The sequence below is a fragment of the Vulcaniibacterium tengchongense genome (assembly GCF_003814555.1).
GTDB lineage: Bacteria > Pseudomonadota > Gammaproteobacteria > Xanthomonadales > Xanthomonadaceae > Vulcaniibacterium > Vulcaniibacterium tengchongense.
Genome location: NZ_RKQN01000003.1, coordinates 380,744 through 436,433, shown reverse-complemented (window position 1 = coordinate 436,433; position 55,690 = coordinate 380,744). Strand labels below are relative to the sequence as shown.

Annotated in this window: 50 protein-coding genes and 1 pseudogene (2 of these 51 cut by a window edge); 26 read left to right on the top strand and 25 right to left on the bottom strand. The window is 71.2% G+C overall.

From position 1 onward, the window contains the following. Window positions 1-1,388 carry the 5' portion of an AAA family ATPase gene (locus tag EDC50_RS12440; protein ID WP_123770797.1) on the bottom strand. Its footprint begins 202 nt before the window's first position, so only the first 1,388 of its 1,590 coding nucleotides appear in the window; the start codon lies at window positions 1,386-1,388; its stop codon lies off the left edge, out of view. Window positions 1,389-1,455: 67 nt separating this feature from the next. Beyond that, entirely contained in the window at window positions 1,456-2,400 is a 945-nt protein-coding gene (locus EDC50_RS12435) for a DMT family transporter (RefSeq protein ID WP_123770796.1), read from the bottom strand. A 108-nt stretch (window positions 2,401-2,508) separates the two neighbouring features. Here EDC50_RS12435 and EDC50_RS12430 point away from each other — a divergent pair, with 108 nt between their 5' ends. From EDC50_RS12430 to EDC50_RS12415, 4 genes are all read left to right on the top strand, one after another. Next, complete coding sequence (locus EDC50_RS12430) at window positions 2,509-3,198, top strand: Pr6Pr family membrane protein (RefSeq protein ID WP_242003006.1); 690 nt, start codon at window positions 2,509-2,511, stop codon at window positions 3,196-3,198. Between the two features lie 118 nt (window positions 3,199-3,316). Continuing rightward, complete coding sequence (locus EDC50_RS12425) at window positions 3,317-5,740, top strand: TonB-dependent receptor plug domain-containing protein (protein WP_123770795.1); 2,424 nt, start codon at window positions 3,317-3,319, stop codon at window positions 5,738-5,740. Window positions 5,741-5,845: 105 nt separating this feature from the next. After that, window positions 5,846-6,448, top strand: a complete 603-nt coding sequence (locus EDC50_RS12420) for a YceI family protein (protein WP_123770794.1) — start codon at window positions 5,846-5,848, stop codon at window positions 6,446-6,448. A gap of 44 nt (window positions 6,449-6,492) precedes the next feature. After that, complete coding sequence (locus tag EDC50_RS12415) at window positions 6,493-6,849, top strand: DUF1428 domain-containing protein (protein ID WP_123770793.1); 357 nt, start codon at window positions 6,493-6,495, stop codon at window positions 6,847-6,849. Between the two features lie 88 nt (window positions 6,850-6,937). Here the strand turns inward: EDC50_RS12415 and EDC50_RS12410 are convergent, their stop codons facing one another. The 4 genes and pseudogenes from EDC50_RS12410 to EDC50_RS12395 form a co-directional block, all read right to left on the bottom strand. Beyond that, a complete protein-coding gene (locus EDC50_RS12410) occupies window positions 6,938-8,200 on the bottom strand; it encodes an RNA polymerase sigma factor (RefSeq protein WP_123770792.1) in 1,263 nt (420 codons plus the stop codon). A 383-nt stretch (window positions 8,201-8,583) separates the two neighbouring features. After that, window positions 8,584-8,988 carry a VOC family protein gene (locus EDC50_RS12405; RefSeq protein WP_123770791.1) on the bottom strand — a complete coding sequence of 135 codons (405 nt, stop codon included), beginning with the start codon at window positions 8,986-8,988 and terminating at the stop codon, window positions 8,584-8,586. A 36-nt stretch (window positions 8,989-9,024) separates the two neighbouring features. Next, window positions 9,025-9,432 (bottom strand): YciI family protein, encoded by a 408-nt coding sequence (locus EDC50_RS12400; protein ID WP_123770790.1) that lies wholly within the window; start codon window positions 9,430-9,432, stop codon window positions 9,025-9,027. A 215-nt stretch (window positions 9,433-9,647) separates the two neighbouring features. Then, window positions 9,648-10,603 (bottom strand): annotated as a pseudogene (locus EDC50_RS12395) (LysR substrate-binding domain-containing protein); the annotation flags it as partial. 81 nt (window positions 10,604-10,684) lie between these two features. Here EDC50_RS12395 and EDC50_RS12390 point away from each other — a divergent pair. The 3 genes from EDC50_RS12390 (at window position 10,685) to arsN2 (ending at window position 12,777) form a co-directional block, all read left to right on the top strand. Continuing rightward, window positions 10,685-11,146: a dimethylsulfonioproprionate lyase family protein gene (locus EDC50_RS12390; protein ID WP_123770788.1), complete on the top strand. Its 462-nt coding sequence runs from the start codon at window positions 10,685-10,687 to the stop codon at window positions 11,144-11,146. 34 nt (window positions 11,147-11,180) lie between these two features. Continuing rightward, window positions 11,181-12,059, top strand: coding sequence for a DMT family transporter (locus tag EDC50_RS12385; RefSeq protein WP_425477930.1), 879 nt, complete (start codon window positions 11,181-11,183; stop codon window positions 12,057-12,059). Window positions 12,060-12,138: 79 nt separating this feature from the next. Further along, window positions 12,139-12,777, top strand: a complete 639-nt coding sequence (arsN2, locus tag EDC50_RS12380) for an arsenic resistance N-acetyltransferase ArsN2 (protein ID WP_206751295.1) — start codon at window positions 12,139-12,141, stop codon at window positions 12,775-12,777. Here the strand turns inward: arsN2 and EDC50_RS12375 are convergent. Continuing rightward, the gene (locus EDC50_RS12375; RefSeq protein ID WP_199742083.1) at window positions 12,755-13,705 is read right to left on the bottom strand and encodes a LysR family transcriptional regulator; all 951 of its coding nucleotides are present in this window, start codon (window positions 13,703-13,705) and stop codon (window positions 12,755-12,757) included. The two genes, arsN2 and EDC50_RS12375, sit on opposite strands and share 23 nt — an antisense overlap. Window positions 13,706-13,789: 84 nt before the next feature. Here EDC50_RS12375 and EDC50_RS12370 point away from each other — a divergent pair, with 84 nt between their 5' ends. After that, the gene (locus EDC50_RS12370) at window positions 13,790-14,431 is read left to right on the top strand and encodes an NAD(P)-dependent oxidoreductase (RefSeq protein WP_123770786.1); all 642 of its coding nucleotides are present in this window, start codon (window positions 13,790-13,792) and stop codon (window positions 14,429-14,431) included. A 138-nt stretch (window positions 14,432-14,569) separates the two neighbouring features. On the opposite strand, the gene EDC50_RS12365 is transcribed toward EDC50_RS12370, so the two are convergent. From EDC50_RS12365 to EDC50_RS12350, 4 genes are all read right to left on the bottom strand, one after another. Beyond that, window positions 14,570-15,409, bottom strand: a complete 840-nt coding sequence (locus EDC50_RS12365; protein WP_123770785.1) for a DUF72 domain-containing protein — start codon at window positions 15,407-15,409, stop codon at window positions 14,570-14,572. Further along, entirely contained in the window at window positions 15,406-15,834 is a 429-nt protein-coding gene (locus tag EDC50_RS12360) for a VOC family protein (protein WP_123770784.1), read from the bottom strand. Before EDC50_RS12360 ends, EDC50_RS12365 begins: the two co-directional genes overlap by 4 nt. A 241-nt stretch (window positions 15,835-16,075) precedes the next feature. Then, window positions 16,076-17,893 carry a DUF885 domain-containing protein gene (locus EDC50_RS12355; protein WP_123770942.1) on the bottom strand — a complete coding sequence of 606 codons (1,818 nt, stop codon included), beginning with the start codon at window positions 17,891-17,893 and terminating at the stop codon, window positions 16,076-16,078. A 159-nt stretch (window positions 17,894-18,052) separates the two neighbouring features. Continuing rightward, a complete protein-coding gene (locus EDC50_RS12350; protein WP_123770783.1) occupies window positions 18,053-18,289 on the bottom strand; it encodes a hypothetical protein in 237 nt (78 codons plus the stop codon). 156 nt (window positions 18,290-18,445) lie between these two features. Here EDC50_RS12350 and EDC50_RS12345 point away from each other — a divergent pair, with 156 nt between their 5' ends. Then, window positions 18,446-19,408 (top strand): DUF2785 domain-containing protein, encoded by a 963-nt coding sequence (locus tag EDC50_RS12345; RefSeq protein WP_123770782.1) that lies wholly within the window; start codon window positions 18,446-18,448, stop codon window positions 19,406-19,408. 3 nt (window positions 19,409-19,411) lie between these two features. Here EDC50_RS12345 and EDC50_RS12340 read toward each other — a convergent pair whose 3' ends face one another. Further along, the gene (locus EDC50_RS12340) at window positions 19,412-19,708 is read right to left on the bottom strand and encodes a hypothetical protein (RefSeq protein ID WP_123770781.1); all 297 of its coding nucleotides are present in this window, start codon (window positions 19,706-19,708) and stop codon (window positions 19,412-19,414) included. A 120-nt stretch (window positions 19,709-19,828) separates the two neighbouring features. Between EDC50_RS12340 and speG the strand changes: the two genes are divergently transcribed. Beyond that, a complete protein-coding gene (speG, locus tag EDC50_RS12335) occupies window positions 19,829-20,374 on the top strand; it encodes a spermidine N1-acetyltransferase (RefSeq protein ID WP_123770780.1) in 546 nt (181 codons plus the stop codon). Between the two features lie 48 nt (window positions 20,375-20,422). On the opposite strand, the gene EDC50_RS12330 is transcribed toward speG, so the two are convergent. Next, window positions 20,423-21,391 carry a peptidylprolyl isomerase gene (locus tag EDC50_RS12330; RefSeq protein ID WP_123770779.1) on the bottom strand — a complete coding sequence of 323 codons (969 nt, stop codon included), beginning with the start codon at window positions 21,389-21,391 and terminating at the stop codon, window positions 20,423-20,425. A 234-nt stretch (window positions 21,392-21,625) separates the two neighbouring features. Beyond that, complete coding sequence (locus EDC50_RS16430; RefSeq protein ID WP_170167630.1) at window positions 21,626-22,093, bottom strand: hypothetical protein; 468 nt, start codon at window positions 22,091-22,093, stop codon at window positions 21,626-21,628. A 152-nt stretch (window positions 22,094-22,245) separates the two neighbouring features. On the opposite strand from EDC50_RS16430, the gene EDC50_RS12320 reads away from it, so the two are divergent. Both EDC50_RS12320 and EDC50_RS12315 read left to right on the top strand, forming a co-directional pair. Then, on the top strand, window positions 22,246-22,611 hold the full coding sequence (locus tag EDC50_RS12320) for a PadR family transcriptional regulator (protein ID WP_123770777.1): 366 nt from the start codon (window positions 22,246-22,248) through the stop codon (window positions 22,609-22,611). After that, on the top strand, window positions 22,608-23,522 hold the full coding sequence (locus EDC50_RS12315) for a sensor domain-containing protein (RefSeq protein WP_123770776.1): 915 nt from the start codon (window positions 22,608-22,610) through the stop codon (window positions 23,520-23,522). The genes EDC50_RS12320 and EDC50_RS12315 overlap by 4 nt, the downstream gene beginning before the upstream one ends. 283 nt (window positions 23,523-23,805) lie before the next feature. Here EDC50_RS12315 and EDC50_RS12310 read toward each other — a convergent pair whose 3' ends face one another. The 3 genes from EDC50_RS12310 to EDC50_RS12300 form a co-directional block, all read right to left on the bottom strand. Further along, window positions 23,806-24,108, bottom strand: coding sequence for a TFIIB-type zinc ribbon-containing protein (locus tag EDC50_RS12310; RefSeq protein WP_123770775.1), 303 nt, complete (start codon window positions 24,106-24,108; stop codon window positions 23,806-23,808). 56 nt (window positions 24,109-24,164) lie between these two features. Further along, the gene (locus EDC50_RS12305) at window positions 24,165-25,424 is read right to left on the bottom strand and encodes a polyhydroxyalkanoate depolymerase (RefSeq protein WP_123770941.1); all 1,260 of its coding nucleotides are present in this window, start codon (window positions 25,422-25,424) and stop codon (window positions 24,165-24,167) included. A gap of 218 nt (window positions 25,425-25,642) precedes the next feature. After that, window positions 25,643-26,251: a class I SAM-dependent DNA methyltransferase gene (locus EDC50_RS12300; protein ID WP_123770774.1), complete on the bottom strand. Its 609-nt coding sequence runs from the start codon at window positions 26,249-26,251 to the stop codon at window positions 25,643-25,645. A 187-nt stretch (window positions 26,252-26,438) separates the two neighbouring features. Between EDC50_RS12300 and EDC50_RS12295 the strand changes: the two genes are divergently transcribed. After that, window positions 26,439-26,861: a CopD family protein gene (locus tag EDC50_RS12295; RefSeq protein ID WP_123770773.1), complete on the top strand. Its 423-nt coding sequence runs from the start codon at window positions 26,439-26,441 to the stop codon at window positions 26,859-26,861. 96 nt (window positions 26,862-26,957) lie between these two features. Here the strand turns inward: EDC50_RS12295 and EDC50_RS12290 are convergent, their stop codons facing one another. Next, the gene (locus EDC50_RS12290; protein ID WP_123770772.1) at window positions 26,958-28,649 is read right to left on the bottom strand and encodes an alkaline phosphatase; all 1,692 of its coding nucleotides are present in this window, start codon (window positions 28,647-28,649) and stop codon (window positions 26,958-26,960) included. Window positions 28,650-28,789: 140 nt separating this feature from the next. On the opposite strand from EDC50_RS12290, the gene EDC50_RS12285 reads away from it, so the two are divergent. The 3 genes from EDC50_RS12285 (at window position 28,790) to EDC50_RS12275 (ending at window position 30,997) form a co-directional block, all read left to right on the top strand. Beyond that, complete coding sequence (locus EDC50_RS12285) at window positions 28,790-30,088, top strand: dicarboxylate/amino acid:cation symporter (protein ID WP_123770771.1); 1,299 nt, start codon at window positions 28,790-28,792, stop codon at window positions 30,086-30,088. A gap of 63 nt (window positions 30,089-30,151) precedes the next feature. Further along, window positions 30,152-30,517: a DUF6152 family protein gene (locus EDC50_RS12280; protein WP_123770770.1), complete on the top strand. Its 366-nt coding sequence runs from the start codon at window positions 30,152-30,154 to the stop codon at window positions 30,515-30,517. Between the two features lie 3 nt (window positions 30,518-30,520). Next, window positions 30,521-30,997, top strand: coding sequence for a hypothetical protein (locus EDC50_RS12275; RefSeq protein WP_170167629.1), 477 nt, complete (start codon window positions 30,521-30,523; stop codon window positions 30,995-30,997). Window positions 30,998-31,019: 22 nt separating this feature from the next. On the opposite strand, the gene EDC50_RS12270 is transcribed toward EDC50_RS12275, so the two are convergent. The 3 genes from EDC50_RS12270 to EDC50_RS12260 form a co-directional block, all read right to left on the bottom strand. Beyond that, window positions 31,020-31,508, bottom strand: a complete 489-nt coding sequence (locus EDC50_RS12270) for an NUDIX hydrolase (protein ID WP_123770769.1) — start codon at window positions 31,506-31,508, stop codon at window positions 31,020-31,022. Next, the gene (gene bla, locus EDC50_RS12265; protein ID WP_123770768.1) at window positions 31,508-32,383 is read right to left on the bottom strand and encodes a subclass B3 metallo-beta-lactamase; all 876 of its coding nucleotides are present in this window, start codon (window positions 32,381-32,383) and stop codon (window positions 31,508-31,510) included. The genes EDC50_RS12270 and bla overlap by 1 nt, the downstream gene beginning before the upstream one ends. A 299-nt stretch (window positions 32,384-32,682) precedes the next feature. Further along, a complete protein-coding gene (locus EDC50_RS12260; protein ID WP_123770767.1) occupies window positions 32,683-33,105 on the bottom strand; it encodes a hypothetical protein in 423 nt (140 codons plus the stop codon). A 195-nt stretch (window positions 33,106-33,300) separates the two neighbouring features. On the opposite strand from EDC50_RS12260, the gene EDC50_RS12255 reads away from it, so the two are divergent. Continuing rightward, complete coding sequence (locus tag EDC50_RS12255) at window positions 33,301-33,792, top strand: acyl-CoA thioesterase (protein ID WP_123770766.1); 492 nt, start codon at window positions 33,301-33,303, stop codon at window positions 33,790-33,792. A 63-nt stretch (window positions 33,793-33,855) separates the two neighbouring features. Here the strand turns inward: EDC50_RS12255 and EDC50_RS12250 are convergent, their stop codons facing one another. Both EDC50_RS12250 and EDC50_RS12245 read right to left on the bottom strand, forming a co-directional pair. Next, on the bottom strand, window positions 33,856-34,533 hold the full coding sequence (locus EDC50_RS12250; RefSeq protein ID WP_170167628.1) for a C40 family peptidase: 678 nt from the start codon (window positions 34,531-34,533) through the stop codon (window positions 33,856-33,858). A 116-nt stretch (window positions 34,534-34,649) separates the two neighbouring features. Next, the gene (locus EDC50_RS12245) at window positions 34,650-35,264 is read right to left on the bottom strand and encodes a C40 family peptidase (protein WP_242003007.1); all 615 of its coding nucleotides are present in this window, start codon (window positions 35,262-35,264) and stop codon (window positions 34,650-34,652) included. 61 nt (window positions 35,265-35,325) lie between these two features. On the opposite strand from EDC50_RS12245, the gene EDC50_RS12240 reads away from it, so the two are divergent. The 8 genes from EDC50_RS12240 (at window position 35,326) to EDC50_RS12205 (ending at window position 53,909) form a co-directional block, all read left to right on the top strand. Next, entirely contained in the window at window positions 35,326-35,805 is a 480-nt protein-coding gene (locus EDC50_RS12240; protein WP_123770764.1) for an FKBP-type peptidyl-prolyl cis-trans isomerase, read from the top strand. A gap of 309 nt (window positions 35,806-36,114) precedes the next feature. Continuing rightward, a complete protein-coding gene (locus tag EDC50_RS12235; protein WP_123770763.1) occupies window positions 36,115-36,510 on the top strand; it encodes a VOC family protein in 396 nt (131 codons plus the stop codon). A gap of 86 nt (window positions 36,511-36,596) precedes the next feature. After that, entirely contained in the window at window positions 36,597-37,844 is a 1,248-nt protein-coding gene (locus tag EDC50_RS12230) for a DUF418 domain-containing protein (RefSeq protein ID WP_123770762.1), read from the top strand. A 16-nt stretch (window positions 37,845-37,860) separates the two neighbouring features. Next, window positions 37,861-39,117, top strand: a complete 1,257-nt coding sequence (locus EDC50_RS12225) for an NAD(P)/FAD-dependent oxidoreductase (protein ID WP_123770761.1) — start codon at window positions 37,861-37,863, stop codon at window positions 39,115-39,117. 258 nt (window positions 39,118-39,375) lie between these two features. Then, window positions 39,376-41,046, top strand: a complete 1,671-nt coding sequence (locus tag EDC50_RS12220; RefSeq protein WP_425477925.1) for a ShlB/FhaC/HecB family hemolysin secretion/activation protein — start codon at window positions 39,376-39,378, stop codon at window positions 41,044-41,046. Window positions 41,047-41,130: 84 nt separating this feature from the next. Continuing rightward, on the top strand, window positions 41,131-52,077 hold the full coding sequence (locus EDC50_RS12215) for a hemagglutinin repeat-containing protein (RefSeq protein WP_123770759.1): 10,947 nt from the start codon (window positions 41,131-41,133) through the stop codon (window positions 52,075-52,077). Further along, the gene (locus EDC50_RS12210) at window positions 52,077-52,970 is read left to right on the top strand and encodes a PoNe immunity protein domain-containing protein (RefSeq protein ID WP_123770758.1); all 894 of its coding nucleotides are present in this window, start codon (window positions 52,077-52,079) and stop codon (window positions 52,968-52,970) included. Before EDC50_RS12215 ends, EDC50_RS12210 begins: the two co-directional genes overlap by 1 nt. Window positions 52,971-52,985: 15 nt before the next feature. Then, window positions 52,986-53,909, top strand: a complete 924-nt coding sequence (locus EDC50_RS12205; RefSeq protein WP_123770757.1) for a PoNi-like cognate immunity protein — start codon at window positions 52,986-52,988, stop codon at window positions 53,907-53,909. A 250-nt stretch (window positions 53,910-54,159) separates the two neighbouring features. Here the strand turns inward: EDC50_RS12205 and EDC50_RS12200 are convergent, their stop codons facing one another. Together EDC50_RS12200 and EDC50_RS16545 are read right to left on the bottom strand one after the other, a co-directional pair. Continuing rightward, window positions 54,160-54,507 carry an integrase core domain-containing protein gene (locus EDC50_RS12200; RefSeq protein ID WP_158635690.1) on the bottom strand — a complete coding sequence of 116 codons (348 nt, stop codon included), beginning with the start codon at window positions 54,505-54,507 and terminating at the stop codon, window positions 54,160-54,162. Window positions 54,508-54,645: 138 nt separating this feature from the next. Beyond that, on the bottom strand, window positions 54,646-55,296 hold the full coding sequence (locus EDC50_RS16545) for a hypothetical protein (RefSeq protein WP_158635691.1): 651 nt from the start codon (window positions 55,294-55,296) through the stop codon (window positions 54,646-54,648). Between the two features lie 42 nt (window positions 55,297-55,338). Between EDC50_RS16545 and EDC50_RS12195 the strand changes: the two genes are divergently transcribed. Continuing rightward, on the top strand, window positions 55,339-55,690 hold the 5' portion of the coding sequence (locus tag EDC50_RS12195; RefSeq protein ID WP_158635692.1) for a PoNe immunity protein domain-containing protein. It continues 95 nt past the right edge of the window; the window shows 352 of its 447 coding nt (coding positions 1-352); its start codon is at window positions 55,339-55,341; its stop codon lies beyond the right edge, outside the window.

Here is a 55,690-nt window from a genome sequence, read left to right as displayed (position 1 = left end):
GCGACCGCCGGCGCGGCCGAGAGCGGCGCGCGCCACAGCGCGACGTAGGCGCCGCTCCAGACCTGCTCCAGCGCCAGCCGTTCGACCCAGACGTCGCGGCCCTCGTCCAGCCGCAGCAGCACGCGCGCGGCATCGGCGCCCTCCAGCACCGCCCAGCGTTCGTGGCCGTCCGCGTGCAGCCGCAGCAGCGCGGGGCGGCCGAGTGCGACCAGCGCGTCGAGCCGCGCCTGCCCGCGCAGGCAGTGCAGGTCGCCGCCGAAGTCGGCCGGGCATCCGGCCGCCTGCGCGGCGGCCGCGGCGGGCACCTCCCAGAGCGCCAGCAAGCGGCGCCAGGCGGGCAGCGGCGAACCGTCGCCGGCGGCGATGCGCTCGCGCAGCGCGGCGGCATCGAGCGTCGGCGCGGGCGCCGCGTCCCGCGCAGCCGCGACCGGGCGCGGCCCCGCGGCGAGCCGCGGCTGCGCTTCCGCGGACGCCGGCCCGGGCGGCGGCGCCCGCCACCACCAGGCCGCGACCGCGGCTGCGGCCAGCGCTGCGGCGAGCGCCGCCGCGCCCGGCCAGCGCCGCGCGGCGGGCGGCCGCGGCAGCGCCTCGCGCGCGGCGCGATCGACCCAGCGCGCGTCCAGTTGCGCGAGATCGTGCGCGTAGCCGGCGAGCAGGCTGCGCTCGGCGACGATGTTGATCAGCCGCGGCACGCCGCCGGAATGCGCGTGGATGCGGCGCGCCGCCGCGGCGGTGAACGGGAAATAATGGCCGCCGGCGACGCGGAAGCGGTGGCGCAGGTAGCGCTCGGTCTCGTCCGCGTCCAGCGGCGTGAGGTGGTAGCGCGCGGTGATGCGCTGGGCGAGCTGGCGCATGTCCTCGCGCGCCAGCAGGGCGCGCAGCTCGGGCTGGCCGAGCAGCAGGATCTGCAGCAGCTTCTGCGTCGGCGTCTCGAGATTGGTGAGCAGGCGGATCTGTTCCAGCGCGTCCGGCGACAGGGCCTGCGCCTCGTCGACGATCAGCACCACGCGCAGGCCCTGGGCATAGGCGTCGAGCAGGTAGGCGTTGAGCGCGTCGACCAGCGCCTTGGGGCTGCCGCGGCGGCCGGCCAGGTCCAGGCGCAGCTCCTCGCAGATCGTCTCCAGCAGTTCCACCGGCGTCAGCCGCGGATTCAGCACCAACGCGGCGCGGGTGTCCGCCGGCAGCTGTTCCAGCAGCAGCCGGCACAGCGTGGTCTTGCCGGTGCCGACCTCGCCGGTGAGCTGGACGAAGCCGCCGCCGCCGCCCTGGCCGATGCCGAACAGCAGGTGCGCGAGCGCATCGCGGTGGCGCTCGCTGAGGAACACGAAGCGCGGGTCCGGCGTGATCGAGAACGGCGGCTCGGCCAGCCCGTAGTGCTCGAGATACATGCGCAAGGCCGTGGGCGTGGACGGCCTAGCCTGCCATGTTCCGGAGCACGCCGGTAGCGCCGCGCCGCTACTCCGCGGCGCCCTTCGCCTCCGAGGCGCCCAGCACCTCCGGCTGCAGCCGCTTCGGCCGCCCGAACAGCGGGTGCAGGAACACCGCGGCGAGGATGATCGCCACGCCGAGATAGAAGCCGGGGCTCAGCTCGCGCTGCTCGCCCAGCAGCAGGATCGCCAGCACGATCGCGTACACCGGCTCCAGGTTGACCGCCAGCTGCTGCGCGAACGCGCTCATGTGCCGCAGCGCAACCAGCGCCAGCGCGAACGGCAGCAGCGTGCAGGCGACCGCCAGGACCAGCAGCAGCCCGGCGTCGCGCGCGCCCGGCAGCGGCGGCAGCAGGCCGCCGGCGGAGAACGCCGGCGCCAGCAGCGCCAGCAGCGGCGCGAGCAGGAGCAGCGCCAGCCCGCCCGCACCGAGCTCGATCGCGGTGACCGTGAGCGGGTCGCCGTGCTCGACCAGGCGCTTGTTGAGCGCGCCGAACAGCGCCACCAGCAGCGCCGAGAGCGCGCCGACGGCGATGCCGGCGCGCATGCCGTGCGGCACGCCGCCGACCACCAGCACCACGCCGGGCAGGGCGAGCAGGCCCAGGGCGAGGTCGCGACGCGACAGACGGGTGCGCGCGAGCCACGGCTCGAGCAGGGCGACGAAGACCGAGCCCAGCGCCATGCAGGTGGCGCCGACCGAGGCGTTGGACAGCTTGATCGCGCCGTAGAAGGTCAGCCAGTGCAGCGCGACCAGCACGCCGATGCCGGCGTAGGCCAGCACCAGCCGCGGCGGCAGCGCGCGCAGCCCGCGCCAGACCCGCGGCAGCAGCGCCAGCGCCGCCGCCACCAGCAGCATGCGCCATTGCACCAGCGGCAGCGCCGGCAGCGAGATCAGCTTGCCGAGGATCGCGGTGAATCCCCACAGCAGCACGCAGAAGTGGATTTGCAGTTGCGCCTTGCCGGTCGGGCTCATGCGTCGGGATGCGAAGCGGAACGGAGCCGCCTATGGTGCCGGAGCCGGCGGCGTCGCGCTGCGGGCGGCGCCGTGCGATGCTGGCGCGGGCCGCCGGGAGGGACTGCCGTGCACGGGATCGTTTCCGCTTCGCCGCCCGCGCCGCAGGCGCGCGGCGGCCGCCTCGGCGCGGCCGGGGTGGCGCTGGTCGCGCTCGCCGCGCTGGTCCTGCAATACGCGCTGCTGCTGCGCGCGACGTGGGACGGCGCCGGGCCATTCGCGGCCACGGTGCGTTTCCTCAGCTACTTCACCGTGCTCAGCAACCTGCTGGTGGTGTTGGTTGCCGCGCGCGCGGCCGGGCTGGAGCGCCTGCCGGCGTTCTGGGCGAAGCCGCGCACGCGCGCGGCGGCAGCGTTGTACATCGCGGTGACCGGGCTGGTGTACCTGGCCGTGCTGCGTCACCTGTGGCAGCCGAGCGGCTGGCAATGGTGGGCCGACGCCGGCCTGCACTACGCGACGCCCGCGCTGTACCTGGCGTGGTGGCTGCTGGCCGCCCCGCACGGGCGGCTCGGCCCGCGCGACCTCGGCGCCTGGCTGCTGTTCCCGCTCGGCTTCGCGCTGTGGGCGTTCCTGCGCGGCGCCTGGGTGCACGAGTACCCGTACCCGTTCCTCGACGTGGACACGCTCGGCTGGGCGCGGGTGCTGGGCAACGTCGGCCGCGTGCTCGGGCTGTTCCTGCTGCTGGGCGGCGCGCTGCTGGGGCTGGACCGCATGCTGGGGCGCGCCGGCCGCGCGCGGCCCGGCGTCGGCAGCGGGTAGGGCGGCAACGGGTCACGCCTGCCGGTGCGACCTGTCGCCAGGTTCGGCAAGGGGAACGTTTCAAAGAGGTTAAGTCGAGGTTACGCTCAGGGCCGGACCACCATCGGGAGAGAGGGCCATGAGGCATTGCCGTACCCGTCTGTTCCACGCCGTCTGCGCCGCGCTGTGCGCGGGCCTGTCGGTCGCGCCGGCCGCCGCCCAAGAGCCCGCGCGGCCCGCGGCGCCACCGGCCGATGCCGCCCAGGACACCGGCGCAACCACCCTGGAGACCGTCTCGGTGCTGGGCTCGCGCCGCGTGCAGCGTTCCTCCGACACCGCCTCGATGTCGCCGGTGGACGTGCTGCCGATGACCGACGCGGCCGAGGAGGGCGCGCAGTTCGACCTGGCCCAGACCCTGCAGTACACCGTGCCCTCGTTCACCTCGACCCGCCAGACCGGCGCCGACGGCGCCGACCTGGTCGACGGCGCGGCATTGCGCGGGCTCGGCTCCGACCAGACCCTGGTGCTGGTCAACGGCAAGCGCCACCACACCGTGGCGCTGGTCAACATCTACGGCGCACGCAACCGCGGCAACACCGGCACCGACCTCAACGCCTTCCCGCTGCTGGCGATCGACCGGGTCGAGGTGCTGCGCGACGGCGCCGCGGCGCAGTACGGCTCGGACGCCATCGCCGGGGTGATGAACATCGTGCTGAAGCGGCGCAAGGGCTGCGAGGCGATCGCCGGCTACGGCGAGTACGGCGAGGGCGACGGCGAGAACTGGATCGCCTCGGCCTACTGCGGCGCGCAGCTGGCCACCGGCGGCATGCTCGCGATCACCGGCGAGTGGCTGGACCGCGGCCGCTCCGACCGCTCCGAGCCGCCCGGCAGCCCGCGCATCATCGGCGACTCGAAGGTGGAGAACCGCACCGTCTACCTCAACGGCGACTCGCCGCTGGGCGAGGCCGCCGAGCTGTACTTCACCGCCGGCCTGCAGGACCGCGACGCGTCCTCGGCCGCGTTCGCGCGCGAGGGCCTCGGCTCCGAGGACATTCCCTCGCGCAACTCGGCGGCGATGTACCCGGACGGCTTCGTGCCGTTCATCGACGGCGACGTGCAGGACCGCTACGGCATCGTCGGCCTGCGCGGCGACGCCGGGCCGTGGCGCTGGGACGTGTCGCACACCTACGGCTACAACGAGCTGCGCTACACCATCAACCGCACCCTCAACGCCTCGCTGGCGAACCTGGACCTGCTCAACGGCGGCGCCGGCGTCAGCCAGGCGAGCTTCGACGCCGGCGGCTTCTCGTTCGAGCAGAACACCAGCAACCTCGACGTGTCGCGCTACTTCGACGGCGTGCTGCACGGCTTCAACCTGGCCTTCGGCCTGGAGCGGCGCGAGGAGCGCTACCGCATCCGCGCCGGCGAGCCCGGCTCGTACCTGGACTACGACGGCCCCGACGGCGGCAACCCCGGCAGCCAGGGCTTCCCGGGCTTCCAGCCCAGCGACGCCACCGACCGCAAGCGCGACAGCTGGGCCGGCTACGTCGACGTCGAAGTCGACTTCAACGACCGCTTCATGATGGGCATGGCGGCGCGCTACGAGGACTACAGCGACTTCGGCCAGACCCTCGACGGCAAGCTCAGCTTCGGCTTCCGCGCCACCGACGCGGTGATGCTGCGCGGCTCGCTCAGCACCGGCTTCCGCGCGCCGTCGCTGCAGCAGAAGTACTTCTCCTCGACCATCACCGACTTCATCAGCGGCGAGCCGGTGGACGTGGTGATCGCCTCCAACGACAGCGCGCTGGCGCGGGCGGTCGGCCTGCCCAACCTGACCGAGGAGACCTCGCAGAGCGCGACCCTGGGCCTGACCTGGACGCCGAGCGACGCCTTCTCGCTGACCCTCGACGCCTACCGCATCGACATCGACGACCGCATCGTGCTCAGCGGCGAGTTCGACACCAGCGACCCGACGATCGGGCCGATCCTGGAGCAGATGGGCGTGGGCCTGGCGCGGTTCTTCTTCAATTCGGTCGACACGAAGACCCAGGGCGCGGACCTGACCGCGACCTACGGGTTCGAGTGGGCCGGCGCGCAGTGGAACGCCTTCCTCGGCGCCAACTACAGCAAGACCGAGGTCACCCGCGTGCACACGCCGCCGGCGCTGGCCGGGCGCGAGGACGTGCTGCTGTCCGAGCGCGACCGCCTGTTCGTCGAGAACGGCGCGCCGCGCAGCAAGGCGGTGCTCGGCCTGGATTACGTCCGCGGCCCCTGGCAGGCCAACGTCAAGGGCGTGTATTTCGGCGAGCAGACCCTGGGCACGTTCTCCGGCACCGCCGCGGGCGTGCCGAACCAGCACTACGCGTCCAAGGCCTCGGCCGACGTGAGCCTGACCTACGCCTTCAGCGAGGACACCAAGTTCACCGTCGGCGGCGCCAACGTGTTCGACCAGTACCCGACCCGGCAGAACCCGGACGAGACCGACAACGGGCACGTGTTCGAGAGCGTGCAGTTCGGCCTCAACGGCGCGGCCTGGTACGTGCGGCTGTGGCACCGGTTCTGAGGCGGGCAGGGCGTGGGCGGATGTCGATTTCGGCGCCGCTCCTTCGTCGCCCGGATGAGAGCCGCGCCGACGGGCGGCGCGGCCGGTGACCCGAGGAGTTCCGCGATGTCCCGCTTCCGCCTTCCGCCCCCGCGCCGCGCGCGCGCCGCGCTCGCCGCCGCGCTGCTGTCCGCCGCCGGCGGCGCGGCCGCCGCGCCGGCGGTCTACGAGATCGACCCGGCCCATACCTATCCGAGCTTCGAGGCCGACCACATGGGCCTCTCGGTCTGGCGCGGCAAGTTCGAGCGCAGCGCCGGCACGGTGACGCTCGACCGCGAGGCCGGCACCGGCTCGGTCGAGATCCGCATCGACGTGGCCAGCGTCGACTTCGGCCTTGCGGCGATGAACGAGGAAGCGCGCAGCGAACGGCTGTTCGACGCCGCGCGCTACCCGCAGGCGACCTACAGGGGCCGCCTGGCCGGCTTCCGCGACGGCGCGCCGACGCGGGTGATCGGCGAGTTGACCCTGCACGGCGCGACCCGCCCGGTGGAGCTGCGGATCGAACGCTTCAAGTGCATCCCGCACCCGCTGCACAAGCGCGAGCTGTGCGGCGCCGACGCGTACGCGCGCCTGCGCCGCGACGAGTTCGGCATCGACGCCGGCAAGGACTTCGGCTTCGACATGAACGTCGACCTGCGCATCCAGGTCGAGGCCGTGCGGGCGCCATGACCCCCGCTGCGACGGGCGTCCGCCATCGAAGAGGAGAGCGCACGATGAGTTATGTCGACGGATTCGTGTTGCCGGTACCGAAGCGGAACCTGGCCGCGTATCGCCGCCTGGCGCGCAAGGCCGGCAAGATCTGGAAGGAATACGGCGCGCTGGAATACGTCGAATGCGTCGCCGACGACGTCCCGCCCGGAAAATCGACCTCGTTCCCGCGCAGCGTGAAGCTCAAGCCGGACGAGGTCGTGGTGTTCTCGTGGATCGTCTACAGGTCGCGCAAGCACCGCGACCGGGTCAACGCCCGGGTGATGGCCGATCCGCGCCTGTCCGGCATGGACCCGAAGGCCCTGCCGTTCGACGGCGAGCGCATGATCTGGGGCGGGTTCAAGCCGATGATGCGGCTCTGAGCCCGCGCCTGCGGAGGCGGGAAGTCGGCATCCGAAGCGGGTCCGGCTTCGCGCTGGTCGCGGCGCTGGTTCGGGCGTGCCTTGCGGTTCAGGCGCCGCACGCCTGCGCGCGTTTGAGCAGCAGCTCGCGCTCGCGCGCGTTGCGGGCCATGTCCGCGGCGCGTTCGAACTCGGTGCGCGCCTCGTCGAGGCGGCCGAGCTTGTGCAGCAGGTCGCCGCGCACGCTCGGCAACAGGTGGTAGCCCTTCAGCGCCGGGTCGCCGGTCAGCGCGTCGACCAGGGTCAGCCCGGCCTCGGGGCCGAACAGCATCGCCAGCGCGACCGCGCGGTTGAGTTCGATCACCGGCGACGGCGAGATCTGCGCCAGCGCGCCGTACAGGCCGGCGATCCGCGCCCAGTCGGTGTCCTCGGCGCTGGCCGCGCGCGCGTGGCAGGCGGCGATCGCGGCCTGCAGGGTGTAGGGCCCGCGTTGCGCGCTCAGGCGCTCGGCGCGTTCCAGCGCCGCCAGGCCGCGGCGGATCAGCAATGGGTCCCACAGCCCGCGGTTCTGTTCCAGCAGCAGGATCGGCTCGCCGTCCGGCCCGACCCGGGCGGCCGCGCGCGAAGCCTGGATCTCCATCAGCGCCACCAGGCCGTGCACTTCCGGCTCCTGCGGCATCAGCTCGGCGAGGATGCGGCCCAGGCGCAGCGCGTCCTCGCACAGGCCGGGGCGCATCCAGTCGTCGCCGGCGGTGGCCGAGTAGCCCTCGTTGAAGATCAGGTAGATCACCGACAGCACCGAGGCGAGGCGTTCGCGCAACTCTTCCCCGCGCGGCACCTCGAACGGCACCTGCTTGGCGGCGAGCGTGCGCTTGGCGCGGACGATGCGCTGGGCGATGGTCGGCTCGGGCACCAGGAAGGCGCGCGCGATCTCCTCGGTGGTCAGGCCGCCGAGCAGGCGCAGGGTCAGCGCGACCTGGGCCTCGGTCGACAGCACCGGGTGGCAGGCGACGAACACCAGGCGCAGCAGGTCGTCGCCGATGGGATCGTCCAGCTGGTCCAGGTGCGCGTCGCCGGCCTGGGCCTGGTCGAACTCGAGCTCGTACGCGAGCTCCTCGTGCTTGCGCTGCTGCAGCTTGCTGCGGCGCAGGCGGTCGATGGCGCGGTGCTTGGCGGTGGCCATCAGCCAGGCGCCGGGGTTGTCGGGCACGCCGGTCTCGGGCCAGCGTTCCAGCGCGGCGACCAGCGCGTCCTGGGCCAGTTCCTCGGCCAGGCCGACGTCGCGGACCATGCGGGTCAGCCCGGCGATCAGCCGCGCCGATTCGATGCGCCAGACCGCGTCGATGGTGCGGTGGATGTCGGTCGCCGTCATGGCGACGGATCAAAGCATCTCCCCGGCCGCGGTACAAGCGCGGAGCGCGGCGTTTCGCGCGTGAGCGCGATGCGAAGGGCCGTTCATGCGCGGTGCGGCCCGGCCGCCTCGCCACGATGGGACATGGCCGGACAAGGTAGCCGAGGGCTGGCCTGCGGGGGCATCGTGCTGTCCCGGCCAGGGCCGCTTCGCGGCCGTGCGCAAAGCGCCGGGCGTTCGCTCGGGGCGCGGCAGTGCCTCGCAAGCGTCCGCGCTCGCCCTGACGCGGGCGCGCGCCATCCATGGCGCGCTGGCCGCGATGCCTCCGGCAGGCCAGCCCTCGGCGACTCACTCGCGGACGCAGGATCTTCGTCGAGCCGCGGAATCCGCTGCCGCTTCGCCGCTCAGGCGCAGTTGATCAGCCAAGGCACCCCGAAGCGGTCGGTGACCGCGGCGAAGCGGCGCGCCCAGAAGGTCTCCTCCAGCGGCATCTGCACCGAGCCGCCTTCGGACAGCTGCGCGTACAGGCGCTCGGCTTCCTCGATCGACCCGGCGTGCACCGCCATCGAAGCGCCCTTGACGCCCTCGTACGGGCATTGCGGTGCGGCGTCCGCGCCCATCAGCAGCTGCCCGTCCAGCTCCAGGCAGGCATGCATGATCTTGCCGTGCAGCGCGGCGGGCACGTGGTCGCGCGCCGGCGTGTCGCCGAAGCGCATCATGTCGGTGATCCGGCCGCCGAGGCAGCGCTGGTAGAAAGCGAAGGCCTCTTCGCAGCGGCCGTCGAAGTTGAGGTAGGCGTTGAGCTTCATTGCGGTGTTGCCTCGTCGTGCATGGGAAAGTCGGGCTCAGGCGCCGGAAACGCCGAGCCGGCGGAAGCGCCGCACGCCTTCGAGCGCGGCGAAGTCGTCCAGTTCGAACAGCGGCCGCACTTCGATCTCGCAGTCCTCGCCGTGCGGGTTGGGGAAGCGGCGGCTCCATTCCACGGCCTCGTCGCGGCTGTGGGTCTGGATCAGGGTGTAGCCGGCGATCAGCTCCTTGGTCTCGGCGAACGGGCCGTCGACCACGCTGCGCTGGCCGCCGCGGTAGCGGACCCGCCAGCCGCGGGAACTCGGGTGCAGGCCGTTGGCGTCGAGCAGCACGCCGGCCTTGGCCAGCTGCTCGTGGTAGTGCGCCATCGCATCGAAGATCTCCGGGTCGGGCATCGCGCCCGCCTCGGAGCCCTTGCTGGCCTTGACCAGGATCAGGTAGCGCATCGTCGTCTCTCCTGCAGGGAGCCGCGGCGCGGCTCGGATGGGCTCTTGCAGGGGCGACGAACGAGCGCGCGCGGAATCGACACGGTGGGGTCCTCACCGCCGGACTTCTCCCGCAGGCGGCAGAGGGGACCGTGCGCGCAGGAGTGCCCGTCGCGACGGTCGGGAGATCCGCGATGCGCGGAGCCGCGCCCACGACGGCGCGCGCCCCACGCCTCTCCTGCTTGCCGGCGCGGGGACCGAGCGCGCAGGAATCCCTCTCCCGCGGGAGAGGGCAGGGGTGGGGGCGTCCTCAGTCCTTCGGCAGCGCCAGCAGCCAGTCGACGAACACCCGCGCCGCCGGGCGCAGGCGACGGTGCGCGGGATGGACGATGTAGTAATGCCAGCGCGCCGGCAGCGCCGGCCCGGGCAAGCGGCGCAGGCGGCCGTCGGCCAGGTAGGGCGTGGCGATCCGCGCCCGCGCCAGGGCGATGCCGAGGCCGTGCGCGGCGGCGTTGAGCGCGTCGGTGCTGTCGCGGAACACGTAGCGCTCCTCGAGCTTGGCCCCGTGCACGCCGGCGGCGCGGAACCAGTCGTGCCAGCCCTGGTGCGAGTGGTCGGCGATCAGCGTCTGCGCGGCGATGTCGCGGGCGCCGGCGATCCGCGCCAGGTCCGGATAGCGCGGCGACGCCACCGGGAACAGGCTGTCGTCCATCAGGTAGTGGGCGCTGAGCCCGGGCCAATGGCCGGGGCCGTGGCGGATGCCGAGGTCGGGGCCGCCGTCGTCGAAGCGGGTCAAGGCGATCTCGGTGTCCACGCTCAGGGCGATGTCCGGGTGCGCGGCGGCGAACTGCGGCAGGCGCGGCATCAGCCAGGTGTAGGTCAGCGAGTGCAGGGTGGTGATGCGCACGCGCTGGCCGTCGCGGGCGCTGCGCAGGTGGCGCAGCACGCCCTCGACGTCGGCCAGGGCGATGCCCGCGGCATCGGCGAGCTGGCGGCCCTCGGCGGTCAGGGCGACGCCGCGCGCGTGGCGCTGGAACAGCGCCACGCCCAGCCGCGCTTCCAGCTTGCGCACGTGGTGGCTGACCGCGCTGGCGGTCAGGTGCAACTCCTCCGCCGCGTGGGCGAAGTTCTGGTGGCGCGCGGCGGATTCGAACGCCGTCAGCGCCGGCAGCCAGTCCGCGCGCAGGGCCATGCGAGCCTCAAATCTCGTTTGTGCCTGTCTTCGAAAGTATGCGCTTGTGGGCGCGCGGCGCCAGAGGACAATGGAGCCGGGATGAAACCGGATTGTCGGCAGGGCGACGTGGGCAAGGCAGAAGCGAACCCGTTCCACAGGCTTGCCGGCGGTCCGGCGGACGAGTCGCCGGTGCCGCTGCGGGCCCTGCGCCTGGACGATGCCGCGGGGTTCGCGATCGGCCCCGGTTGCGTCCGCCGCGACCTGCCGAGCAACCCCGGCGTGCGCGTGTGGGTGGTCGAGATGGCGCCGGGCGCGCAGTGGCCGGACCACGACCACCACGACACCGGCGAGTCCTACTACGTGATCGAAGGCGAGGTCATCGAGGGCGAGGCGCGCTACGGTGCCGGCACCTACGTGAACTTCGCGCCCGACAGCCGCCACCGGCCGCGCACCGAGACCGGCGTGCGCCTGCTCGGGCTGAACGTCGGCACCGCCGCGTTCCTCGCGTCCGGCGGCAGCCCCGATTCCATCGCGCACTGCTACCACCCCACCCAGGGCTGATCCGCCCTCCGCCCGCGAGATCCCGATGAACAGCATCGCCGCCCAACCTCTCGCCGAAACCGCCCGTGGCTGGCTGACCCCGCTCGAGCTGGGCGTGCTCGGCGCGATCTGGGGCGCCTCGTTCCTGTTCATGCGCGTCGCCGCCGGCGACTTCGGCGCGGTGCCGCTGGTGGAGGCGCGCCTGGCGCTGGGTTCGCTGGTGCTGCTGCCGTTCCTGTGGCGGGCGCGGGCGCAGTTCCCGCTGCGGCTGTGGCCGAAGCTGGCGCTGATCGGGGCGATCAACTCGGCGCTGCCGTTCGTGCTGTTCGCCTGGGCCGCGCAGCGCGCGCCGGCCGGGATCGGCGCGATCGCCAACGCGATGACCGTGCTGTTCACCGCGCTGGTCGGCTTCCTGTTCTTCGGCGAGAAGATCGGCGCGCGGCGCGCGTTCGCGCTGCTGGTCGGCTTCGCCGGCGTGGTGGTGCTGGCCAGCGGCAAGACGGCGGGCGCCAGCATCGGCTGGGCGGTCGCGGCCGGCGTCGGCGCGGCGTTCCTGTACGGCGTGGGCATCAATCTGGTGCGGCGGCACCTCGGCGGCCTGCCGCCGGCGGCGGTGGCCTCGGCCACGCTCGGCAGCGCGGCGCTGCTGACGCTGCCGTTCGCGCTCGCGCAGTGGCCGGCGCGGTCGATCCCGGCGGCGTCGTGGTTCTCCGCGGCGATGCTCGGCGTGCTCTGCACCGGCTTCGCGTTCGTCATGTACTACCGGCTGATCGCGCGCATCGGCGCCGCGCGCGCGTCCACGGTGACCTACCTGATCCCGGTGTTCGGCGTGGCCTGGGCCTGGCTGCTGCTCGACGAACCGCTGACGCTGACGATGGGCGTGGCCGGGGCGATGATCCTCGGCAGCGTCGCCCTCAGCCAGCGCGCGAAATAGCCGGCCGGACGCGGGGCGCTTCCGGCCTCCTTTCCCGCCGGGCGCATGGGCGATCGGCGCCCCCTCCAGTGCGAACGACATGACCCGGCACCGCGTGGTGTTCGACTTCGAGATCGCCTTCTCCAACGGCGGCGGGCTGAAGGGCCGGGACTTCCGCCTGGACCTGGACGGCGAGGACATCGACGATGCGGCGCTGGCCGAGTACATCGTCCGCGACCTGCGCCTGCTGATGGCCGGCGAGGTGCGCATCGCCAACAAGCGCGTGCCCGAGGAGCCGCACGAGCGGCCGCGGATCGAGGCGATCGACTACGACGATGCGGTGGCGGCGCTGCTGCGCGCGGCCGGCCTGCCCACCGCCGACCTGGACGCGGCGGCGGCACCGGTGCGGCTGTTCGGGCGGCGCCGCAACGGCGTGCCGATGGCGGCGGTCGGGGTCGAGCGCCACGGTGAGGCCGCGCTGCTGCGGTCGCTCGCGGTGGCCGAGGCGCTGCGCGGCCGCGGCCTGGCGCGCGAGCTGGTCGCACACGCCGAACGCCGGGCCGCGGACGCCGGCGTGCGCCGCCTGTTCCTGCTGACCACGCACGCGGCCGGTTACTTCGCCCGCCTGGGCTACGCCCCGACCCCGCGCGAGGCGGCGCCGGCGGCGATCGCCGCCACGGCGCAGTTCGCGCAGCTGTGCCCGGCGTCGTGGGCGTTCATGGCCAAGGCGCTGCGCTGACGCCCGGCCCCGGCGCGACGGCGTCCGCGGCGTCCAGGTAGTCCCGGATCGCCGCGATCGCCAGCCGCACCTTGGCCGGCTGCGAGTCGCGACGCGCGGTGAGCGCATAGACGCCGAGCGGCGCGAGCGACCATTCCGGCAGCACCGCGACGATCTCGCCGGAGGCCAGCAGGGGCGCCGCGTCCGGTCCCGGCATGCGCGCGATGCCCAGGCCCTGCAGCATCATCTGCTTGACCGCTTCGGCGTTGTTGCCGGCGACCGGCCCGGAGACGCGCACCCGCCGCGCCGGCTCCCCCGGGCGATGCAGTTCGATGAACTCCGGCCGGCTCATCACGCTCAGGATCAGCATCGCGTGCCGGGCCAGGTCTTCCGGGCAGCGCGGCAATCCGCGCGCCTGTGCGTAGGCCGGCGCGGCGACCAGCAGGTGCCGCCATTGGGCCAGGCGCCGCGCCACCAGCGCCGAGTCGCCGAGCGTGCCGATGCGGATCGCCAGATCGATGCGCTCGGCGATCAGGTCGATCCGGCGGTCCTCCGCGAACAGCCGCAGCGACAGTCGCGGATGCGCGCGCAGCAACGGCGCCAGCGCCGCGGCGAGGTGCCGGCTGAAGCCGACCGGGAAGGCGATGCGCAGCTCGCCGCGCGGCTCGTCGCGCAGATCGGCCAAGCGGCGCTCGGCCGATTGCGCGGCCAGCAGCATCGCCGCGCAGTCCTCGTAGTAGGCCTGGCCCGCCTCGGTGAGGGTCAGCTTGCGGGTCGAGCGGTGCAGCAGGGCGATCCCGGTCTCGGCCTCCAGCCGGCGCACCTGCTGGCTGACCGCCGAGGCGGTCATGTCCAGTTCGCGGGCCGCGGCGCTCATCGAGCCCAGATCGACCACGCGGGCGAACAGGGCCATGCGCTTGAGGCGGTCGATTGTGAAGTCCGGCTTCATGGTGATGGTGGATCGACCCCGCTTATCGGCCTCTTCGTTAGCAGGAACACTGTATCGCCTTCCCCCCTCGCACAGGAGTTTCCCATGCACGTCGCCCTCATCGGCGCCACCGGCTTCATCGGTTCGGCGGTGCTCGAAGAAGCCTTGGCGCGCGGCCATCGCGTGACCGCGATCGCCCGCAGCGCGGGCAGGCTGGCGGCCCGCCCCGGCCTGCGGACGAGCGCCGCCGACGCCACCGATCCGGCAGCCGTGGCCGAAGCGGTGCGCGGCGCCGACGCGGTGATCTCGGCCTTCACCGGCGACCGCCGGGGGCCGGACTTGGCGGGCGAGGTCGCCCGCGGCAATGCCGCGATCCTCGAAGGCGCAAAGCGCGCCGGCGTGTCCCGGTTGCTGGTGGTCGGCGGCGCCGGCAGCCTGGAGGTGGCGCCCGGCCGGCTGTTGGTCGAGGAGGACGTGTTCCCCGCCGAGTACAAGGTCGAGGCGCGCGCGATGGCCGGCGTGCTCCAGCGCCTGCGCGCGGAAACCGGGCTGGACTGGACCTTCCTCTCGCCGGCCGCGGAGATCTTCCCCGGCGAGCGCACCGGCCGCTTCCGCCTGGGCGGCGACCGGTTGTTGGCCGATGCCGAAGGCCGCAGCCGCATCTCGGTGCAGGACTATGCGGTCGCGATGATCGACGAGCTGGAGCGGCCGGCGCATTCGCGGCGGCGTTTCAGCGTGGCGTACTGAGGTTCCGGGCCGGGCCGCCCCCACCCCTTCCCCGCAAGCGGAGGGGCCTCGCGCGCGAAGCGCGGCCCGGCGAACTGCGCCGCAGGCCGTATCCACGCCGCGCCGCACCCGCACATGGCCCGGCGTGGCGGCTCGCGGTCAGCCGGCGCGTCGGTCGCGCAGTCTTTCGATCAGCGCCATCGCCGCGGCCGGGTTGCGTTCCTTGGCCGCGCTGATGAAGAACACGAACACGTCGCGGCGCTGGGCCGGCGGCGCCGGGTCGCGGGACAGGCGCGGCAGGTCGTCGGGTTCGCCGCCGCGCGCCCAGGCGAGGGCGCGCTGCGCCCAGCGCTCGAGTTCGGCCGCCGGGTAGCCGGTGGCGACCTCGCTGCGCGCGCGCATCAGCCGCGCGTAGACGAAGTCCGCGGCGACGTCGGCGAAGGACGGGTGGTCCGGCGAATCCGTGAACACCGTGGCGAAGCCGTGCCGGCGGACGAGGGCGACGTAGCCGGCGTCGACGAAGCCGGAGTCGCGCACGTCCAGCACGTGGCGCAGCGCGCGGCCTGCCGCGCGGGGCGGCAGCAGCCCGAGGAACGCGGCGAAGTCGTCGCGGTCGATCCGCCGGCCGGCGTCGAACTGCCAGACGATCGGTCCGAGCCGGTCGCCGAGCGCGGCGATGCCGCCGACGAAGTCCTCGATCTGCGGTCCGGTCCTGGCCAGCGTGCGCGACTGCATGATCCGCATCGGCGCCTTGGCCGAGAAGACGAAGCCCTCCGGCGTCTCCGCCGCCCACTTGGCGTAGGTGGCCGGCTTCTGCGCGCCGTAGTAGGTGCCGTTGATCTCGATCGCGGTCAGGCGGCGGCTGGCGTATTCGAGCTCGCGCCGTTGCACCAGGCCCTTCGGGTAGAAGTTGTCGCGCCAGGGCGCGTAGGTCCAGCCGCCGATGCCGACGCGGATGCCGTCGACCGGCTGCGGCGGCGCCGCGAACAGGTCGCTCATCGCGGCGCGGCCCACGGGTCGTAGCTGCCGAACCACCACAGGTGGCCTTCGAGGTCGCGGCAGGCGTAGCCGCGGCCGCCGTAGTCCTGGTCGGCGATGTCGATCACGATCTCGGCGCCGCCGGCTTTGGCGCGGGCGTAGTGCGCGTCGACGTCGGGAACCACGACGCAGACGCCCTGGGTGGCGCGGCCGCCGGTCTCGTCGGGGTGGATCATCCACCTGGCCCAGTCGCCGTCCTTGTTCGCCGAGCCGAGCATGACCATGCCGCTGCCGAAGGTCAGCTGGGCATGGTGGACCACGTCGGCGTCGGCGTAGACCGCCTGGCGCTCGAAGCCGAACGCGTTGCACAGCCAGTCGATGGCGACGTGGGCGTCGCGATAGACCAGGGTGGGGATGACGCGGCTGCCGGTCTGCGGGGAGTTCATGGCGGAGGGTTCCTGGGCGGTGGCGGGCTCCAGTCTGGCGCAAGCGGGCGTGGCGACCCCGTCGAGGCCGACCGCCCGCGGACGGGAATTCCATCGGCGCGCCAGCGGGACCCGCGCGGACGAACGCGGGTGCCGCGCGAGGAAACCACCGCGGGCATGCCTGCCGCGGCGCCGTCCCTCCGCGGGGGACCGCGCAGGCCCGTGCGAGCCCCGCGAAGGCCAGGCCTTCGCAGGCCGCGGCTCAGCGGATCGGCTCGTCCAGCATCATCTGCCGGACGAAGCGCACCGGCGGCGCGCCGTAGGACAGCACCTGGTCGTGGTAGGCCTTGAGGTCGAACTTCGGCCCGCGCTTGGCCTCCACCGCCTTGCGCATGTCGAAATGCTCCTGCGCGCCGACGAAGTAGGTCGGCAGCTGCGCGCTGGTCAGTTGCGCGCGCACCCACTTGCCGGCGGCCTCGCGCTCCTGCTGGAACGCCTGCTTGGTCATCAGCTCCATCGCCTGCTCGCGGCTCCAGCCGTCCACGTGCACGCCCTGGTCGAGGATCGCGTTGGCGATGGTGCGCAGATAGAACTTCAGCTGCACCAGGCGGAACAGCGGGTCGTTGTCCAGGTAGCCGGCGTCGGCCATCATGTCCTCGGTGTACACCGCCCAGCCTTCGGCGAACAGGCCCGAGCGCAGCACCGCGCGCAGGGTGGAATGCGCGTCGACCGAGTGCGCGCCCTCGAGGTAGTGGCCCGGCATTGCCTCGTGGATCGACAGCAGGTGGATCATCCGGCTGTTGTACTCGCGCAGGAACGAGTCGGTCTGTTCCTGGCTCCAGTCCTCCGGGATCGGCGAGATCGCGTAGTAGGTGTCCAGGCCCTTGTCGAGCGGCCCCGGCGAATCGCAGTACGCGACCGCGACGCCGCGCTGGAACTCCGGCATCAGGATCACCTTGACCGGGTCGTTCGGCACGGTGACCAGGTCGTGCTTGCGGGTGAACTCGGTGGCGTCGGCCAGGGTGCGCTTGGCGAAGTCGACCACCTGGTCGCGCGCGGGGCGCTCGGCGTAGGCCAGCTCCAGCGCCGCCTCGATCGCCTTCTGCTGCTGCGCGGCATCGGGTTGGTCCGGCAGCGCCGGCGCGTCCGGCTTGTCCTTCAGCACCTTCTGCGCGATCCGGTACATCTCGCCGCGCACGCGCTCCAGCTCGGCCTCGGCGCGCCGCTTGATCTCGGCGCGCGACAGCGAGGAGTTCAGCGAGTACTGCAGCTTCTCGTCGTACAGGGTCTGGCCGAGGCGGAAGTCGCCCTTGGCGTTCGGCACCAGGGTCTCGTCCAGCCAGGCCTGCTGCTCGGCCACCGCCTTGCGCAGGCCGGCGACCGCGGCGTCCAGGCGCGTGCGGTCGGCGCCGTGGAGCTGGCCGGCGTTCGGCGCGATGAAGGTGTCGATCAGGCTGAGCACGCCGGCGTTCTGCTTCGCCACCGTCTCGGCGTGGATCCTCGGCACCCGGTTCGGATCCAGGTTCTCGCGCATCCGGGCGAAGATCGCCGGGATCTTCTCCATCCGCGCGGTCGCCGACTTCAGCCGCTGCGGCAGCGGCGCGAACTCGCGCGCCATCAGGTTGTAGATCGCGCCGCCGGCCAGGCCGTTGTAGACCTGCGGGTCCCAGGCCCAGCTCTGCAGCGTCTCCAGCGTCCAGACGTCCGAGCGCAGCTGGTTGCGCAGGATCGCCGCGTCGATCTGGTTCTCGCGCGACAACCGGGTCACGTCGATCGCGTCGAGCTCGGCCAGCAGCCGCTTCGAGAAGTCGATCTGCTTCTGCCGGCCGGCGGCGCTGAGGTCGTCGACCTGGTCGTCGTAGGCGTGCTCGCCGATCTGCGTGGCCGCGACCGGGTTGAGGCGCAGCCAGCCCTCGAGCCAGCGCTTGGACAGATCGGCGAAGCGGGCTTCCACGGCGGGATCGACCTCGGCGCTGGCAGGGACGGCGGCGGGCGCGGCGGCGCCGGGCGCGGGCGCCGGGGCTTCGGAGCGGCAGGCGCCCAGGCCGAGCAGGGCCAGGGCGAGCAGGGAGGGACGCAGTAGGCGCATGCGGAGACTCGCGGAAAGGGAGCGCGCCGCGGAGGATATCGCCTGCGTCGCGCGCATCGAATAGGCCGTTGGTCCCCGTCGCCGGCGCCGCCAGGCCGCGCAAACGTTTCGCCCGCGCGTTGCCTGCCGCGGCGCGGCGGGGCTACGCCGCTAGGCGACGCCGCACAGCCGCCGGCCCTTGCGCGTCAGCCACAGGCGCAGGCGCTGGCCGTCGCGCAGTTGCATCACCAGGTCCAGGCCCTCGTGCTGGGGATCGTCGCCGAGCGTGCCCAGCACGTACTGCAGCCGGGCCACGCCGATGCCGAGCTTGCGGGCCACGCGATGCAGCGGCTGCCCGTCCTCCTCGGCCAGCAATCGCAACAGGGCTAACGCGGTGTGATCGCTCATCGCCGTGACCCGTCCGTTTCTCTCCAGCGTCCGCTCCGGCCGCGCCGGCGCGCCGAAGGCCTGGCGGATGATAGTGCGCCCGCGGGGGGCTTCGTCCATGACCGATGGCACGGCCGGCGCTGGCCGCGCGCGGCGCGCCGATGGCATAGTCGCGCGATGCCGAAGAAGCGAACGAAGACAAAGCGCGCGGGCGGAACGGTCGCGCCCGACCAGCGCGCCGCCGCGCTGCGGCGACGCGCGCGGCCCTGGCTGCTGGCGCTGCTGGCCTGCGCCGCGCAGGCCCAGGCCGGGCCGTGCCCGCCGGCGGGATGGAGCGGCGACTCGCTGCAGGCGCTGCAGCAGGCCGGATTCCGGATGGAGAGCGCGGCGGCGCGCGACGCGCTCGCGCTCGGCCTGCTCGAATGCCTCGGCGAACCCGATCCCGCGCTGCGCGAGGACCTGGCCGCGGCGGCGTTGGCCGCGTGGATGCGCGAGGGGGTGCTGGCGCCGGACCTGCTGCGGACCCTGCGCGACCGCCTGTACCGGGCCCTGGAGCAGGAAGACCGCGACGGCCTGCGCTGGCCGGCCGCGGCGCGGATCCTGGGCGAGATCGCGGGCACCGACCGCGCCTCGCCGTGGATGAGCCCGGCCGAGCGCGCGGCGATGGTCCTGCGCGCCAGCGCCTACCTGCAGTCGGTGCGCGACTACCGCGGCTTCGACCCGGTGCAGGGCTGGCGCCACGGCATCGCCCACGGCGCGGACTGGCTGGCGCAACTGGCGCGGAACCCGGCGCTCGACCGGCACCAGCTCGGCCGCATCGTCGAGGCGATCGGCAGCCAGGCGGTGCCGGCCGGCGGCTACGCCTACGTCAGCGACGAGCCGCAGCGGCTGGCCGAGGCGCTGCTGCAGGCGGCGCGCCGCGGCGTCCGCGACGAAGCCGGCTGGTCGGCCTGGTTCGCGGCCTTGGCCGCGCGCCTGGGCGACGGCGATCTGGCCTGGCGCGATGCCGGCTGGCTGGCGCGCCGGCACGACCTGCAGGCCTTCCTGCAGGCGGTCTACGTCGGTGCGGACCAGGCCCGCGACCCGGCGACCCGGGCGGTGCTGCCGGGGGCGCGCGCGGCCCTGGAGGCGCTGCCGTAGCGCTCAGCCTTCCTCGTCGCTCTCGAACTCGACGAACACGTCCAGGCGCCGCGCCAGCTCCTCGACCACGTCGCGCACCCGCTGCGCGGTGTAGGCGTTGGGCGCGTCGATCTCCAGCTCGTGCGAGGGCTGGCCCTGGTCGTCCGGCAGCCCGGCGGAGCTGGAGTCGTCGTCGTCCATGTGCGGCATCAGGTCGTCGATCTCCTCGATGTGTTCGATGCCGTCGAGGCTGTTCAACAGGTTGCTGATGGCGCGGACGTCGTCGTCGCTGCCGGTCACTCGCAGGCGCAACAGGGGCATGGCGGAAACTCGCGTGCTGGTTCGGGACGGTCGCCGCAGACGCTAAAGAGCGCCGGGCCAAGGCCGCGTGATGGCGCGCCGCGCCATGCCGGCGTCACGCCGCTGGAGTAGGCTCGGGGCATGCGCCCCGCTGCCGAAATCCCCGTGGTCACGCTGCGCCCGCTCGAGCGCGGCGACCTGCATTTCGTCCACGCGCTGAACAACAACCGCAGCGCGATGGGCTACTGGTTCGAGGAGCCGTACGAATCCTTCGTCGAACTGGAGGAGCTGTACCGCAAGCACATCCACGACCAGTCCGAGCGCCGCTTCATCGTCGAGGACGCGGCGCACGAGCGGGTCGGCCTGGTCGAGCTGGTCGAGATCGACCAGCTGCACCGGCGCGCCGAGTTCCTGATCATGATCACGCCCGAGCAGCAGGGCCGCGGCTACGCCCGCGCCGCGACCCGCCTGGCGATCCACTACGCCTTCCGCGTGCTCAACCTGTACAAGCTGTACCTGCTGGTCGACGTGGACAACGCGCGCGCGATCCGCATCTACGAGGACGCCGGCTTCCAGCGCGAGGGCGTGCTGCGCGAGGAATTCTTCAGCGACGGCCGCTACCACGACGTGGTGCGGATGTGCCTGTTCCAGCACCAGGTGCTGGGCGCGGCGCGGAACGGGAAGTGAGCGAAGAGGAGCGAGGGGAGTGCCTTCTCCCGCTCCCCTCGCGCCCGCTCATCGCCGCCGCCGCGCCGGCTTCTTCTTCGCCGGCGCGGGCGGTTCCTCCGCCTCGCGCACCGGCAGCGGCACGTTGCACAGGTCGATGTGCCCGGCCATGTGCTTGTACCAGTCGTCGCGGCGGTTGCGCCGCGACTCGACCAGCTCGGCGAACAGCGGCGTGTCGGTGCGCAGCGCCTCGAGCGGGGTGCGCTCCTTCTTCGGCACGTCGGCGGCCAGGCGGATCGCCTGGATCGGGGTGCGCTGCGCCGGGTCGGTGTAGAAGCCGAGCGGCCCGCTGCCGCGCGGCAGCACCGAGAGCAGTTCCATGCCCTGCACGACGCGGCCCACCACCGTGATGTTGCGGTCGAGCTGGCGCGGCGACTGGCCGATCACCACGTACAGCTCGGTGCCGTCGCTGGAATCGGCGGCGACGTCGCGGCCGGCGCCGACCGCGCCATAGCAATGCGCCAGCCAGGCGGTCTTCGCCGCCGGGTCGCGCCCGGCCGGGAAGCCGGAAGAGAACCCGACCTCCGGCGCCCAGCCGTCGGCGTCGGGCAGGCGATCGAAGGGCAGGCGCTCGCTGCTGCGCGCGAACTCGGCCGGCAGCTTGGCCTTGGCCCCGCGGCCGAGCGGCTTGCGCTGCGCCTGGTCCTCGGCCGGGTCGCCCCATTGCACGACGAAGTTGTCCTGGGCGCGGTTGATGCTCAGGCCGTTCCAGTAGCCGCCCTTGGCCAGGGCGCGGATGTTGGCGACGTGCGCGGGCGCGAATGCCGGCGCCAGTTCGATCACCACCCGGCCGGCCTCGAGTTCCAGGTACAGCGTGTTCTTCGGGTCCAGCGGTCGCCAGTCGGCGGGCTGCGAGGCGTCGAGGATCTCCTGCATCGAGCGCGCCGGCGGTGCGGCGGCGGGCTCCTCGGCGTGGGCGGCGAGGGCGAACAGCAAGGCGGAAGACAGGACGAGCGAACGCAGGCGCGGCACGGACATGGCGCATCTCCCCGGAGTGACCGGCGGATTCTGGCGCAGGCGCGCGGCGCGGACCAGCGCGCCGGGCGCGTTCGTGGCCGCCGGTCACCCTGCCGATGCGAGCCGCGCCGCTGCCGCCGATTCGGCATCGATGCGGCGCGTGTCCCGGCTTCGCCGAGTCGCCATGCCGCGGCCACGGGCGGGCGGGCCGCGGCGGCCGGCGCCATCGGCGGCCGGGCACCGCCGCATCCGGCGTCACCCGCTGCGCTTGCGCGCGGCCGTCTTGCGCGCCGTCTTCTTGCCCGCCTTCTTCGCCGTGCGCTTGGCCGGGCGCTTGCGCGCCGTCTTCTTCGCGGCCTTTTTCGCCGTCTTCCTGGCGCCGGCGCCCGAGCTGCGCTTGCGCGCGGTCTTCTTGGCGGCTTTCTTCGCGGTCTTGCGCGGCGTCTTCCCGGCCGTTTTCTTGGTGGCTTTCTTCGCGGTCTTTTTCGGGCTCTTCCCGGCCGCTTTCTTCGCCGTCTTCCTGCCGGTCTTCTTCGCGCCCGTCCCGGCGCCCTTGCGTCCCGAGCCGCTGCGCTTGCCGCCGCCGTCCTGCTTGTTGACGGTGGCCCAGGCGATGCGCTCGGCGTCGTCTTCCGAGCGGCCGCGCTCGCGCTCGCTCTCCTCGATGTGCTCGGCCTGGCGCTGCTGTTTCTCGGTGTAGGCGGATTTGTCGCCGCGAGGCATGGCTTTCCTCCTCGCCGCCGGACGGGGCGGCGCGGTCCGGTCTTAACAGGCCGCCGGTGGAGGCGGCGGCAAGCCCGCCGTGACCAACGGCAGGTTCGCTATATAGAAGTTCGCAATATGCTGCGGACCAACCTAGAAGGGCCCGCCTCCGCATGACCGACCTCGACGGCCAGCTGCGCAAGTTCCAGAAGGAGCTCAGCGCCGGCACGGTGTCGCTGGCGCTGCTGGCGGTGCTCGGGCAGGCGGACGAGCCGATGTACGGCTACCAGATCGCCAAGCGCCTGGAGCGCGTCGGCCAGGGGGTGCTCAGCGGCAAGCAGAGCGCGCTGTACCCGGTGCTGCGCAACCTCGAGGGCGCGGGATTGCTCGCCAGCCACGTCGAGCCCTCCGTGGCCGGGCCGCCACGCCGCTACTACCGCATCACCGAAGCGGGCCGCGCCGCGCTGCGCGACTGGAGCGCCGCCTGGCGCGCGACCCGCGACTCCGTCGATTCCGTCCTCGCAGGACTGCCGCAATGAATGCCCACGCCGCCGCGCTGCCGACCACCATCCCCGCCTACCTCGAGCAGCTGCGCCGGTCGCTGGCCGGCGCCGATCCCGCGCTGGTCCAGGACGCGCTGTACGACGCCGAGGAATACCTGCGCTCCGAACTGGCGGAGAACCCGGGCCGGAGCGAGGCCGAGGTGATCGCCGCGGTCGCCGGCAGCTACGGCGCGCCGGACGAGGTCGCCGACATCTACCGCGACACCGAGGTCAAGGTGCAGACCGCGCTGCGCCCGCCGCCGGCGCCGCCGCGCCGCTCGGCGCTGGGGCGCTTCTTCGGCGTCGCCGCCGAGCCGCGCACCTACGCGGCGCTGCTCTACATGCTGCTGGCGCTGGCGACCGGGGTGTTCTACTTCACCTGGGTGGTGGTCGGGGTGTCGCTGTCGCTGGGCTTGGCGGTGCTGATCGTGGGCGTGCCGTTCGTGATCCTGTACTTCGGTTCGGTACGGGTGCTTTCGCTGGTCGAAGGGCGCATCGTCGAGACCATGCTCGGCGAGCGCATGCCGCGGCGGCCGCTGTACGCCTCGCGCGGCAAGCCGCTGCTGAAGCGCATCGGCGAGCTGTTCACCGACCCGCGCATCTGGGCCACGCAGCTGTACTTCCTGCTGATGCTGCCGCTGGGCGTGCTGTACTTCACCGTGTTCGCGACCCTGCTGGCGGTCGCGCTGGCGCTCATGCTGGCGCCGCTGGGGCTGTGGCTCTCCGGCGAGGGGCTGTGGCTCGACGGCGTGTACCTGGACAGCGGCCTGCAGCTCTGGGCCGCGCCGCTGCTGTTGGTCGCCGGCGTGCCGTTGCTGTTCGCGGCCTTGCATCTGGCGCGCGCCGTCGGCCGGCTGCACGGCCTGTTGGCCAAGCACATGCTGGTCAAGAGCGCGCAGTACGAATGAAAGTCGGCCGCGGCCGCGGTGGCGGCGTTCCTTCGCGGGCTGCCGCCGGCCGGCGCAGCATCGCATCGTCACTCCCGCGAAGGCGGCAATCCAGGGGCTCTTCTTTCTTCCAGCAGAAGGGGGCCGCGGCCGCCGGAGCCGCCCGGGCCCGAAATCCCCGATCGGGCGAGCGGCATCGGCCGCGGCTCGCTCCCGAAGCACGTCGCCGGGTCTCCGCTTTCGCGGGCATGGCGACGGATGCGTGGCGCGCCACCGGCGGCGCCGTCCGCCGCCGCGCGCGAGATCAGAAATCGAACAGGTCGTCGAGCAGGCTTTTCTTTTTCTTCTTGCCGTAGGCGTACTGCGGGTGTTGCGGATACGGCTGCGCGTGGCCGTGCCCCGGATAGGCGGCGGGCGGCGGCGGTGGCGCATGCCGCGCGGCCGCGGGCGCCTGCGTTTCCGCGGCGGGCGCGGCCGCGCGTTCGATCAGCTTGTCGAGCTCGCCGCGGTCCAGCCAGACGCCGCGGCATTGCGGGCAATAGTCGATCTCGATCCCCTGGCGATCGGTCATCGCCAGTTTCACGTCGCGGCAGACGGGACAATCCATTTGCGGCCTCCGAAGGCTTCGTGGTTCCGACAACATCGGGGCCCGCCTTGGCCGGTTCAAGCCTGCGCGGCCGGCGCAGCGTAACGGGCGATGAAGTCGCGCACCTGCGGGTACACCTGGGTGCGCCAGCGGCGGCCGCTGAAGATGCCGTAATGGCCGGCGCCGGCCACGGTCAGGTGGGCGCGGTCGGCCTCGGCGATGCCGGTGCACAGCTTGTGCGCGGCGCGGGTCTGGCCCTGGCCGGAGATGTCGTCGAGCTCGCCCTCGACGGTCAGCAGCGCGGTGCCGCGGATCTGCGACGGATCCACGCGCTCGCCGCCCACGTCCCACAGGCCGCGCGGCAGCAGGTGTTCCTGGAACACGATGCGCACGGTGTCGAGGTAGTACTCGGCGGGCATGTCCAGCACCGCGTTGTACTCGTCGTAGAAGCGGCGGTGCGCCTCCGCGTCGTCGAGATCGCCCTGGACCAGGTGTTGGTAGAAGTCCCAGTGCGACTGGAAGTGCCGCTCCGGGTTCATCGCCACGAAGCCCATGTGCTGGAGGAAGCCCGGGTAGACCCGGCGGCCCGCGCCGGGATAGTTCGGCGGCACCGGGTGCACCAGGTTGGCCTCGAACCACCACAGCGGCTTGTGCGCGGCCAGGTCGTTCACTTGGGTCGGGCTCTCGCGGGTGTCGATCGGCCCGCCCATCATCACCAGCGAGCGCGGCGTGGGCTCGCCGCGCGCGGCCATCAGCGACACCGCCGCCAGCACCGGCACGGTGGGCTGGCAGACGCTGATCACGTGCAGGTTCCCCGCGCCGATCTCGCGGATGAAGTCCTGCACGTAGCCGACGTAGTCGTCGAGGGTGAACGCGCCTTCGGCCGCCGGCACCATGCGCGCGTCGACCCAGTCGGTGATGTAGACCTTGTGGTCGCGCAGCAGGGTGCGCACGGTATCGCGCAGCAGGGTGGCGTGGTGGCCGGACAGCGGCGCCACCACCAGCACGCTGGGATCGTCCTTGAGCTCGCCCAGCTGCCCGGCATCGTCGGCGTAGCGCTTGAAACGCAGCAGGCGGCAGAACGGCTTGCGCGCGACCTCGCGCTCGACCACGGGATGGGCGACGCCGTCGATGTCGACCGAATGGATGCCGAACTCCGGCTTCTCGTAGTCCTTGCCGATCCGGTACAGCAACTCGTAGCCCGCGGCGACGCGCGCCGCGCCGGGCAGGCTCGACAGCCAACTGCCGTGGGCGCCGAACATCTTGGCGCCGGCCTCGGCCCAGTAGGTCATCGGGGCCAGCCACGCACGCCCCAGTTCGTGCATCTGGTAGAGCATCGTCGTCCCGTACGGTCCGGCGGACCGGTCGTTGGTGCGGCGCAGCATAGCGTATCCGGCCCGGTGGCCGGGTGAACCGGGCGGCGGCCCGCCTTCGCCTCTCGCGACGACCGCGCGCCCGGCCCACGGGTTTCGCCGGGTCGGGGTTTCCGCAACGCAACGGCGCCGATCCTCGCGGGGCGCGGCACCCTGGCGGCGGAGCGGTCCCGGCGTGCCTCTCAGCCCGGGCTTTCGAGTGCGCTCAGCCCGTCGCGCCGGGCCGGCGAAAGCCACAGCTGCGAGCCGATCGCGACGAAGCCCGCCGCGGCGAAGCGCTCGCGGTAGTAGCGCGCGGGGCGGCGTTTGAAGCCGTGGCGGTCGCCTTCGATCGCGTCCTCGCGGGTGTAGGTCTCGAGGAAGGCCACGCCGCCGCACAGTTCGGCCAGGCCGGGCAGGCCGCGTTCGAGCTCGCGCGAATCGAGGTAGTGCAGCACGTCGCTGCAGACCAGCAGGTCGACCGGCGGGCACGGGCGCAGGCAGGCGAAGTCGCCGAAGCGCGCCCGGTGCAGGTTGCGCCGGGCGCCGTAGCGGGCGACCGCGTATTCGCTGGCGTCGAAGCCGAGATAGCGCAGCTTCGGCCGCAGCCTGAGCAGCGGCGCGCGCCACGCGCCTTCGCCGCAACCGACGTCGAGAACGCTGCGGATCGGCCGCTCCAGGTGGTACTCGGCCGTAGCGACCGCGAGCGCGACCTTGCGCGCCAGCCGCGCCGCGCCGCCGATCGCGGCGTCCCGGAGCGCCGGATCGCGGTACCAGCGGTCGAAGTAGTCCCGGTCGTAGGCCTTGCTCAAGGGGCGCGTCCGCCAGCGGAGTGGGCGCCCATTGTCTCTCCTTCCGGCGGGCGCCGGACACCGCGGCGGAGCGCGCGGGCCGCGTCGGGCGACGCGTGCGGGAGCGGACGCGCGTTCCCGCGGCAGTGGCAGCGACCGCGGGCCGCGGGCATCCTATCGCCGCCCGCACGCTTCGAAGGAACCGCGAATGACCGCCTATTTCTGGACCAAGACCGCGCACCTGGTGTTCGTGATCGCCTGGATGGCGAGCGTGTTCTACCTGCCGCGGATCCTGGTCAATCTGGCGGAAGCGGGCGACGAGACGGCGGTGCGCGCGCGGCTGGCGCTGATGGGGCGGCGGTTGTACCGCTTCGGCCACCTCATGTTCGGCTTCGCCTTCGTGTTCGGCCTGGTGCTGTGGCTGTACTTCAAGATGAGCGGCGGCTGGCTGCACGCCAAGCTGGCGCTCGTGGCGCTGCTGCTGGCGCACTACGTGGTCGCCGGCCGCTGGCTGAAGGGGCTCGACCGGGGCCGCGCGCTGCCGTCGGCGAAGGCGCTGCGCTGGTTCAACGAACTGCCGGTGCTGCTGCTGGTCGGCATCGTCTACCTGGTGCTGGCCAAGCCGTTCTGAGCCCGCGCCGCCGCGCTGCTGCGGACGGACATGGGAAAACGGGCCCGGTCTGCGCCGGGCCCGTTTCGTTCCAGGCAACGCCGCGGCGGCGCCCGCTCAGCGGAACTTCGCCGGGTCCGGCAACTGCAGCGGCACGCCGTTGGCGTCGCAACCGCCGGCCGCGCACAGCGCCTGGCGCAGCTTCGGCGTGGCCTGCAGCATCAGGTGGAAGATCGCGTTCTGCTCGACGCTGCCGCGCACCGCCTCGCTGCCCGGGCCGCGCGCCCAGAGGCCGACGTCGTCGCCCCCGTGCGATTCGGAACCGGTCGGCACCAGCGCCTCCTGCATGTAGTCCGGATGCTCGGTGTCGACCGCGGTCAGGTCGGGGCGGCCGCGCTGCGCGTACTGCACGCCGCTGGCCTGGTGCGGGAAGCGCTTCGGCCCTTCCGGCTGCTGCGCGCTGGCGCCGACGTAGCCCGGGCCGTTGCTGTAGTTGAGCGTGGTGTAGGGCAGGCCGGTGGCATCGCGGGCGAGCTGGCTCGGATCGCCTTCCTCGCCGCTGGTGCCGCGGACCTTGCCGAGGATCGGGTTGCCGCGCACCGGGTAGCCGACGAAGCTCAGGGTGTGCGAATGGTCGGCGGTCACCAGGATCAGGGTGTCGTCGGCCGAGGTCATCGCGGCCGCGGCCCGCACCGCCTCGCTCAGCGCGATCGTGTCGGTGAGCGCGCGGTAGGCGTTGCCGGCGTGGTGCGCGTGGTCGATGCGGCCGCCCTCGACCAGCAGCACGTAGCCGTTCGGGTTGCGCTGCAGGCGCGCGATCGCGGCGCGGGTCATCTCCGCCAGGCTCGGCTCGCCGGCGCCGTCCTGGGCGCGGTCGTGCTCGAACTGCATGTGGTCGGGCTCGAACAGCCCCAGCAGCGGCGCATCGGCCGGCGCCGCCTCGAGCTGCTTCGCGTTCCACACGTAGACGCCGTTCGGATGCCGGCTTCGCCATTCGGCGATCAGGTCGCGGCCGTCGAGGCGCTGGCCGACCTTGTCGTCGTACTCCGGGTCGCGCTGCTGCACGGTCATGAAGTTGCCGCGGCCGCCGCCCATCAGCACGTCCGGGCCGCGGCCGTAAGGGGTCTCGACCAGCTGGCGGGCGATGTCGGCGCAGCCGGCGGCCCGGGCCGCTTCCGGCAGCTCGGTGTCGTTCTCCCAGTTGCGGTCGGCCGAATGGGTGAACGTCGCCGCCGGGGTGGCGTGGGTGACGCGGGTGGTGGTGACCACGCCGGTGGCCAGGCCCTGGCTGGCGGCCAGTTCCCACAGGGTCAGCAGCGGCGTGCGCTGCGCCTGCGCGCAATCGCCGCGGCGCGCCTGCTGGCCGATGCTGAGCACGCCGGCGCGGGTCTTGGCGCCGGTGGCCATCGCGCTCATCGTGCCGGCCGAGTCCGGCGTCTGCGAGTCGGTGTTGTAGGTCTTGCTCAGCGCGGTGGCCGGGAAGGTTTCCCAGCTCAGCCGGTTCTCCTCGCCGGAGCCGCCCTTGCGCTGCCCGTCGAGGATGCGCGCGGCGGCCACCGTGGTCAGGCTCATGCCGTCGCCGACGAACAGGATCACGTTCTTCGCCTTGCCGGCCATCGCGCCGCGCTGCGCCGCCTGCGCGGCGCCGTCGCGGAACCACCATGCGGGGGTTTCCCCGGCCGGATGCGCGATCGCCGGCACGTCGACGGCGGCGGGCGCGGGCGCCGCCTGGCGCGCGGCGCCGGAGGCGCAGGCGCCGGCGAGCAGGGCGAGGGCGAGGGCGGAGCAGGGAACGAGCGGGCGTGGCATCGGCGTAACGGTTCGGCAACGGAAACCGCCATTATGCCGGCCGTCATTGCAGGCCTGGGACACCGGCGTTGCAGCGGCGCTCTCGCCCGAACCGGCACACTCGGCTAAGGTGCCGACTCGATCGTTCCGCAGAGGTCCCGATGAAGCTGGTCTCGGCCTGGCTCCGCATCCCGTTCTGGCAGCGCGTGCTGGCGGGCTTCGTGCTCGGCGCGCTCGCCGGCTGGGCGTTGGGTCCCGCCGCGGAGACCTGGTTCGGCCCGCTGGGCACGGTCTACGTCAACCTGATCAAGATGATCGCGGTGCCGCTGGTGTTCTTCGCGGTGATGAAGGCGATCGGCAGCCTGCACGGGCAGAAGTCGGTGGCGGCGCTGAGCGCGCGCACCTTCGTCTGGTTCGCGATCACCGCGGCGCTCGCGGTCGCGGTGGGGCTGGTCGTCGGCGGCGTGCTGCAGCCCGGCAGGGGCCTGGCCGGGCTGACCGTGGCGCCGGACTACACGGTGCGCGAGATCCCGTCGTGGAAGCAGGTGCTGCTGGACGTGATCCCGACCAACCCGTTCCGCGCGCTGAGCGAGGGCAAGATCCTGCAGGTGATCGTGTTCGCCGGGCTGGTCGGCTTCGCCCTGGTCAAGCTGGGCGAGCGCGTCGCCGGGCTGCGCAAGCTGATCGGCGAGGCCAGCGACACGATGGTGCAGGTCACCCGCTTCGTGCTGGAGATGACGCCGCTGGGCACCTTCGGCCTGATCGCGGCGCTGGTCGGCGCCTACGGCTTCGAGAAGCTGCTGCCGCTGGGCACCTTCGTGCTCGCGCTGTACCTGGCGTGCGCGATCCACATCGTGTTCGTCTACGGCAGCCTGGTGGCGCTGCACGGCCTCAACCCGCTCAAGTTCTTCCGCGGCGCGGCCTCGGCCATGCAGGTGGCGTTCGTCGCCTCCTCGAGCTTCGCGGCGATGCCGGCGGCGATCCGCGCCGTCACCCACAACCTCGGCGTGGACAAGGACTACGCGGCGTTCGCGGTGCCGCTGGGCGCGAGCATCAAGATGGACGGCTGCGGCGCGATCTACCCGGCGCTGACCTCGATGTTCGTCGCCCAGTATTTCGGCCTGCACCTGGAGCCGGGCCAGTACGTGACCATCCTGATCGCCTCGGTGCTCGGCAGCTTCGGCACCGCCGGCGTGCCGGGCACGGCGATCGTGATGGTGACACTGGTGCTGAGCGCGGCGGGCCTGCCGCTGGAGGGCATCGGCTACCTGGTCGCGATCGACCGCGTGCTCGACATGATGCGCACGATGACCAACGTCACCGGGCAGATGCTGGTGCCGGTGCTGGTGTCCAAGGAGACCGGCCTGCTCGACCGCGAGACCTTCGAGGCCGCCTCGAGCAACCTCGGCATCGCCGAGGGCGAGAGGGCGGAGGTCGGCGCTTCCGACCGGACGGCCTGAGCGCTTGACCCCGCGCTTACGCCGGCGACGCTATAGCAGGACTTCCCGCGACGGAGCCTGGCCATGAACCGTGTCTTCCGCTTCCTTCCCGCCCTGCCGGCGCTGCTGGCGTCGCTGCTGTTCGCCTCCGCGGCGCTGGCGCACCACGGCTGGGGTTCGTACGACGCCGACAAGACCATGACCTTCGATGCCAAGCTGGCGGAAGTGCGCTGGGGCGACCCGCACGCCGAGGCCGAGGTCGACCACCAGGGCCGGCGCTGGACCGTGGTGCTGGCGCCGACCTCGCGCATGCAGGCGCGCGGGCTGCCGGAGGGCGCGCTGGCGGTCGGCAAGACCCTCACCATCGTCGGCTACCCGCGCCGCGACGGCAGCGCCGAGCTGCGCGCCGAGCGCGTGATCGTCGACGGCAAGACCGTCGAACTGCGCTAGCCGATGGCGCCGGAAACGCTGGCCGCGGCGCTGGAGGCCTCCGCGCTCGGCCAGTGGATGCGCAGCGGCGGGGCGTACCCGGCCGCCAACCTGCTGCACCTGCTCGGGCTGAGCCTGCTGGTCGGGCCGATCCTGCTGCTCGACCTGCGCCTGCTCGGGCTTGGCCGCGGTTTCGCGCTGCCGGAGGTCTCGCGCGTGCTGACGCCGTTCGCCGTCGCCGGCCTGGCGCTGCTGCTGCTCAGCGGCATGGGGCTGTTGGCGGCGGATGCGCGTTCGCTGCTGGCGCATCCGCTGATGCGGTTGAAGCTGCTGCTGGTGGCGTTCGGCGTGGCCAATGCGCTGCTGTTCCGCGCGCTGTGGCGAACGCGGCTGCACGACTGGGACCGGCGCCCGCCGCGTTGGGGCCGGCTGCAGGCGCTGGCCTCGGTGCTGGGCTGGATCGGCGCGGCCGCGGCCGGACGGCTGATCGCCTACGTCTGAGCGGCCGGACGCAGGGCGCGCCTCATGCCCGCGAATACGACCACGACAGCATCCGCCCGTCGCGGTACGGCATCACCCCGTGGAACGGCCGCGGGTCGTCGTCGAACACCAGCGGCAGGAAGTGGCGGTCGCCTTCCCACATCGGCAGCTCGTGCAGGCGCGCGAGCGGCACCCACTCCAGCGTGCCTTCGGGGTTGCGCGTCAGCGGCGTGCCGGAGAAGCGGGGGATCACGAACACGAAGCCGAGCCAGTCCTCGCCGTGCTTGCCGAAGCCCGGCCAGCTGATGGTGCCGCGCAGGCGCAGCTCCTCGCATTCGATGCCGGCCTCCTCGCGGATCTCGCGGCGCATCCCGGCGAGCACGTCCTCGTCCGGTTCCAGCTTGCCGCCCAGGCCGTTGTACTTGCCCAGCTGGTGGTCGTCCGGGCGCGCGTTGCGGTGGACCATCAGCGCCTCGCGTCCGTCCGGCGACAGCACGTAGCCGAGGGTGGCGACGATCGGGGTGTACGGCATCAGCGGCTCTCGCGTTGCTTCTTCAACTGCTCGTCGAGGTTGCGCTCGGCGCGGTCGGCGTAGTCGCGGCAGCTGATCGGGTTCTTCGAAGGCGACGCCGGGTCGGCCGGGGTCCAGCCGCTGGCGTCCGGATGCGGGGTGATCAACAGGTCGCAGGGCAGCGCGCGCACCGCGGCGAAGCCGCGGCGGTAGTCCTCGACGATGCGCGGGTAGCGCGGGTTGTCGACCAGCCGGTAGCCGGGCGCGCTCAGGCTGTCGGCATAGGCGATGCGCAGCGGGCGGCCGTCGCGGCGGTCGCTCCAGGTCCAGCTCAGGCTGCCGGGCGTGTGCGCCGGGGTGAAGTGCGCGGTGAAGCGCACGCCGCCGAGCTCGACCGTCTCGCCGTCCATCACCAGGCGGTCGGCCTGCACCGGCGGGAACTGCATGGCCTCGGGGAAGTGCAGGTCGTCGCTGCCGCCGCGAGCGAGCAGCGCCGCCGATTCGGCGTTGCTGACCAGCCGCGCGCCGGTGGCGCGCTTGATCGCCGCCAGCGGGCCGGCGTGGTCGATGTGGGCGTGGCTGTGCAGGATCAGCCGGAGGTCGGACGGCGCCACGCCGAGCGCGCGCATCCGCGCCAGCAGCAGGTCCGCGGCCTGCGGCAGGCCGCCGTCGATCAGCACCGCGCCGGCGTCGGTCTTCACCAGCAGCGCGCTCAGGCCCTCGGTGCCGATGTACCAGGTGCGCTCGGCGATCCGGAACGGCGCCACCGGCCGGCGCCAGGGCTCGGGCGAGTCGTAGGCGCTCGCCGGCGGCAACGCCGGCTCGGCGGCGGACGCCGGCGCGAGCGCGGCGAACAGGGCAACGACCAGGGGCAGGGAGCGTGCGCAGATCGGCATCGGGACAGGACGAATCGCGGGGCGCCACAGTGTCCGCGATTCGCCCCGGCACGACCAGCGCGCGGAACGACAGAAGCCGCCAATCCGCCTCCTCGTGCCTGTCGCGTGCGAAGCCTCGGCCGGGTGCGTGGGCCGCCGGCCGCTCGTGATGCCGGTCGGCGCTGCCACGCCGCCCGGCAGCGCGACGTCGAGGCCCGCGGCCCACGTCGGGAACACATGCGCCCGCCGCCCGCGACATCGGCCGGCCCGCGACGCAGCGCGATCGACGCGGCGGAACCCGAAGCGGCGAGGACGCAGCGTCAGTCCACCCGCGGCAGGCTCGCGCGCCGGCGCACCAGCCCCACCGCGAGCAGCGCCAGCGGCACCGGCAGCAGCCCGGCCGCGGCCAGCCAAAGCGGGTGCGGCACCTGCGCGATCATGCCGACCACGCCGGAGATCACCACCAGCGCCACCAGCAGCGCGGCCGCGGTCTGGTGCCGGGCGATCCACGCCGCGACCAGCGCGCCGAGGAAGCTGCCCAGCGCCCAGGCGAACACGACCATCAGCTTGGCCGTCAGCGGCAGCGCGGCGACGAAGGCGGCGAACGCGGCTTCGTTGGCCGGGTCGGCCGGATCGAGCCCCGCCGGCGGCGGATACAGGCCGTGCCCGAGCATCTCCACCGCCATGATCGCGGCGATCGCCACCACCACGCCGACCACCATGCCCAGGATCGTCCGGCCCATGCGCCGTCTCCGCTGCTCGCGACGCGGCGAGCATCGCGCGCGGCGGCGCGGGCCGCAAGCCGCCCGACGCGCGCATAATCGCCGCTCGACTTCGCCGCGGAGACCGCCGATGCCCGTTCCCGTTGTCCGCCCCTGTTCCCGCCGGCACGCCGGCGTCGCCGCGCCCGCGCGCGGGATCGGAGCGGAGGCGCGCCGATGAGCGGCACCCAGCGCGAACTGACCATGCGCTTCCTCGCCGAGCCGACCGACGTCAACTACGGCGGCAAGGTCCACGGTGGCATGGTGATGAAGTGGATCGACCAGGCCGGCTACGCCGCCGCGGTCGCCTGGAGCGGGCATTACAGCGTCACCGTCGCGGTCGGCGGCATCCGCTTCGTCGCGCCGATCCGGATCAGCGACCTGGTCACGGTGCGCGCCAAGCTGGTCCACACCGGCACCACCAGCATGCATTTCGCCATCGACGTGCGCGCGCGCGACCCGATGGGCGGCGAGGAGCGGCTGTGCACCCACTGCATCATCGTGTTCGTCGCCCTGGACGCGGCCGAGGGCAAGCCGACGCCGGTGCCGGCGTGGACGCCCGAGTGCGACGACGACCGCCGCCTGGCCGAGTACGCGCTCCAGGTGATGGACCTGAGCAAGGGCATCGAGGAGACGGTGCAGCGGCTGGCCGCCGAAGCGGTGGGCTGATGCCGGCCCGGAAACGGCGGAGCCGCCTTGCGGCGGCCCCGGCGAGCGGCGCGGCGAACGGGCTCAGATGCCCTGCAGCCGGCGCGCCTGCATGAACTTGGTGCTCCAGTAGCCGGTCTCCAGGCTGGAGACCTGGACGTCCTTGCCGCGGCTCGGCGCATGCACGAAACGGCCGTCGCCGACGTAGATGCCGACGTGGTCGACCCGGCCGCGGCGGCCGAAGAACACCAGGTCGCCGGCGCTCAGCTGGGCGCGGTCCTTGACCAGCTCGCCGGTCTGCGCCATCTCGCGCGACACCCGCGGCAGCTCGATGCCGAGCGCGTTGCGGAACACGTAGCCGACCAGGCCGCTGCAGTCGAAGCCCTTGTCGGGGTCGGAGCCGCCCCAGCGGTACGGCGTGCCGAGCAGTGCCAGGGCGCGCTGCAGCACCTTCTTGATCTTGCCTTCATCATCGCCCGCGGCATTCTGGGCGGCGACGGCGCCGTCCGGCGTCAGCAGGCGGTTGAGGTCCGTGGCCAGCAGCAGGGCGCGGTCCGACAGCGTCATCGCCTCCGGCAGCGAGGCGCGCGTCGCCGGCGCCGGCAGGTCGGCCGAATCCGCCGACAGCGAGGACGAGGGCGCCTGCTGCGCCAGCACCGGGGCGGCCAGCAGGGCGAGAACGAGAGCGAGAGGGAAACGCGCCCGGAGCGGGCGGCGTACGGCGGCGGCTGGGCGGCCGGGGCGGGGCGTTGCGAGCGTCACGCGGTCATCACAGGTCGTCGATCCGGGGATGATGCCCGCCCGAGCGGCCGAATGGGTTCAGATTTGGTTAACAAGATGTTAATCGTTGCAATCGCGCGCACGTTTCCGACCCGCGATCAACGCAGCACCCGCTTGGCCCCGCTGTAGTGGTCGCGCCAGTAGGGCCCGTCCAGCCGGTCGAGGCGGACCGTGCCGCCGCTGCTGGGCGCGTGCACGAACCGGCCCTCGCCGACGTAGATGCCGACGTGGGTGACGCTGCCTCCGTTGGCGAAGAACACCAGGTCGCCGGCGGCCAGCCGCTCCGGGGCGATGCGCGGGCCCTGGTAGCCGGCCAGTTCGCGCGAGGTGCGCGGCAGGCGCAGGTCGAGCACGTCGCGGTAGACGTAGTTCACCAGGCCGCTGCAGTCGAAGCCGCTCTCCGGGGTGTTGCCGCCGTAACGGTAGGGCGTGCCGACCAGGCTCAGCGCCCGCATCAGCACCGCGTTGGCCGCGGCCGGGTCCTCCGGCGCGACCACCGGCCAGTCGCGCCCAGGCGGCGCGGCGCGCACCGCCTGGCGCGGCCCGCCGCAGCCGGCCAGGGCCAGGCAAAGCGCGGCGGCGACGGCAAGGGCAGGAGCGACGGGGACGGCGGACCCGCCGGTGCGCGCTGGCGCGGGGCGGGGCTTGCCGGGATAATGCGCGGCTTTCGTCGTCACGGCGCATAGAGTGGCCGTTCCGCCCGATGCCGGCAAGCGCCCGGCAGCCGCTTCCCGTCCCCTGCCGCCCCCGGCGGCGTCCCAGCCGAGTCCCGCAATGAAGATCGAGAAAGACCGCGTCGTCCGTTTCCACTACACCGTCTCCGAGCAGGGCCAGGCGCCGCTGGAGAGCTCCCAGGGCGGCGAGCCGCTGGCCATCCTGATCGGCCACGGCAACATCATTCCGGGCCTGGAGAAGGCGCTGGAGGGGCGCGAGGCCGGCGACAAGTTCGAGGTCGACGTGGCCGCGGCCGAAGCCTACGGCGAGCGCCGCGAGGGCCTGACCCAGCGCGTGCCGAAGAAGTACTTCCAGGGGACGCGCCTGGAGCCGGGGATGCAGGCGGTGCTGCCGACCAACTTCGGCCCGCGCGCGGTCACCATCCAGAAGGTCGGCATGAGCGTGGTCGACGTCGACCTGAACCATCCGATGGCCGGCAAGGACCTGCATTTCGCGATCGAGATCGTCGACGTGCGCGAAGCCTCGGCGGAAGAGATCGAGCACGGCCACGTGCACGGCGAAGGCGGCCACCACCACTGAGCCGCGCCGCGGCGGTCCCCGCCACGGGGGAGAGCGGCCGGGGGAAGCGCCGGCAGCGGGCTTCTCCCCGTTGCCCGTCGCCGCCGACCCTCCGCTCACGCAGCGGGCCCCTTCGTGCCTGCGGGGCAGGGCGGAGCGCGCCCGCTCGTCGGATTTCCGGCCCGCGCGCTTGCCAGGCGCGGGCCGTCCCGGCGTACTGGCGCCTCCCCTGGCCAGCAGGCGAGGGGCGGCCTCCGGCGAATGCCTGCCGCCGCAGCGTCCGCCACGGCCGTTTCGCGACCATCCGTTTCCCCACCACGGGAGATCCGCATGAACACGAAATCGCGCGATGCCCTGATCCCCTATCTCACCGTCGATGGCGCCGCCCGCGCGATCGACTTCTACAAGGCCGCGTTCGGCGCCGAGGAACTGGCGCGGATGCCGGCCGAGGACGGCAAGCGGCTGATGCACGCGCACCTGCGCGTCAACGGCCACGACCTGATGCTGTCCGACGCCTTCCCCGAGTACGGCGCGCCGACGGCGGCGCCCGCCGCGGTGACCCTGCATCTGGCCGTCGACGATGCCGACGCCTGGTGGAACCGCGCCGTCGAGGCCGGCGCCGAGATCGCGATGGCGCTGGAGGACCAGTTCTGGGGCGACCGTTACGGCCAGCTGCGGGACCCGTTCGGCCATCGCTGGTCGATCGGCTCGCCGAGCAGGAAGTAAGGCCCTGCGCCAAGCGCCCGCGGCGCGGGCCCGCGCCGGCGGGCGGCGCCGTGCGGTAGATTGCGTCCTTCGCAGAGGGGGACGCGATGATCGCTACTACGCCTGCGCCGTTGCCGGCGCCGACCGCCGAGCACGAGCGCATCGAGGCGCTGGACGCGCTGCGCGGCTTGGCGCTGCTCGGCATCTTCCTGATGAACGTCGAGCAGTTCGGCGCTCCGCTGGTCGGCATGGAAGAGGGCATCGCGCCGGGCCAGGCCTGGCCGGACCGGGTCGCGGACGCGTTCGTCTACGTGTTCGTGCGCAGCAAGTTCTGGACGCTGTTCTCGCTGCTGTTCGGCATGGGCTTCGCCGCGATGCTGGCCCGGGCCGAGGCGCGCGGAGCCGCGTTCGCGCCGCTGTACCTGCGCCGCAGCGTCGCGCTGTTGGCGATCGGCCTGGCGCATGCGCTGCTGGTCTGGTCCGGCGACATCCTGGTCAACTACGCGCTGGCGGCGTTGCTGCTGCTGTCGTTGCGGCGGCTGCCGGACTCGGCGCTGTGGCCGGCCGGCGCGTCGCTGTACGGCGCGGTGATCGCGCTCGGCGTGCTCGGCGCGCTGGCGGTCGGAGCCTTGGGCGCGCTGGGCGCGGTGCCGGCGGACCCGGCCGCCGAGGCGGGCGAGGCCGCGCTGCGCCAGGCCGAGATCGAGGCCTATCGCCATGGCGGCTACGCCGAGGCCACGGCGATGCGGCTGCGCTACTTCCTGCAGATGTTCTGGCTCAACCTGGCCCTGCTGCCGATGGTGCTGGGCATGTTCCTGATCGGCGCCTGGTTCGTGCGCAGCGGCGCGATCCGGGATCCGGCCGCGCACGCGCGCCTGTTCCGCCGCCTGCTGTGGATCGGCGGACCGCTGGGGTTGGCGGTCACGCTCGCCAGCTTCGCGCTCGACCCCAGCCCGCAGACCGGCGGCCGCCCCGATGCCCGGGCGCTGCTGGCCTCGACCCTGCACATGGCCGCCGCGCCGGCGATGGCGCTGGCCTACCTGGCCATGGCGATGCTGGCGCTGCAGCGCGGCGCGCGTTGGCTGCGTGCGCTGGCGCCGGCCGGACGCATGGCGCTGAGCAACTACCTGCTGCAATCGCTGCTCGGTACCTGGCTCTTCTACGGCCACGGCCTCGGCCTGTGGGGCGAGGTCGGCCGCGCCTGGCAGGTGGCCGGCGTGGCCGCGGTGTTCGCGCTGCAGGTCGCGGCCAGCCGCGCCTGGCTGGCGCGCTTCCGCTATGGCCCGGTGGAATGGCTGTGGCGCGGCTTCACCTACGGCGCGTTGCCGCCCATGCGCCGCGCCGCGGCGCGCTGACCGTACACTTGCGCCCATGGAACGACGCGAAGACGTGGTGATCGTGGGCGCGGGCGTGATTGGCCTCGCCTGCGCCCTGGCCCTGCTCGAGAGCGGGCGCGGCGTGCGCGTGATCGACGCCGGCCGTGTCGGCGGCGGCAGTTCGCACGGTAACTGCGGCACGATCACGCCCAGCCACGCGCCGCCGCTGGCCGCGCCCGGCGTGGTGCTGCAGGCGCTGCGCTGGATGCTGACGCCCGACGCGCCGTTGTACGTGGCGCCGCGTTTCGACCCGCGCCTGTGGAGCTGGCTGCTGCGCTTCGCCCTGCGCTGCAACCTGCGCGACTGGCGCCGCAGCGCGCTGGCCAAGTCGGCCATCCTCAACGACTCGCGCCAGCGCCTGGCCGACTGGGTGCGCGACTACGGCCTGGAGTGCGAGTTCGCGCCCTCCGGCGAGGACTACGTCTACCGCGACCCGCGCGAGTTCGAGCACGGCCAGGGCGAGGTCGAGTTCCTGCGCAGCGTCGGCGTGTCGGTCGAGGTGGTCGACGGCCCGCGCTACGAGGCGAGGGAACCGGCGCTGAAGCCCGGCGTGGCGGGCGCGATCTGCTTCGACGGCGACGCGGTGTTGCGCCCGGACCGCTACGTCGCCGAACTGGCGCGGGTGGTGCGCGAGCGCGGCGGCGCCATCGACGAGCATCGCGCGCTCGCCGGCATCGCCCCGCAGCGCGACGGCGTGCGCATCGACACCGCGCAAGGCCCGCTGCAGGCGCGCGATGCGGTGCTCGCGCTCGGCGCCTGGTCGGCGCGGCTGGCCGGGGCGATCGGCGCGCCGGCGCTGAAGCGCGCGATCCAGCCCGGCAAGGGCTACTCGATCACCTACACCGCGCCCAAGCGGGTGCCGAGGCGGCCGCTGGTGCTGCGCGACCGCTCGGTGTGCGTGACCGCCTGGGCCAGCGGCTACCGCCTGGGCAGCACGATGGAATTCAGCGGCTTCGACGACCGCCTCAACCGCCGCCGCCTCGACGCGCTCGAGCGCGGCGCCGCCGAATACCTGCACGAGCCGGTCGGCGCGCACAAGCAGGAGGAATGGTTCGGCTGGCGGCCGATGAGCTGCGACGACGTGCCGATCATCGGCCCCGCGCCCGGCAGCGAACGGGTCTGGCTCGCCACCGGCCACGGCATGATGGGCGTGAGCATGAGCGCGGCCACCGGCCAGCTGATCGCCGACCTGGTCACCGGCCGCGCGCCGGCGATCGACCCGGCGCCGTTCCGGATCGAGCGCTTCGGCTGAAGCACACCCGGGCGGCTCCGCCGATGGCGCGGCCGTCGAGGCGCCCGTGTCGGATTCCTCCTACACGCGGGTGCGGATTTTTCCTACCGCGCGCGCACGTCGCGGCCGCGCCGAGGCCGAGCTCCTGATCTATGCTTCGCATGCCCAGCCGCACCGCGCGAGTCGCGTCGGCAGCCGGGCTCTACAGGGGGAAATCAGGAGTGGTTCGGAGTGGCCTCGGGAAAGGGGAAGGCGCCGCGTCGGCGGCCAGGATGGGGGTTGTTCTTCGGTTTGTTGGGACCGCTCGCATCGGCGGGCGCGCAGGCTCCCGACCCAGCGACGCAAGAGCTGCTGCGCCAGCAGGAGCGTGAGCGGGCCCTGCGCGAGCGGCAGGAAACGCGTCCCGACGTGCGTCTGGAGCAGGGGCCGAAGGCCGGCTTCGAACGTTTGCCTGCGGAAGAATCGCCCTGCTTCCCGATCCGGCGGATCGAGCTGGACGGCGAGGATGCCGCGCGCTTCTGCTGGGCGCTGAAGGCCGCCGATCCGGAAGGCGACCCCGCGACGGGGCGCTGCCTCGGCACGGGCGGCATCAACATCGCGATGAAGCGCGTGCAGAACGCGATCGTCGCGCGCGGCTACGTGACCACGCGCGTGCTGGCGCCGCCGCAGGACCTCAAGAGCGGCACGCTGACGTTGACCGTGGTGCCCGGGCGGCTGCGCGCGATCCGGTTCGTGGAAGGTACCGATTCGCGCGCCACATGGTGGAACGCGGTTCCGGCCCGGCCCGGCGACCTGCTCAACCTTCGCGACATCGAGCAGGCCCTGGAGAATTTCCAGCGCATCCCGACGGTGGCCGCCGACATCCAGATCGTGCCCGCCGACGGCGATCGGGCCAAGCCGGGCGAAAGCGACCTGCTGCTCGCCTGGCAGCAGCGTTCGCCGTTCCGGTTGAACCTGAGCCTGGACGACGCCGGCAGCGAAGCGACGGGCAAGCTGCAGGCCGGCGCGACGCTGTCGCTGGACAACGGGTGGATGTGGAACGACCTGTTCTACGTCAACGTCGGCCACTCCGTGTTCAACGGCGGCAAGAAGGGCTCGTCGAGCTGGACCGCGCACTACGACGTCCCGTTCGGCTACTGGCTGCTGGGCGCGACCGCCGGCGGCTACGACTACCGCCAGGCCGTGGCGGGCCCGTTCGAGACCTACGTCTACAGCGGCTCGAGCAAGAACGCCGAACTGCGCCTGTCGCGGCTGCTGTTCCGCAATGCGACGGTGAAGTTCGGCGCCTACGGTCGCGGCTGGTGGCGCGAATCGGACAACTACATCGATGACACCGAGGTCGAGGTGCAGCGCCGCCGGATGGCGGGCTGGGAGCTCGGTTTCACCCACAAGCAATTCTTCGGCAGGGCGACGCTGGACGCGAGCGCCGCGTACCGCCGCGGCACGGGCGCGTTCGATGCGCTGTCGGCGCCGGAAGAGCCCTTGGGCGAAGGCACGTCGCGGATGAAAGCGATTATCGCCGATGCCCAGATCGCGGTGCCGTTCCAACTCGGACGGCAGCGCCTGCGCTACACGGGGGCGTGGCGCGCGCAGTGGCACCGCACGCCCTTGGTGCCGCAGGACCGGTTCGCGATCGGCGGGCGTTATACCGTGCGCGGTTTCGACGGCGAAGTCTCCCTGAGCGGCGAACGCGGCTGGCTGGTCCGCAACGACCTCGGCCTGACGCTGGGCGGCGGCCAGGAACTGTACTTGGGTGCGGACTACGGCCGCATCGGCGGCCCCTCGGCGCGATGGCAGCGTGGCGACCACCTGGCCGGCGCCGTCGTCGGCCTGCGCGGCGGTTGGCAAGGCCTGTTCTGGGACGCGTTCGTGGGTGCGCCGATCGCCAAGCCGGCCGGCTTCCCCGCCGCGTACACCGCCTACGGTTTCAGCCTGAACTGGACGTACTGACCGCTTCGTCCTGGGGACGGAGGTTTTGCTCGAACGACGGAATTCGGCGGCAGCGGCCGAATCGGACAACAAGGATCGACAGCCATGAACCGCATCTATCGACTGGTCTTCAATCGCGCTTTGGGCGTTTTGCAGGTCGCTTCGGAGCTGGTGCGATCGCCGCGCGGGTCGGGAACGAACGCGGAAGGCGCCGCCGTGGCCTGCCTCCGCCCGGTCAGCTTCGCACTATGGCTGGCGTTGGGCTGGGTCGGCCTGGCAACCCCGATCTTTGCGCAACAGGTCCAGGGCCGGATCGTGGCCGATCCCGAGGCGCCGGGGAAACAGCGCCCGACGGTGCTGAGCGCGGCCAACGGCGTGCCGCTGGTCAACATCGCCACTCCCTCGGCAGCGGGCGTGTCGCGCAACACCTATTCGCAGTTCGATGTCGGTCCCGAGGGCGCGATCCTCAACAATTCGCGCGGCAACGTGCAGACCCAGCTCGGCGGCTGGGTGCAGGGCAATCCGTGGCTCGCCCGGGGTACGGCCAAGGTCATCCTCAACGAGGTCAATTCGTCCGATCCGAGCCGCCTGCACGGCTACGTCGAGGTGGCCGGCGATCGCGCCGCGGTGGTGATCGCCAATCCCGCCGGCATCCAGGTGAACGGCGGCGGCTTCCTCAACGCCAGCCGGGTGACGCTGACCACGGGCAAGCCGGTCTTCGCCGGCGGCGCGCTCGACCACTATCGAGTCGAAGGCGGCGCCATCCAGGTGGACGGCGCCGGCCTGGATGCGACCCAGGCCGACTACACCGATCTGATCGCGCGCTCGCTGCAGGTCAACGCCGGCATCTGGGCCGAGCAGTTGCAGGCCAGCCTGGGCGCGAACATCGTCGGCGGCGACCATGCCCAGGTGACGGCGACCCCGGCCGGCGCGGGACCCGCGTTTGCGCTCGACGTCGGCGCATTGGGCGGCATGTACGCCGGCAAGATCGCGCTGCTCGGCACCGAACACGGCGTGGGCGTGCGCAACGCCGGCACCATCGGCGCGCAAGCGGGCGAATTGCGGGTCACGGTCGACGGCCGGCTCGAGAACACCGGGGCCCTGCAGTCGCAGCAGGATGCGCGTATCGCGGCGAGCGGCGGCGTGGCCAACGCGGGCACGCTGAGCGCCGCGCGGGAACTGATCGTGTCCACCCCGGCGGACGTGGACAACCGCGGCGGCACGCTCAATGCGCAGCGCATCGAGGTCGACGCGGCCTCGCTTCGCAATGGCGGCGGTGCGATCGAGCAGACCGGGCTGCAGGCGCTGGCCCTGCGGTCCGGCTTTGTGAGCAATCGCGACGGCGGCCGGATCGGCATGGCCGAACCCACACCCAACCCCGGCAGTGGCGGAAATCCGGGCCCCGGCGCGGGCGGGGGCACCGGCGATGGCGGCGGTGCGGGCTCCGGCGGCCAGCCCGGCAATGGCGTCGGCTCGGTCCCGTTGCCGCAGCCGCTGGCGGATGGTGCGCTACGTATCGCCGGCACGCTCGACAACGACGGCGGCCGAATCAATGCCGGCGGTGGCGTGGCGCTGAGTACCGCGAACGGCCTGGACAATGGCGGCGGTCATCTGGGTTTGCGCGAACTGACCTTGACGCGGGGCGACCTCGGCAACGCCGGCGGCGAGCTCAATGTCGCCGGAGACGCGCGCCTGACCGTCGGCCGCATCGCGAACGATGGCGGCAGGCTGGAGGTGGCGGGCGCGCTGCAGGTCGACGCGCAATCGCTCAGCAATCGTGGCGGCACGGTGAGCCAGGGCGGCACTGCGGCATCGGCCATCAAGGTCGCGGGCACGTTCGACAACACCGGCGGCACCTTGGCCAGCAATGCGTCGAGCCTGACGCTCGGCAGCGGTGTGCTGGCCAACGAGGAAGGGCGTATCGAACACGCAGGGATGGGCGGCCTGACGGTACGGGCGGATACCTTGCAGGGCGCCGGCGGCACGATCGCCGCCCATGGCGATGTCCATCTCGGGGTGAGCCAAGCGGACCACCGCGGCGCTTCGCTCAGCGCCGCACGTGTCGGCCTCGAAGCCGAACGTTTCGACAACCGCGGCGGCCGCATCGTCGCGACCGGCCCGGACGCCAGCACGCTGGCCGTGCGCGATACGTTCGACAATGGCGACAGGGGCGCGATCGCAAGCCAGGGCGATCTGTCCATCCAGGCCAGCACGCTGGCGAATGCCGGCGGTACGGTGCAGCTGGCGGGCACAGGCACGCTGGCGATCGATGCGGCCGCGCTGAAGGGAGAAGGCGGCACGCTGGCGAGCAACGGCGCCCTGACGATCGTAGGTGGAACCCTGGATCTGCGCGCGGGCACGACGTTCGCGCAGAAGGTCGCCATCGACGCCGACACCGTCACGACCGCCGGTGGAACGCTGACGGCGGCGGGTGCCGAAGCCTTGATGCTGCGCGCGCGCGCGCGACTCGACAACACGGTCGGCCGGATCGCGACCAACGGCGCGCTGCAACTCGAGGCGGGCGCACTCGCCAACGGCAACGGCTCGATCACCGCCGCAGGCGCAGGCGACACCCGCGTCGCCGTCTCGGGAGCTTTCGACAACTCGCGTGGCGTGCTTGCCGCCGCAGGAGCGACGACGATCGAAGCGGGCGAGATCACGAATGCCGCGGGTGTGCTGCAAGCGGCCGGCGCAGCCGCGTTGCAGGTGCGCGCACACGGGCTTCTCGCCAATTCGGACGCGGGCACGATCACCGCCAGCGGCGATCTGACGGTGGCCGCGGCCAAGCTCGACAACATCGCCGGCACGATCGCACACGCCGGCGACGGCACTCTCAGGATCACGGCCTCGGCTCTGGACGGCGCCGACGGCTCCATCGCAAGCAACGGAGCGCTGGCGCTGTCCGGCGGCGCCCTGAACCTGCGCGGCGGCACTACGTCCGCGCGGACCATCGGCATCGATGCGGTCGATCTGATCACGGCCGAGGGCGTCGTCAACGCCGCAGGTACGGGGGAGATGTCCGTTCGGATCGGGAGGCTGTTCGACAACACGGCCGGCAGCGTGGCGACCAACGGCGTGCTACGCCTGGACGCGAACAGCCTGTCCAATGTGGACGGCATCCTGAGCGCCGCCGGCACCGGCGCCAGTTCCGTCGTCGTAGGGGGGGAGTTCGACAACAGTCGTGGCCTGCTCGTCGGCAGCGGCATCTTGGACGTCGCTGCCGGCGAACTGATCAACCGCGACACCCGCAGCGCCGGTTCCGACGCCGCATTGAAAGGGGGAATCTACGGCGAGCAGGTAAACCTCACCGCAGGAGTGCTCGACAACGCGGCCGGCAGGATCGCTGCCCGGGAAATGCTGACGTTGTCCGCAGAGGCGTTCGGCAACGCCGCTGGCGAAGTCGCTGCGGGATCGGCGCTGGCTATCGACGCCGTCCGGTTGAACGGCGAGAACGGCACCCTCGCGACCAACGGTACGCTGGCCCTGGCCGGCGATCGCACCGACCTGCGCGGCGGTACGACTTCGGCGCGGCGCATTCTGGTGGACACCGGTGAACTGATCACCGCCGGTGGAACGTTGACTGCAGCCGGCACGGATGCGTTGGATCTGCGGGTGCGCGGCATGCTGGACAATACCGCCGGGCGGATCGCGACCAACGGCGCGTTGCAGCTCCAGGCGGGCGCCTTGACCAACGCTCGGGGCAGCGTCACCGCCGCTGGCAACCAAGCCACGACGCTTTCCGTCGCCGGCGCCCTGGACAACACGCGAGGCACGTTGGCTACCGCCGGTGCGACGACCGTGCGCGCGGGCGAGCTCGTCAACGCGGAGGGCGTGCTGCAGGCTTCGAGCGAAGCGCCGTTGGTCGTCGGTGTGGACGGTCGCCTGAGCAACCAGCGCGGGACGATCGAGAGCAACGGCGCCATCGAACTGACGGCACGCGTTCTCGGCAATCGCGACGGTGTCGTGCGCACGCAGCGCGGCATCGACATCGCCGCCTCCGACGAGTTGGACAACGCGGGCGGCACGGTCGTGGCCGGAGGCGATCTGGCGCTGAAGGCAGGCACGCTGCTCAATCGCGATACCTTCGATGCGAGTGCCGCCGATCCGGCGTCGCTGCGCGGACTGTTCGGCGCCAAGGTTACTCTGGAAGCCGGCACGATAGACAACGCTACGGGCCGTATTAGCGCGGAAGATTCGCTGACCCTGAGCGGCACGACGCTGCGCAATGCGGGCGGTTCGATCGACGGCCGCGGAGCGGTGAGCGTCACCGCGGCTTCCTTCGACAATGCCGGTGGCGAATTGGTGCAGCGGGGGGAGGCCGGCGTCCTGGCCCTGACCGTTTCCGGCGCGCTGGCCAATACCGCCGACGGCCTGATCGGGGCCGAGGGCGCCGCCAATGTCCAGGCCGGTACGCTCGACAACCGCGGCGGCACGGTGTTCGCGCGGAATGGGCTAGCCGTGTCCAGCCGCGGCGACATGCGCAATGGCGACGGCGGCCTGCTTCGCAGCGGCGCGGGCTTGACCTTGAATTCCGGAGGCTTGTTCGACAACAGCCATGGCGCAGTCGATGCGACGGGTACCGCCACGCTCTCGGCGGACCGAATTGCCAATGTCGCGGGCCAGATCCTGGCGGGCACCGCGGGCGACGCCAGCGCAGCACTGAGCGTGGCTGCGGCTGGGGCGGTGGACAACCGGGGCGGAACCATCGGTAGCCGCGGCGGCGACCTGGCGCTGCGGGCGGCACAGGTGGAAAACAGCGGAGCCGGAACCTTGGTCGCGCACCGCGACCTGGCGCTCGACGCGGCGGCCATGAACAACGCCTCTGGCACGACATACGCAACGCGGCATCTGCGCTACGAGACCGCGGCCGGCGTGCTCGACAACGCGGGCGGCAGGTTCGGCGCGGGCGACACGGCTTGGTTGAACCTGGCGCGGATAGGCAACGGCAGTGGCGGCCGTATCCAGGCCGGCACCCTGTGGCTGACCGTGCCCGTGCTCGATACTTCGGGAGGCGAGATCGGCGCAGACCGCCTGCACGCGCAGATCGCCACGCTGACGGGCACCGGTCGCTTGTTCGGCGCCCAGTGGCTGAACCTCGCCTTCAGCGGCGACTTCGTTCACCAAGACGGTCTACGCCTGGAAAGCAACGGCTCGCTGGGCCTGACGGTTTCCGGGACGTTCACCAATCAAGGAACGCTGCAGAGCGCCAGCGAGCTGGTGATCAACGCCGCGAATCTCGTCAACCACGGCACGATCAACGCCAGCAACGCGGCCGGGACGGGCGTCAACCGCATTACCGTCGGGGGCGCGATCGACAACCGCGTCGGCGCCAGCATCGAAGGTGACGCCGTCGCGCTGGCCGCGCGCGATGTCTCCAACACGGGCGATATCGTCGGCGATACGGTGCGCATCGAAGCGGACACGTTGACCAACGGGCGAGATCTTGGTTCGGCGCTCGCCACCCGCGACTACGGCGAGGGCTTCATCGGCGCCGCCGAACTGCTCGAGCTGAATATCGGGCAATCGCTGCGCAATCTGGATGCGGAGATCTTCAGTGCCGGAGATCTGAGCGTTGCCGGCCGCAACGGCGGCCGGCTGGGCGAGCTCCGCAACGTCTCCGGCCGGATCCAAGCCGAAGGCGATGCGTACGTCGCGGCCGATCGGATCGAGAACGCGCGAAGAGTGCTGGAATACACCTGGGGCGCATTGACTCCGGAACAGCAAGCCGCGCTGACCCTGTCCAGTTACGGCTCGGATGCGGAGACGTATGGAGCGGCGTTCTCCAAACTGTTCGGCCGGTACTGCAGCACAAACTGCATGTACTTCAACCTGGAGTACGTCGAGAAGATCACGCCGACCGAAGGGATCTTCGTGACGCGGGCGTCGAAGGAGTCCGTGCTGGCGGCCGGAAGCGATTTGAGCCTGAATACCGCCTCGCTCCTCAATCGCTATTCCGCCATCGCCGCCGGGCGGAACCTCACCATCAACGGCGAGGCAGGCGGCGAAGCCACGCCGGGAGTGAACAACGTCAGCCTATCCGGCCAGCAGAGCTGGCAGGTCACGGGCGAGTACTACCTCGACTACCAGGCATGCAACGCCCCAAGCGGCGTCACCTGTGAGTTCGAACCGAAGTCGGCCGGGGGCACGATGCACTTCGGCGCGGTGACGCGCACGACGTATCCGGTGGAGGGGCGGGCGACGGTCACCGCCGGCGGCGCGCTGACCATCGTGACCGATGGCGACGTCGGCAATGCCATCGTGCGGGCCGCGGACGGGCTGTCGGGGGTGAACAGCGGATCGCTTGGCGGGCCGGGCAACACCGGGCTGGGCGTCTCGACCCGCAGACAGGCGGGGACGACCGGCGGGGTGGGTACCGTCGGCGGCCGGCAGGTGGACGTCGCACAAGCGTCCAGGCTGGCCCTGCACGACAAGGTCAATGGAGCGGGCAATCCCGCCAACGCGGCTCCGCAGACGGTCGGTACTCCGGATCGCCCGCTGCCGGGGTTGGTGCCGCCCGACAACGGCATGTTCGACTTGGTCGCGGATCCAAACGCGCCGTTCCTGGTCAAGACGGCGCCGCGCTTCGTCAAGGGTGAGGCTGCCGGTTCGGACCTGCTACTGAGCACGTTGGGCTACAGCGAGACGGCCGCCCACAAACGGCTGGGCGACGCCTACTACGAGCAGCGCCTGGTGCTGGAACAGATCCTGGCGTTGACCGGCCGCCGCAGCCTGAGCGGCCATGGCGACGGCTTCGCGCAATACCGCGCGCTGATGGACAACGCCGCCGCGGTGGCCGGGCGGCTCGGCCTAGCGCTGGGCGCGCCGTTGACCAACACCCAGATTGGGGCCTTGGACCAGGACATCGTCTGGCTGGTCGAACAGGAAGTGGCAGGCCAGAAAGTGCTGGTGCCGGTGGTGTACCTCTCGCGCGCGACGGCCGAGCGGTTGCGCGCCGAAGGGGCGCTGATCGCAGGCGATACGGTCGACGTGCAGTCCGGCGCGACCGTGCGCAACGACGGCACCATCGCGAGCGACCGCGGCACCTGGCTGAGCGCGGACGCATTGATCAACGACGGCGCGATCCGCGGCGGCGGCCGCGTCGACCTCGCCACCCGCGGCGACACGATCAATCGAGGCAAGCTGGTGGGCGGCACCGTGGCGATCGACGCCGGCGGCGACGTGATCAACGCGCCGACCTTCGACGGTCTGGCCTGGCGCGGCGGCACGATCGCCGCCGATAGCGTGCTGCAGGTCAGCGCCGGCCGCGACGTCATCAACCAGGGCACGTTGAGCAGCGGCGGCCACGCCATCGTCCAGGCCGGCCGCGACTTCGTGCAGAACGCGAGCGTCGCCCAGGCGCCCGTGGGCCACCTGACGGCCGGCGGCAGTGCCGTGGTCACCGCCGGCCGCGATCTCGTCCTCGATCGCAGCGCCGTCACCGCCGGCGGGCACGTCGCCCTCGACGCCGGCCGCGACGCCCGATTCACCGCCAGCGAGGTCGGGGCGGGCGGTGGCATCGCGGTGACGGCCGGCCGCGACATCGTCAGCGACACGGTGACCGAGACGGTCACGTCCACGACACAGACCTATCGCCGCCAGGGCAAGAAGCGCACCTGGACCACCACCACCGTCACCGACGAGACCGTCACCGGCAGCACGTTCCAGGCCGGCGGCGACATCGCGATGGTGGCCGGGCAGGACATCACGCTGACGGCCGCCGCGGTGCGCAGCGACGAGGGCGGCATCGCCGTCGCGGCCGGACGCGACCTGACCCTGAACACCGCGCAGGAAACCGACCACCTGGTCGAGGACAGCGTCAGCAAGAAGAAGAACACGTTCTCCAAGACCACCACCCGGTCCCACAGCGAGGTCACCGACAGCTACGCGATCGGCACCACGCTGTCGGGCGAGCGCGTCGATTTGTCCGCCGGGAACGATCTGCGGTTGCAGGCGGCCATGGTCGCCGGGGACCACGGGGTGACGCTGGCGGCCGGCCACGACATCCGGATCGAGACCGGCGTGAACACCCACACCGAGTCGCACAGCAGCACGAAGAAGAAGTCGGGCCTGTTCAGCGGCGGCGGCGTGGGCGTCACCGTGGGCACCCAACGGATCACGCAGACGGCCGACATCACCGAAGTGTCCAACACCGGCAGCCTGATCGGCAGCAGCGACGGCCGGGTGGATATCGTCGCCGGCAACGACGTGACGATCACCGGCAGCGACGTGCTGAGCAAGGCCGGCATCGGCATCAGCGGCGAGAACGTGACGATCCAGGCGGCCGAGAACACGGTCTCGGTGCTGGAGACGCAGAAGTTCAAGCAGTCCGGCCTCAACGTCAGCCTGAAGGGCGGCGCGGTGGACGTGGCCACGAGCGTGGCCCACAGCGTGCAGCGCGGCGCCGAGGTGGAGGACGACCGGCTCAAGGCGCTGTACGCGGCGCAGGCGGGGCAGACGCTGTTCTCCAACAACGCAGCCGGGTTGAACGCACTTCAGAACATCGGGACCCAGGCCAATCAGGGCATCGCCGATGCCGCGAACGGCACCCGCGGTGGCAACGCCGGCCTGAGCCTGCGCATCGGCCTGGGCGCCAGCTCCAGTTCCAGCCGGATGGAGTACGAGGCCAGCACCGCGCAGGGCAGCCGCATCGCCAGCGAAGGCGAGGTGGCCATCGTGGCGCGCAGCGGCGACCTGAGCGTGATCGGCAGCCGGGTGGAGGGCGACAACGTCGCCCTCGCGGCCGCGCAGGACCTGATCCTGAAAAGCGCGACGGAGACGACCGAGCAGCGCGAGCGCAACAAGGCGTCCAGCGGCGCGATCGGCGTGACCGTCGGCAGCGAGGCCGGCATCGGCGTGTACGTCAGCGCCAGTACGGCCAAGGGCCAAGGCCAAGGCAGCGGCACCACCCATGCCGAGACCACGGTGCAGGCCGGCAATACCCTGACCCTGATCAGCGGCCGCGACACCACGCTGGAAGGCGCGCAAGCCCTCGGCGAGCGCGTGATCGCCGACGTGGGCCGCAACCTGAGCCTGATCAGCCAGCAGGACACCAACGACTACCGGCGCAAGGACCAGGCCGGCGGCATCGACGCGGCGGTCGGCACCGGCGGCGGGCAGGTCAGCGGCTACTACAACCAGCAGAAGATCGACAGCACCTACACCCGCGTGCGCGAGCAGACCGGGATCCAGGCCGGTGCGGGCGGGTTCGACATCCGCGTGGGCGGGCATACCGAACTGGTGGGCGCGGCCATCGCCAGTACCGCCGACCCGAGCCGGAACCGGCTGGACACCGGCAGCCTGTCGGTCGGTGACCTGCAGAACGAGGTGAGCTACCAAGCCAGCAGCGTGGGCGGAGGCTTCGGCAGCGGCGGTAGCGCCGGCAATGCCCTCAGCAACGGCATCGGTGCCGGCCTGAATCTGGCGGTGGGCCAATCGGGCGATGCCAGCAGCACCACGCGCAGCGGCATCAGCGCCGGCACGATCGAGATACGCGACGGCGACACCGCGGCGCTGGCGAGCCTGGACCGCAGCGTGACCCAGCTGCAGCAGGACGGCCTGCAGGCGATCTTCGACGAGCGCAAGGTGCAAGAGCGCCTGGAGATGGGGCAGGTGGCCGGGCAGGTCGGCATGCGTACGGCCGGCGACTTGGCCGACAAGATGGGCTGGGAAGAGGGCAGCAAGGAGAAGGCGATCCTGCACGGCCTGGTGGGCGCTGGCATCGCCGCGTTGGGAGGTGGCGAGGCCTTGCAGGGTCTGACCGGCGCGGCGGCCAACCAGCTGGCGACGAAGGCCCTCCAGGACTACTTGGTGCACGACGCCAAGATCGATCCGGACTCGCCGGAGGGCAAGACGCTGATGGAGTTGGCCAGCGTGGCGATCGGCACGGCGTTCGGGGGCGGCAGCGGCGCGGCGACGGCGCTGTATGGCGAGCAGTTCAACCGACAACTGCATCCGGATGAGGCGGCTTGGATCAACGCGCACGCGGCCGAGTTCGCAACCCAGCAAGGCATCAGCGTCGAAGAGGCCACTCAGAAGTTGTTGGTACAGGCTGCGATTAGCGTCGACAAAGGCTGGCGTGACGCTTTGGGCCCGGGCGACGCGGCCGCGCAGGCATTCCTGGACGGCGCGCCAGTCAGTGTCCGCGGGTGGGGCACGATGTTCTCAGCGGAGTGGAAGGACTACACGAATTCCAGCCTGTTCGCCGATGTGTTGCTCGCAGATCGCGACGCTTACAAACAGGTTGCAGGCGCCTTGGCCGGCAGCGGTGCCACGTTGGGCCATATGTACTCGATCAGCGAAGGTTGGGGGCGTCGAGCCCAGGCCTGGGGCACTAACGAAGATGCCTTGCAGATCTTCGAGATGTTCAGCGGCGACATCGGGTTTGCGTTTGGTGTGGGCCGCAAGGTGGTGAATGGCGATACGGAAGGCGCGGCTGCCGATGTACTGACGGCGCTGGCGCTTGCCCGCGCGGGCACGGCAGCAGCGCCGATGCTGGACAAGGCAGCCGACGCGGTCGGTGCCGTATTGAGCAAGAGCTTGGACGAGGTGGCGATGAGCGCCTTGCTGCGCAGCGGCGGCGCACATGCGGCGGACGGCAAGCCGTTGCTCAACCTGGCCGAGTTGACGAAGGATCAGAAGCGCGTCGCCGGCGAACTGTTCGGCGAAAATGCCATTCGGACTTGGTTGCCGGATGCCAACAAGATCGGTCGCGCGCAAAGCGCGGGCACCAATGGCATCGACGATCTTTACAAGGTCAATCGGCCGGATGTGGACTATGTGATCGTGGAATACAAGTTCGGCAGTTCGAAGCTGGGCACTTCCGCCGATGGGCCGCAGATGAGTGACGGTTGGATACTGGGATCGAACCGCCTGCTGAACGCGGTTAGAAGCGATAAAGTTGCCCAAGATATAGCAGATGCTATTCGTGCTGGTCGGGTTGAGCGGTGGGTTGTGCATACGGACCCGAGTGGACGCGTCTCGGTAGGTATGCTTGACGAAAGTGGGAAATTCATTCCACAGCCTAAGTCTAAGTTGTTTGGCGGGGATCGGTGATGCGGGATAATCGTTCAACAAAGGCATATTGGGATGAGTGGATTTTGTTCTCAGAAGAGAGGATATGCAAGGTCCAAAAGATTCGTGAATCTTCTTCGCCAAAAAATACAAGTTACGAGTCTCAATATGTCCGAGATTTGGCTTGGAGATATTTAAGGCTGATGCTCCAGAAGTATTCACGCGGGGATGCTGTAGGTGATTTTGGTCAGTATTTTTTGGGGTTCCTAGATGCCTGGGAAGAGTCTGAGCAAATTGGCAAGCAAGTTTGGGGTGAGGAGGAGCAGTTCCGCCGTCATGCCTGGGGTGTCAATTTAGACCATTACATTGATTGCTTCTGGTTGACGGGCTTGGCGTTGGCGCTAGATATTTCCGACGAACTGTGGCGGCGCCTGTTGGCGTTGATGGGCAACGAAGGCGAGGACGCATTGCTCGATCGGGTGATTGCCAGCCGTCAGCCCGGTCGGACCATCGGCAATAAGTTGTGTTTCCCGGATGTTTATCGTCCCTTGCTGGTCGCCATCGACGCGTCGGCTGATCAGCAGCCGCAGCTGCTGCGTAAATTCGTTGAAAATTGGTTCGTTCGCCTCAAAGGCGCGGGTCACCCGAGTTTTCCCTCTGCGCACCGAACACCCTATTGGTACTTCTATGGGGATAAAAACCTGGAGGGCGGCGCGTACTTCGGCCGTTGGTGCATCGAGGCAGTGGCAGCCGCCAAGGCATTCGGCATAGACGATCGCTTGTGCTTGGATCATCCGAACTACCCCGGAGATCTATTGCAGGACGGCCGATCCCCGCGTTATCCCGATGCTATGCCGGTCGCGAACGAAGCGGTGGTCCCCTCGCGCCCGGTCTCCGGGGCGAGCTGGTTGAGGCGGTTGCTTGGTAGGTCGTGAGCGAAGGAGTGGGCCATGATTCGTGACAGTCGGCGTGATAAGGCGTATTGGGATGAGTGGACCACTTTTCTTGAGGATTCAATTCGGAAAGCCTGGGAGAGACTGAAGCAGCCACCAGGGGACCCAAACTATCGACCCCAGTACGTCTTCGAGTTAGCGAATGACCATTATGAGCTGATGTTGCGCCGATACTCCCGTGGCGACCCGGTAAGCGAGCTCTCTCAATACTTTCCCGGATTGCTGAAGGCCTGGGAAGAATCCGAGCGTTTGGGTAAGGATGTTTGGAGTGATGAAATCCAGTACACCCGCCATGCCTGGGCGGTCAATATCGACCATTACGTCCGTTGCTTCTGGCTGACAGGCCTTGCCTTGACCCTGGATATCCCGGACGAGCAGTGGCAGCGATTGCTGGCCTTGATGGGCAACGAAGGCGAGGACGCGCTCCTGGATCGCGTGATTGCCAGCCGCCAACCAGGGCGGCCGATTGGCGACAAGCTGTGCTTCCCGAAAGCGTATCAGCGCTTGCTGGACGTGGTGGAGGCACCCGCCGGGCAGCGCCCGCAGTTGCTGCGCAACTACCTTGATAGCTGGTTCTCCAGCCTGAAGAATGCGGGCTCCCCAAGCTTTCCTAAAGACTATCGTACGCCGTACTGGTGGGATTTCTGCACTGATGAAGCAGTGGGCATGAAGGGCGGCTATTTCGGCTGCTGGTGCATCGAAGCCGTCGCTGTCGCCAAAGCACTAACTATCGACGATAGTTTGTGTCTGGATCATCCGAACTATCCGGGCGACCTTATCCAAGACGACCGTGGTCCGCGCTATACCGATCCCACTCTATCCCTGGAGTCGAATACAAAGCGGATTGAGCCCAGCCGTGCTGCTACGCAGCCGCGCTCACGCAGTTGGCTTTCCCGTTTTCTGTTAGGCTCGGACAAGTGACCCGTCTCCGATTTCTGTGTCCCGTCCACGCCGTCCACAACTGTTTCCCGCCTTGCTAACGCCACATTCTTCGCCCATTCGCGGGGTTGCATCGGTGATAAATAGCACGCTCCTGCGCTTTCGTTGCCTCCTTTCGAGTAACGGCTGGTGAATTTTTGTCCACGTATGGCGGTTTCATTGCCCGTCACGCAGCATGCCGTGGACAGCGGGGGCTGCCGACATTTGCTGATCTGCGATGCCCCCGACCGACTCAGGGCGGGAAATACCAGCCAGTGATGTATCCGTCCCACGCCTCGAACCACTGTGGTCGTTTCGTAGACTTGCCGCGCCCGACCCACGCCTCGGCCGGCGTATGCCCGGCCAGATGCTGATGCGGCCGCGCATGGTTGTACCAACAACGAAACTCGACCAGCTTGACCTGCAGTTCGTCCCGTCCATGGACGGCGATGCGATCCAGATGCCGCTTGAGCGTGCCGAAGAAGCGTTCGATACGGCCGTTTTGCCAGGGACAGTGCAGATCGATGGTCTGCAGCCGGATGCCGAGCGACGCCAACGCCGCTTTCATCAGCACCGAGTTGAAGCAGGCTTCGTTGTCCACGCGGATGATCTGCGGCAATCCTGAGCGACGGCCTGGATCAACTCGCGCAAGAGGGTCAGGCTGCGTTTGTCCGCCAGTGTCTGCAGGTGCAGGCAGGCGCGGGTGCCGTGATCGATCAGTCCCAGGATGATCTTTTGCTCACCGGACAGATCGCCCTTGCCGGTGAGGTCCAGCGCCCAGATCCGGTTGCGCGGCATGGATCGGGGTACCCGATGCTTCAAATCGCGCCGCAGTTGAACGATCTGCGCCCGGGACTGGCGTAGCACGATGGATGGCGACGAAGCTCTCGCTCACGCGTTCCCCACGATCGCCGAACTGTCGATTGAAGCATTCGGCGAGAGTGCGACAGCCCAGGTCGGGCGAGAGCGCTTTCAAACGCACGATCTCGCGCCGCACCCACGGTGGCTCGCGGTGCAATCGGATCGGTTTGCGGGCGGAGGCGGCGATGCTCGCTGCGCGTCGGGCCGGCTTTGCCTTTATCGCCCGATGGCGCGCATGCGCTCGCCGAAGCGCCAGAAATAATAGCGCGAGAAGCAGCAACAGCATCGTATCCATCGTTCCGTTTCCCAGGCGGACAAGAATAGTCGTCGCGCCGACCGGCAGCCTGTTCACCGTGCGCCCCGGCGGCAGCCAGTACCTGGTCGAGACCGAAAATCTGTAGGTGATCCGCGATTGGCAACCGATGTTCTTGATGCTGTCAAAAAGAGGAAGAATCGAGAGGTGGATAGTGCATACTGATCCCAGTGGCCAGGTGTCAGTGGGATTGTTGGACAGAAATGGGAAATTCATTCCGCAACCGAGCTCCAAGCTGTTTGGAGGAAGTGGCCCGTGATGCGTGATAGCAGACTAAATCAGGAATATTGGAATGAATGGATCGAATTTTATGAATCTCGAATTCCAAAAATGTTGAGTATTCTCCGTGAGCCCGAAGGAGATAATGATTACGTGCCTCAGTACGCGTTCGAAATTTCTAACGTGTGCCACGAACAGATGCTGCGCCGATATTCACGTGGGGGCGCTGTGAGTGAGTTGGCACAGTACTTCCCTAGTCTTTTGGATGCATGGGAGGAGGCTGAGCGGCTGGGCAAGAATACTTGGAGTAAAGAACTCCAATACACGCGCCATGCTTGGGCGGTCAACTTCGACCACTATATTCGTTGCTTCTGGCTGAGCGGACTGGCAT

Coding starts and splice junctions, on each gene's coding strand:
- EDC50_RS12260 (WP_123770767.1), bottom strand. CDS start 33,105: ATGGGCCGGACGATCCTGGGCATGGTGGTCGGCGTGGTGGTGGCGATC.
- EDC50_RS12350 (WP_123770783.1), bottom strand. CDS start 18,289: ATGAGCGATCACACCGCGTTAGCCCTGTTGCGATTGCTGGCCGAGGAG.
- bla (WP_123770768.1), bottom strand. CDS start 32,383: ATGCCGATCTGCGCACGCTCCCTGCCCCTGGTCGTTGCCCTGTTCGCC.
- EDC50_RS12400 (WP_123770790.1), bottom strand. CDS start 9,432: ATGCGCTACCTGATCCTGGTCAAGGCCAGCAAGGGCTCCGAGGCGGGC.
- EDC50_RS12255 (WP_123770766.1), top strand. CDS start 33,301: ATGAGCGGCACCCAGCGCGAACTGACCATGCGCTTCCTCGCCGAGCCG.
- EDC50_RS12370 (WP_123770786.1), top strand. CDS start 13,790: ATGCACGTCGCCCTCATCGGCGCCACCGGCTTCATCGGTTCGGCGGTG.
- EDC50_RS12230 (WP_123770762.1), top strand. CDS start 36,597: ATGATCGCTACTACGCCTGCGCCGTTGCCGGCGCCGACCGCCGAGCAC.
- EDC50_RS12330 (WP_123770779.1), bottom strand. CDS start 21,391: ATGTCCGTGCCGCGCCTGCGTTCGCTCGTCCTGTCTTCCGCCTTGCTG.
- EDC50_RS12390 (WP_123770788.1), top strand. CDS start 10,685: ATGAAACCGGATTGTCGGCAGGGCGACGTGGGCAAGGCAGAAGCGAAC.
- EDC50_RS12275 (WP_170167629.1), top strand. CDS start 30,521: ATGGCGCCGGAAACGCTGGCCGCGGCGCTGGAGGCCTCCGCGCTCGGC.
- EDC50_RS12415 (WP_123770793.1), top strand. CDS start 6,493: ATGAGTTATGTCGACGGATTCGTGTTGCCGGTACCGAAGCGGAACCTG.
- EDC50_RS12295 (WP_123770773.1), top strand. CDS start 26,439: ATGACCGCCTATTTCTGGACCAAGACCGCGCACCTGGTGTTCGTGATC.
- arsN2 (WP_206751295.1), top strand. CDS start 12,139: ATGACCCGGCACCGCGTGGTGTTCGACTTCGAGATCGCCTTCTCCAAC.
- EDC50_RS12315 (WP_123770776.1), top strand. CDS start 22,608: ATGAATGCCCACGCCGCCGCGCTGCCGACCACCATCCCCGCCTACCTC.
- speG (WP_123770780.1), top strand. CDS start 19,829: ATGCGCCCCGCTGCCGAAATCCCCGTGGTCACGCTGCGCCCGCTCGAG.
- EDC50_RS12205 (WP_123770757.1), top strand. CDS start 52,986: ATGATTCGTGACAGTCGGCGTGATAAGGCGTATTGGGATGAGTGGACC.
- EDC50_RS12270 (WP_123770769.1), bottom strand. CDS start 31,508: ATGCCGTACACCCCGATCGTCGCCACCCTCGGCTACGTGCTGTCGCCG.
- EDC50_RS12420 (WP_123770794.1), top strand. CDS start 5,846: ATGTCCCGCTTCCGCCTTCCGCCCCCGCGCCGCGCGCGCGCCGCGCTC.
- EDC50_RS12305 (WP_123770941.1), bottom strand. CDS start 25,424: ATGCTCTACCAGATGCACGAACTGGGGCGTGCGTGGCTGGCCCCGATG.
- EDC50_RS12345 (WP_123770782.1), top strand. CDS start 18,446: ATGCCGAAGAAGCGAACGAAGACAAAGCGCGCGGGCGGAACGGTCGCG.
- EDC50_RS12375 (WP_199742083.1), bottom strand. CDS start 13,705: ATGAAGCCGGACTTCACAATCGACCGCCTCAAGCGCATGGCCCTGTTC.
- EDC50_RS12360 (WP_123770784.1), bottom strand. CDS start 15,834: ATGAACTCCCCGCAGACCGGCAGCCGCGTCATCCCCACCCTGGTCTAT.
- EDC50_RS16430 (WP_170167630.1), bottom strand. CDS start 22,093: ATGCCTCGCGGCGACAAATCCGCCTACACCGAGAAACAGCAGCGCCAG.
- EDC50_RS12320 (WP_123770777.1), top strand. CDS start 22,246: ATGACCGACCTCGACGGCCAGCTGCGCAAGTTCCAGAAGGAGCTCAGC.
- EDC50_RS12240 (WP_123770764.1), top strand. CDS start 35,326: ATGAAGATCGAGAAAGACCGCGTCGTCCGTTTCCACTACACCGTCTCC.
- EDC50_RS12235 (WP_123770763.1), top strand. CDS start 36,115: ATGAACACGAAATCGCGCGATGCCCTGATCCCCTATCTCACCGTCGAT.
- EDC50_RS12215 (WP_123770759.1), top strand. CDS start 41,131: ATGAACCGCATCTATCGACTGGTCTTCAATCGCGCTTTGGGCGTTTTG.
- EDC50_RS12285 (WP_123770771.1), top strand. CDS start 28,790: ATGAAGCTGGTCTCGGCCTGGCTCCGCATCCCGTTCTGGCAGCGCGTG.
- EDC50_RS12435 (WP_123770796.1), bottom strand. CDS start 2,400: ATGAGCCCGACCGGCAAGGCGCAACTGCAAATCCACTTCTGCGTGCTG.
- EDC50_RS12280 (WP_123770770.1), top strand. CDS start 30,152: ATGAACCGTGTCTTCCGCTTCCTTCCCGCCCTGCCGGCGCTGCTGGCG.
- EDC50_RS12405 (WP_123770791.1), bottom strand. CDS start 8,988: ATGAAGCTCAACGCCTACCTCAACTTCGACGGCCGCTGCGAAGAGGCC.
- EDC50_RS12290 (WP_123770772.1), bottom strand. CDS start 28,649: ATGCCACGCCCGCTCGTTCCCTGCTCCGCCCTCGCCCTCGCCCTGCTC.
- EDC50_RS12210 (WP_123770758.1), top strand. CDS start 52,077: ATGCGGGATAATCGTTCAACAAAGGCATATTGGGATGAGTGGATTTTG.
- EDC50_RS12425 (WP_123770795.1), top strand. CDS start 3,317: ATGAGGCATTGCCGTACCCGTCTGTTCCACGCCGTCTGCGCCGCGCTG.
- EDC50_RS16545 (WP_158635691.1), bottom strand. CDS start 55,296: ATGAATTTCCCATTTCTGTCCAACAATCCCACTGACACCTGGCCACTG.
- EDC50_RS12225 (WP_123770761.1), top strand. CDS start 37,861: ATGGAACGACGCGAAGACGTGGTGATCGTGGGCGCGGGCGTGATTGGC.
- EDC50_RS12340 (WP_123770781.1), bottom strand. CDS start 19,708: ATGCCCCTGTTGCGCCTGCGAGTGACCGGCAGCGACGACGACGTCCGC.
- EDC50_RS12365 (WP_123770785.1), bottom strand. CDS start 15,409: ATGAGCGACCTGTTCGCGGCGCCGCCGCAGCCGGTCGACGGCATCCGC.
- EDC50_RS12310 (WP_123770775.1), bottom strand. CDS start 24,108: ATGGATTGTCCCGTCTGCCGCGACGTGAAACTGGCGATGACCGATCGC.
- EDC50_RS12410 (WP_123770792.1), bottom strand. CDS start 8,200: ATGACGGCGACCGACATCCACCGCACCATCGACGCGGTCTGGCGCATC.